Annotated in this window: 45 protein-coding genes, 2 rRNA genes, 3 pseudogenes and 1 riboswitch (2 of these 51 only partly in view); of the genes and pseudogenes, 29 read left to right on the forward strand and 21 right to left on the reverse strand. The window is 61.3% G+C overall.

The window, feature by feature from the left end:
- The 6 genes from ACPDZI_RS04030 to ACPDZI_RS04055 form a co-directional block, all read left to right on the forward strand.
- Positions 1–2,238: ribosomal RNA gene (locus ACPDZI_RS04030) — 23S ribosomal RNA — on the forward strand (it extends 651 nt beyond the left edge of the window).
- A 78-nt stretch (positions 2,239–2,316) separates the two neighbouring features.
- Positions 2,317–2,431, forward strand: a 5S ribosomal RNA gene (gene rrf, locus ACPDZI_RS04035).
- 288 nt (positions 2,432–2,719) lie between these two features.
- A complete protein-coding gene (locus ACPDZI_RS04040; protein WP_011704809.1) occupies positions 2,720–3,172 on the forward strand; it encodes a pullulanase in 453 nt (150 codons plus the stop codon).
- 207 nt (positions 3,173–3,379) lie between these two features.
- On the forward strand, positions 3,380–5,527 hold the full coding sequence (locus tag ACPDZI_RS04045) for an adenosylcobalamin-dependent ribonucleoside-diphosphate reductase (RefSeq protein ID WP_194759694.1): 2,148 nt from the start codon (positions 3,380–3,382) through the stop codon (positions 5,525–5,527).
- 10 nt (positions 5,528–5,537) lie between these two features.
- Complete coding sequence (locus tag ACPDZI_RS04050; protein ID WP_438834058.1) at positions 5,538–6,218, forward strand: NrdJb; 681 nt, start codon at positions 5,538–5,540, stop codon at positions 6,216–6,218.
- Between the two features lie 207 nt (positions 6,219–6,425).
- Complete coding sequence (locus ACPDZI_RS04055) at positions 6,426–7,796, forward strand: PhoH family protein (RefSeq protein ID WP_438834059.1); 1,371 nt, start codon at positions 6,426–6,428, stop codon at positions 7,794–7,796.
- 67 nt (positions 7,797–7,863) lie between these two features.
- Here ACPDZI_RS04055 and thiQ read toward each other — a convergent pair whose 3' ends face one another.
- The 3 genes from thiQ to thiB are packed head-to-tail and all read right to left on the reverse strand — an operon-like array spanning position 7,864 to position 11,218.
- Positions 7,864–8,571: a thiamine ABC transporter ATP-binding protein gene (gene thiQ, locus ACPDZI_RS04060; RefSeq protein WP_043125053.1), complete on the reverse strand. Its 708-nt coding sequence runs from the start codon at positions 8,569–8,571 to the stop codon at positions 7,864–7,866.
- Between the two features lie 47 nt (positions 8,572–8,618).
- On the reverse strand, positions 8,619–10,241 hold the full coding sequence (gene thiP, locus ACPDZI_RS04065; RefSeq protein ID WP_438834060.1) for a thiamine/thiamine pyrophosphate ABC transporter permease: 1,623 nt from the start codon (positions 10,239–10,241) through the stop codon (positions 8,619–8,621).
- Complete coding sequence (gene thiB, locus ACPDZI_RS04070; RefSeq protein ID WP_438834061.1) at positions 10,238–11,218, reverse strand: thiamine ABC transporter substrate binding subunit; 981 nt, start codon at positions 11,216–11,218, stop codon at positions 10,238–10,240. Before thiB ends, thiP begins: the two co-directional genes overlap by 4 nt.
- A 51-nt stretch (positions 11,219–11,269) precedes the next feature.
- A riboswitch (TPP riboswitch) is annotated at positions 11,270–11,360 on the reverse strand.
- A 91-nt stretch (positions 11,361–11,451) separates the two neighbouring features.
- Between thiB and ACPDZI_RS04075 the strand changes: the two genes are divergently transcribed.
- A complete protein-coding gene (locus tag ACPDZI_RS04075; RefSeq protein WP_017410271.1) occupies positions 11,452–11,742 on the forward strand; it encodes a PilZ domain-containing protein in 291 nt (96 codons plus the stop codon).
- 98 nt (positions 11,743–11,840) lie between these two features.
- On the opposite strand, the gene ACPDZI_RS04080 is transcribed toward ACPDZI_RS04075, so the two are convergent.
- From ACPDZI_RS04080 to leuA, 5 genes are all read right to left on the reverse strand, one after another.
- Positions 11,841–12,770, reverse strand: coding sequence for a transglutaminase domain-containing protein (locus ACPDZI_RS04080; RefSeq protein ID WP_438834062.1), 930 nt, complete (start codon positions 12,768–12,770; stop codon positions 11,841–11,843).
- A gap of 116 nt (positions 12,771–12,886) precedes the next feature.
- On the reverse strand, positions 12,887–13,486 hold the full coding sequence (gene leuD, locus ACPDZI_RS04085) for a 3-isopropylmalate dehydratase small subunit (protein ID WP_438834063.1): 600 nt from the start codon (positions 13,484–13,486) through the stop codon (positions 12,887–12,889).
- Between the two features lie 12 nt (positions 13,487–13,498).
- Positions 13,499–14,896, reverse strand: a complete 1,398-nt coding sequence (leuC, locus tag ACPDZI_RS04090; RefSeq protein ID WP_438834064.1) for a 3-isopropylmalate dehydratase large subunit — start codon at positions 14,894–14,896, stop codon at positions 13,499–13,501.
- A gap of 32 nt (positions 14,897–14,928) precedes the next feature.
- The gene (gene leuB, locus ACPDZI_RS04095) at positions 14,929–16,014 is read right to left on the reverse strand and encodes a 3-isopropylmalate dehydrogenase (protein ID WP_263675055.1); all 1,086 of its coding nucleotides are present in this window, start codon (positions 16,012–16,014) and stop codon (positions 14,929–14,931) included.
- 2 nt (positions 16,015–16,016) lie between these two features.
- On the reverse strand, positions 16,017–17,591 hold the full coding sequence (gene leuA / locus ACPDZI_RS04100) for a 2-isopropylmalate synthase (RefSeq protein ID WP_011704822.1): 1,575 nt from the start codon (positions 17,589–17,591) through the stop codon (positions 16,017–16,019).
- Positions 17,592–17,998: 407 nt separating this feature from the next.
- On the opposite strand from leuA, the gene ACPDZI_RS04105 reads away from it, so the two are divergent.
- The 6 genes from ACPDZI_RS04105 (at position 17,999) to ilvN (ending at position 23,148) form a co-directional block, all read left to right on the forward strand.
- Positions 17,999–18,622, forward strand: a complete 624-nt coding sequence (locus ACPDZI_RS04105) for a TetR/AcrR family transcriptional regulator (protein WP_011704823.1) — start codon at positions 17,999–18,001, stop codon at positions 18,620–18,622.
- A 125-nt stretch (positions 18,623–18,747) separates the two neighbouring features.
- Positions 18,748–19,248, forward strand: a complete 501-nt coding sequence (locus ACPDZI_RS04110) for a phosphatase PAP2 family protein (protein WP_076362484.1) — start codon at positions 18,748–18,750, stop codon at positions 19,246–19,248.
- On the forward strand, positions 19,248–20,357 hold the full coding sequence (locus tag ACPDZI_RS04115; RefSeq protein ID WP_168966435.1) for an MJ1255/VC2487 family glycosyltransferase: 1,110 nt from the start codon (positions 19,248–19,250) through the stop codon (positions 20,355–20,357). The genes ACPDZI_RS04110 and ACPDZI_RS04115 overlap by 1 nt, the downstream gene beginning before the upstream one ends.
- A gap of 36 nt (positions 20,358–20,393) precedes the next feature.
- Complete coding sequence (locus tag ACPDZI_RS04120; RefSeq protein ID WP_011704826.1) at positions 20,394–20,546, forward strand: hypothetical protein; 153 nt, start codon at positions 20,394–20,396, stop codon at positions 20,544–20,546.
- A gap of 389 nt (positions 20,547–20,935) precedes the next feature.
- Positions 20,936–22,654 carry an acetolactate synthase 3 large subunit gene (locus ACPDZI_RS04125; RefSeq protein ID WP_076362482.1) on the forward strand — a complete coding sequence of 573 codons (1,719 nt, stop codon included), beginning with the start codon at positions 20,936–20,938 and terminating at the stop codon, positions 22,652–22,654.
- A complete protein-coding gene (gene ilvN / locus ACPDZI_RS04130; protein ID WP_135320516.1) occupies positions 22,654–23,148 on the forward strand; it encodes an acetolactate synthase small subunit in 495 nt (164 codons plus the stop codon). The genes ACPDZI_RS04125 and ilvN overlap by 1 nt, the downstream gene beginning before the upstream one ends.
- Positions 23,149–23,541: 393 nt before the next feature.
- Here ilvN and pta read toward each other — a convergent pair whose 3' ends face one another.
- Together pta and ACPDZI_RS04140 are read right to left on the reverse strand one after the other, a co-directional pair.
- Positions 23,542–25,713, reverse strand: coding sequence for a phosphate acetyltransferase (pta, locus tag ACPDZI_RS04135; RefSeq protein WP_017410280.1), 2,172 nt, complete (start codon positions 25,711–25,713; stop codon positions 23,542–23,544).
- Between the two features lie 51 nt (positions 25,714–25,764).
- Complete coding sequence (locus tag ACPDZI_RS04140) at positions 25,765–26,967, reverse strand: acetate kinase (RefSeq protein ID WP_011704831.1); 1,203 nt, start codon at positions 26,965–26,967, stop codon at positions 25,765–25,767.
- A gap of 302 nt (positions 26,968–27,269) precedes the next feature.
- On the opposite strand from ACPDZI_RS04140, the gene yfbV reads away from it, so the two are divergent.
- On the forward strand, positions 27,270–27,710 hold the full coding sequence (yfbV, locus tag ACPDZI_RS04145) for a terminus macrodomain insulation protein YfbV (protein ID WP_011704832.1): 441 nt from the start codon (positions 27,270–27,272) through the stop codon (positions 27,708–27,710).
- Positions 27,711–27,765: 55 nt separating this feature from the next.
- Here yfbV and ACPDZI_RS04150 read toward each other — a convergent pair whose 3' ends face one another.
- From ACPDZI_RS04150 to ACPDZI_RS04160, 3 genes are all read right to left on the reverse strand, one after another.
- Positions 27,766–28,266, reverse strand: a complete 501-nt coding sequence (locus ACPDZI_RS04150) for a YfbU family protein (protein ID WP_257688700.1) — start codon at positions 28,264–28,266, stop codon at positions 27,766–27,768.
- A gap of 413 nt (positions 28,267–28,679) precedes the next feature.
- Positions 28,680–29,144 (reverse strand): thioredoxin-dependent thiol peroxidase, encoded by a 465-nt coding sequence (gene bcp / locus ACPDZI_RS04155; protein WP_076362480.1) that lies wholly within the window; start codon positions 29,142–29,144, stop codon positions 28,680–28,682.
- Between the two features lie 21 nt (positions 29,145–29,165).
- Positions 29,166–29,699 (reverse strand): glycine cleavage system protein R, encoded by a 534-nt coding sequence (locus ACPDZI_RS04160; protein WP_016349586.1) that lies wholly within the window; start codon positions 29,697–29,699, stop codon positions 29,166–29,168.
- Between the two features lie 284 nt (positions 29,700–29,983).
- Here ACPDZI_RS04160 and dapA point away from each other — a divergent pair, with 284 nt between their 5' ends.
- The 3 genes from dapA (at position 29,984) to ACPDZI_RS04175 (ending at position 33,157) form a co-directional block, all read left to right on the forward strand.
- The gene (gene dapA, locus ACPDZI_RS04165; protein ID WP_049047592.1) at positions 29,984–30,871 is read left to right on the forward strand and encodes a 4-hydroxy-tetrahydrodipicolinate synthase; all 888 of its coding nucleotides are present in this window, start codon (positions 29,984–29,986) and stop codon (positions 30,869–30,871) included.
- The gene (gene bamC, locus ACPDZI_RS04170) at positions 30,864–31,988 is read left to right on the forward strand and encodes an outer membrane protein assembly factor BamC (protein WP_438834066.1); all 1,125 of its coding nucleotides are present in this window, start codon (positions 30,864–30,866) and stop codon (positions 31,986–31,988) included. Before dapA ends, bamC begins: the two co-directional genes overlap by 8 nt.
- Before the next feature lie 65 nt (positions 31,989–32,053).
- A complete protein-coding gene (locus tag ACPDZI_RS04175) occupies positions 32,054–33,157 on the forward strand; it encodes a phosphoribosylaminoimidazolesuccinocarboxamide synthase (protein ID WP_438834067.1) in 1,104 nt (367 codons plus the stop codon).
- A gap of 143 nt (positions 33,158–33,300) precedes the next feature.
- Here ACPDZI_RS04175 and ACPDZI_RS04180 read toward each other — a convergent pair whose 3' ends face one another.
- Positions 33,301–33,903, reverse strand: a complete 603-nt coding sequence (locus tag ACPDZI_RS04180) for a short chain dehydrogenase (RefSeq protein ID WP_016349590.1) — start codon at positions 33,901–33,903, stop codon at positions 33,301–33,303.
- A 98-nt stretch (positions 33,904–34,001) separates the two neighbouring features.
- Here ACPDZI_RS04180 and ACPDZI_RS04185 point away from each other — a divergent pair, with 98 nt between their 5' ends.
- The 4 genes and pseudogenes from ACPDZI_RS04185 to ACPDZI_RS04200 all read left to right on the forward strand — a co-directional run bounded on the left by ACPDZI_RS04185 (position 34,002) and on the right by ACPDZI_RS04200 (position 36,923).
- Positions 34,002–34,901, forward strand: coding sequence for a LysR family transcriptional regulator (locus tag ACPDZI_RS04185; protein ID WP_438834068.1), 900 nt, complete (start codon positions 34,002–34,004; stop codon positions 34,899–34,901).
- Positions 34,902–34,973: 72 nt separating this feature from the next.
- Positions 34,974–35,615: a DUF2057 domain-containing protein gene (locus ACPDZI_RS04190; RefSeq protein WP_438834069.1), complete on the forward strand. Its 642-nt coding sequence runs from the start codon at positions 34,974–34,976 to the stop codon at positions 35,613–35,615.
- Positions 35,616–35,687: 72 nt separating this feature from the next.
- Positions 35,688–36,125: an HIT domain-containing protein gene (locus ACPDZI_RS04195; RefSeq protein WP_011704842.1), complete on the forward strand. Its 438-nt coding sequence runs from the start codon at positions 35,688–35,690 to the stop codon at positions 36,123–36,125.
- Positions 36,126–36,223: 98 nt separating this feature from the next.
- Positions 36,224–36,923 (forward strand): annotated as a pseudogene (locus tag ACPDZI_RS04200) (DUF3334 family protein).
- A gap of 68 nt (positions 36,924–36,991) precedes the next feature.
- Here ACPDZI_RS04200 and ACPDZI_RS04205 read toward each other — a convergent pair.
- Positions 36,992–37,990, reverse strand: coding sequence for a DUF2860 family protein (locus tag ACPDZI_RS04205; RefSeq protein ID WP_438834070.1), 999 nt, complete (start codon positions 37,988–37,990; stop codon positions 36,992–36,994).
- 207 nt (positions 37,991–38,197) lie between these two features.
- Between ACPDZI_RS04205 and arcB the strand changes: the two are divergent.
- From arcB to ACPDZI_RS04235, 6 genes and pseudogenes are all read left to right on the forward strand, one after another.
- Positions 38,198–40,509: pseudogene (gene arcB, locus ACPDZI_RS04210) on the forward strand (aerobic respiration two-component sensor histidine kinase ArcB).
- Positions 40,510–40,536: 27 nt separating this feature from the next.
- Positions 40,537–41,892 carry a dGTPase gene (gene dgt, locus ACPDZI_RS04215; RefSeq protein ID WP_438834071.1) on the forward strand — a complete coding sequence of 452 codons (1,356 nt, stop codon included), beginning with the start codon at positions 40,537–40,539 and terminating at the stop codon, positions 41,890–41,892.
- Positions 41,893–42,214: 322 nt separating this feature from the next.
- Positions 42,215–42,418, forward strand: coding sequence for a hypothetical protein (locus ACPDZI_RS04220; protein ID WP_076362473.1), 204 nt, complete (start codon positions 42,215–42,217; stop codon positions 42,416–42,418).
- A gap of 148 nt (positions 42,419–42,566) precedes the next feature.
- Positions 42,567–46,844, forward strand: a complete 4,278-nt coding sequence (locus tag ACPDZI_RS04225) for an ATP-binding protein (RefSeq protein WP_438834072.1) — start codon at positions 42,567–42,569, stop codon at positions 46,842–46,844.
- Complete coding sequence (locus ACPDZI_RS04230; protein WP_438834073.1) at positions 46,825–48,036, forward strand: EAL domain-containing response regulator; 1,212 nt, start codon at positions 46,825–46,827, stop codon at positions 48,034–48,036. Before ACPDZI_RS04225 ends, ACPDZI_RS04230 begins: the two co-directional genes overlap by 20 nt.
- Positions 48,037–48,074: 38 nt before the next feature.
- Positions 48,075–50,051: a HAMP domain-containing methyl-accepting chemotaxis protein gene (locus ACPDZI_RS04235; protein WP_438834074.1), complete on the forward strand. Its 1,977-nt coding sequence runs from the start codon at positions 48,075–48,077 to the stop codon at positions 50,049–50,051.
- A gap of 301 nt (positions 50,052–50,352) precedes the next feature.
- Here ACPDZI_RS04235 and rfaH read toward each other — a convergent pair whose 3' ends face one another.
- From rfaH to metN, 4 genes are all read right to left on the reverse strand, one after another.
- Positions 50,353–50,853, reverse strand: a complete 501-nt coding sequence (rfaH, locus tag ACPDZI_RS04240; protein ID WP_168966415.1) for a transcription/translation regulatory transformer protein RfaH — start codon at positions 50,851–50,853, stop codon at positions 50,353–50,355.
- 95 nt (positions 50,854–50,948) lie between these two features.
- A complete protein-coding gene (metQ, locus tag ACPDZI_RS04245) occupies positions 50,949–51,749 on the reverse strand; it encodes a methionine ABC transporter substrate-binding lipoprotein MetQ (protein WP_011704853.1) in 801 nt (266 codons plus the stop codon).
- Positions 51,750–51,774: 25 nt separating this feature from the next.
- Positions 51,775–52,428, reverse strand: coding sequence for a methionine ABC transporter permease (locus ACPDZI_RS04250; protein WP_011704854.1), 654 nt, complete (start codon positions 52,426–52,428; stop codon positions 51,775–51,777).
- Complete coding sequence (gene metN / locus ACPDZI_RS04255) at positions 52,409–53,452, reverse strand: methionine ABC transporter ATP-binding protein MetN (protein WP_011704855.1); 1,044 nt, start codon at positions 53,450–53,452, stop codon at positions 52,409–52,411. Before metN ends, ACPDZI_RS04250 begins: the two co-directional genes overlap by 20 nt.
- Positions 53,453–53,924: 472 nt before the next feature.
- On the opposite strand from metN, the gene ACPDZI_RS04260 reads away from it, so the two are divergent.
- Positions 53,925–54,380: a hypothetical protein gene (locus ACPDZI_RS04260; RefSeq protein ID WP_043162427.1), complete on the forward strand. Its 456-nt coding sequence runs from the start codon at positions 53,925–53,927 to the stop codon at positions 54,378–54,380.
- A gap of 112 nt (positions 54,381–54,492) precedes the next feature.
- Here the strand turns inward: ACPDZI_RS04260 and ppgK are convergent, their stop codons facing one another.
- Together ppgK and queG are read right to left on the reverse strand one after the other, a co-directional pair.
- Positions 54,493–55,251, reverse strand: coding sequence for a polyphosphate--glucose phosphotransferase (gene ppgK / locus ACPDZI_RS04265; protein ID WP_438834075.1), 759 nt, complete (start codon positions 55,249–55,251; stop codon positions 54,493–54,495).
- An 83-nt stretch (positions 55,252–55,334) separates the two neighbouring features.
- Entirely contained in the window at positions 55,335–56,462 is a 1,128-nt protein-coding gene (gene queG, locus ACPDZI_RS04270; RefSeq protein ID WP_203092573.1) for a tRNA epoxyqueuosine(34) reductase QueG, read from the reverse strand.
- Positions 56,463–56,636: 174 nt separating this feature from the next.
- Here queG and ACPDZI_RS04275 point away from each other — a divergent pair.
- Positions 56,637–57,340 (forward strand): annotated as a pseudogene (locus ACPDZI_RS04275) (NAD(P)H-hydrate dehydratase) (it continues 809 nt past the right edge of the window).

Genomic DNA, 57,340 nt, shown 5'->3' on the forward strand with positions numbered 1-57,340 from the left:
GGTGTAGACCCGAAACCGGGTGATCTAGCCATGGGCAGGTTGAAGGTTGAGTAACATCAACTGGAGGACCGAACCCACTAACGTTGCAAAGTTAGGGGATGACCTGTGGCTGGGGGTGAAAGGCCAATCAAACTCGGAGATAGCTGGTTCTCCCCGAAAGCTATTTAGGTAGCGCCTCGGACGAATACTACTGGGGGTAGAGCACTGTTTGGGCTAGGGGGTCATCCCGACTTACCAACCCCATGCAAACTCCGAATACCAGTAAGTAATATCCGGGAGACACACGGCGGGTGCTAACGTCCGTCGTGAAGAGGGAAACAACCCAGACCGCCGGCTAAGGTCCCAAAGTTCTGGTTAAGTGGGAAACGATGTGGGAAGGCTCAGACAGCTAGGATGTTGGCTTAGAAGCAGCCATCATTTAAAGAAAGCGTAATAGCTCACTAGTCGAGTCGGCCTGCGCGGAAGATGTAACGGGGCTCAAACCAGGCACCGAAGCCGCGGATTCACACTAAGTGTGAGTGGTAGGGGAGCGTTCTGTAAGTCTGCGAAGGTGTATCGAGAGGTATGCTGGAGATATCAGAAGTGCGAATGCTGACGTAAGTAACGATAAAGGGGGTGAAAAGCCTCCTCGCCGGAAGACCAAGGGTTCCTGTCCAACGTTAATCGGGGCAGGGTGAGTCGACCCCTAAGGCGAGGCCGAAAGGCGTAGTCGATGGGAAGCAGGTTAATATTCCTGCACGACTTGTAATTGCGATGGGGGGACGGAGAAGGCTAGGTGGGCCAGGCGACGGTTGTCCTGGTGAAAGTGCGTAGGTGGTGTTTCTAGGCAAATCCGGAGACACAACACTGAGACACGAGACGAACGCACTACGGTGCGGAAGCCATTGATGCCCTGCTTCCAGGAAAAGCCTCTAAGCTTCAGATTACAAGTCATCGTACCCCAAACCGACACAGGTGGTCGGGTAGAGAATACCAAGGCGCTTGAGAGAACTCGGGTGAAGGAACTAGGCAAAATAGAACCGTAACTTCGGGAGAAGGTTCGCTCTTGATGGTGAAGTCCCTTGCGGATGGAGCTGTCGGGAGTCGCAGTGACCAGATGGCTGGGACTGTTTATCAAAAACACAGCACTCTGCAAACACGAAAGTGGACGTATAGGGTGTGACACCTGCCCGGTGCCGGAAGGTTAATTGATGGGGTTAGCGCAAGCGAAGCTCTTGATCGAAGCCCCGGTAAACGGCGGCCGTAACTATAACGGTCCTAAGGTAGCGAAATTCCTTGTCGGGTAAGTTCCGACCTGCACGAATGGTGTAACCATGGCCATGCTGTCTCCACCCGAGACTCAGTGAAATCGAATTCGCCGTGAAGATGCGGTGTACCCGCGGCTAGACGGAAAGACCCCGTGAACCTTTACTACAGCTTGGCACTGAACATTGAACCTACATGTGTAGGATAGGTGGGAGGCTTTGAAGGCGTGACGCCAGTTGCGCTGGAGCCGTCCTTGAAATACCACCCTTGTATGTTTGATGTTCTAACGCAGGCCCGTGAATCCGGGTCGCGGACAGTGCCTGGTGGGTAGTTTGACTGGGGCGGTCTCCTCCCAAAGAGTAACGGAGGAGCACGAAGGTTGGCTAATCCTGGTCGGACATCAGGAGGTTAGTGCAATGGCATAAGCCAGCTTAACTGCGAGACGGACAGGTCGAGCAGGTACGAAAGTAGGTCATAGTGATCCGGTGGTTCTGAATGGAAGGGCCATCGCTCAACGGATAAAAGGTACTCCGGGGATAACAGGCTGATACCGCCCAAGAGTTCATATCGACGGCGGTGTTTGGCACCTCGATGTCGGCTCATCACATCCTGGGGCTGAAGTCGGTCCCAAGGGTATGGCTGTTCGCCATTTAAAGTGGTACGCGAGCTGGGTTCAGAACGTCGTGAGACAGTTCGGTCCCTATCTGCCGTGGGCGTTGGATGATTGAAGGGAGTTGCTCCTAGTACGAGAGGACCGGAGTGAACGAACCTCTGGTGTTCGGGTTGTCACGCCAGTGGCACTGCCCGGTAGCTAAGTTCGGAATCGATAACCGCTGAAAGCATCTAAGCGGGAAGCGAGCCCTGAGATGAGTCATCCCTGACCCCTTGAGGGTCCTAAAGGGCCGTTGGAGACCACAACGTTGATAGGTGGGGTGTGTAAGCGCGGTGACGTGTTGAGCTAACCCATACTAATTACCCGTGAGGCTTAACCATACAACACCCAAGAAGTGTTTCGAGCCTTGTGACAAATACGAAACTACTTATGTCAGCTTTCTCAGATTGAAGAATTTGCCTGGCGGCCATAGCGCCGTGGAACCACCTGATCCCATGCCGAACTCAGAAGTGAAACGCGGTAGCGCCGATGGTAGTGTGGCATTCGCCATGCGAGAGTAGGACACTGCCAGGCACCCAATACAAGAAACCCCGCTCATCTGAGCGGGGTTTTTTATTGCCTGAAATTCAGCCTTTTTCTCTCTGAACCCCGTTTATCTGTTCGCGCAAGATTATCTTTCCTGACCCCATTTCCTATATGCTCTGCTTCTTGCCTGGCTGATATTTGTCCATCAATTCAATTGCTGCACAGAAAAAGCACAGAATGTGATGCCTCTACCTTTCTTGTGATGCCCGCTCTGCTTTAATTCGTCTGCCCACGTTCGATGGGCCAAGGAATCACAATAATCTGAGGAATGGACACATGTTCAAAAGAACAGTAACGATGATGCTGGCGGCGGGAACCCTGGTATTAGGCGGTTGCGCATCTCACGGTGGCGCTGAACAAGCGGCTGCGGACAACAGCGATTTCGGTGGCAAGTCCATCTACCTGCGTGGGGAGATGAACGACTGGATGGCAACCGACGCGAGCAAGGTGGTCAAGGTGGCCGACAAGCTCTACATGGCCAAGGGAACGCTCAAGAAAGAGTGGGCTCCCTACAAGTTCAAGTTCGCCGATTCTGGCTGGAGCTGTGGCACCAACTTCGGCTACAAGAGCCCGAGTGACGGCGTTGCCGTGCTGGGTGGCGAAGCCGTACCGGTCAACCCCTGCTCCAAGTATGAAGATATGAAGTTCTCTCCGGATGCGGATGGTGTCTATGAGTTCTATCTGAACATGGCGGGCGACACCCCGACCGTGTACGTCAAGAAACCCTGATCTGGACCGGGAAGCACGTTTCCCGGGCGATGAATCGGTCAATGCCCCGGCCCAGCACACCGCTGGCCGGGGTGTTTTTTTTAGGATGAGACAGGCTCTCTCGTCATTTAAATACTACATATAGTGTTTTTATTTTGTTTGTTTACTATTGGTTGTGTTTGTTGCTACTGTCGTGACGTTGTTCCATTCACATGAGGTTGATTGAACATGGCTAAATCCAACCCGGTGCAGGAGAGTGAGAGCGCCTCTCGCCTGATCCCCCTGCAGGACACATCCTTCGAGATCTGGGATAGCAAGTATCGTCTCAAGAGCAAGGATGGCGTCCCCATTGATGGCACGATCGATGAAACCTACCAGCGGGTCGCTCGTGCCCTGGCTGGCCAGGAGTCGCAGCCAGACGTCTGGTATGAGCCCTTCCTGTGGGCACTGCGCAACGGTGCCATCCCGGCGGGCCGCATCACGTCCAATGCGGGAGCCTTCGAGCACAAGCCGGCGACCTCGACCATCAACTGCACCGTCTCCGGCACCATCGAGGATTCGATGGACGATATCCTCGGCAAGGTGCACGAAGCGGGGCTGACCCTGAAAGCCGGTTGTGGCATCGGCTATGATTTTTCAACCCTGCGCCCGCGCGGAGCTTTTGTCTCCGGTGCCGGGGCCTATACCTCGGGCCCGCTCTCCTTCATGGATATCTACGACAAAATGTGTTTCACCGTCTCGTCCGCCGGTGGTCGTCGCGGCGCCCAGATGGGCACCATGGATATCCGTCACCCCGATGTTGTCGAGTTTATCCAGGCCAAGCGGGAGGATGGCCGTCTGCGTCAGTTCAACCTCTCCCTGCTCATCACCGAAGAGTTCGTCAAGGCGGTGAAAGAGGATGCCCCCTGGCAGCTTATCTTCCCCTACACCGCCAGGGAGGTGGAGCAGGACGGCATAACGCTGGACGATCCGACTCAGGTGTTTTGGGCCGATTGGCCGAACAGGGAAGGGGTGGTGTTCAACGAGCTGGGGCAAGTTGCCTGCAAGGTCTACAAGACCCTGCCTGCCCGCAAGCTGTGGAACGTCATCATGACTTCGACCTATGACTACGCGGAGCCCGGCTTCATCCTGATCGACAAGGTCAATCAGATGAACAACAACTGGTTCTGCGAGGAGATCCGCGCCACCAACCCCTGCGGTGAGCAGCCTCTGCCCCCCTATGGTGCCTGCCTGCTGGGGTCCGTCAACCTGACCCGGTTCGTGCGCGATCCTTTCACCGAACAGGCCGCCTTCGACTGGTCCGCCTTTCGCAAGGTGGTGGCCATCTTCACCCGCATGCTGGACAACGTGGTGGAGATCAACCAGCTGCCGCTTGCCAGGCAGCGTGAGGAGATCATCAGCAAACGCCGTCATGGCATGGGCTTCCTTGGCCTCGGCTCGGCCCTCACCATGCTGCGGATAAAATACGGTTCTGCCGCCGCCGTCGCCTTTACCGAGCAGGTATCTCAGGAGCTTGCCCTGACCGGCTGGCGCGAGTCCCTGGCCTTGGCGAAGGAGAAAGGCCCGGCCCCCATCATGGAGCAGGAGTTCGAGGTGACCGGCAAGCTGCTGCGGCTGCGCCCAGAGATGGCGGCTGACGGTATCAAGCTCGGTGACAAGGTGAAGGGCAAGGTGCTGCACGCCCGTTACAGCCGCTACATGCAACAGGTGGCCGAGGTGGATCCCGCTCTGGTTGCCGAGCTGGCCGAGGTGGGGGGGCGTTTCACTCACCACAGCAGCATTGCACCGACCGGCACCATTTCGCTATCGCTGGCCAACAACGCCAGCAACGGCATCGAACCGAGCTTTGCCCATCACTACAGTCGCAACGTCATCAAGCCGGGCAAGAAGAGCAAGGAGAGCGTGGATGTCTACTCCTATGAGCTGCTGGCCTACCGCGAGCTGGTCAATCCGGCTGCCATGCCTTATGCCGAGGATGAGGCGACCCGGTTGCCGGATTACTTCATCACCGCCGACGACATCAGCCCGGCCCAGCACGTAGACATTCAGGCGGCGGCCCAGCGCTGGATCGACTCCTCCATTTCCAAGACGGCCAACGTGCCGACCGACTTTCCGTTCGAGCAGTTCAAGGACATCTACCTCTATGCGTCGGATTCGGGGCTCAAGGGCTGCACCACCTTCCGGTTCAACCCGGCAGCCTTCCAGGGGGTGCTGGTGAAGGAGCAGGATCTGGAGAACACCCTGTACGAGTTCACCCTGGAGGATGGCTCGGTCGTCACGGCGAAAGGGAACGAAGAGATCGAATACGATGGCGAGCTGCATACCGCTGCCAACCTCTATGATGCCTTGAAAGAAGGCTATTACGGTAAATTCTGAGGACGAGCGCATGGTCAAGAAAATCGACAGGAAAATCGTCGCCTACCAGGTGAAAACCCGGGATGAACCGCAGCAACCCCCTGTGCAGGATGACGTGGTTCACATGCACGAGACGGTGTTGAGGCCGGAGCGGTTGATGGGCACCACCTACAAGCTGAAGACGCCGGAGCATGTCTCCGAACACTCGCTGTTCATCACTATCAACGACATCATTCTCAACGAGGGTACTGTTCACGAAACCCGCCGCCCGTTCGAGATTTTCATTAACTCAAAGAGCCTGGAACACTACCAGTGGATCGTTGCGCTGACCCGCATTATCTCCGCCGTATTCCGTAAAGGTGGGGATGTCACCTTTCTGGTGGAGGAGCTGCGCTCGGTGTTTGATCCCAAGGGCGGATACTGGAACAAGGGCAAGTACGTTCCATCGCTGATCGCCGAAATTGGCAACGTGATCGAGAGCCATCTCACCGAGATCGGCATGCTCAAGGCGCCGGGGCTGGACGAGCATCAGCAGGCGTTTCTGGCCGAGAAACAGGCTGAATTGAAAGCTGCTCAGGAGGCCGAAGAGCAACAGGCTGGCAGCGGTTTCCCGGCCAATGCGGCGCTCTGCTACAAGTGTCATACCAAGGCGCTGGTGCTTAAGGATGGCTGCATGACTTGCCTCAATTGTGGCGACTCCAAATGTGGTTAATCCGCTAGATAAATAAAAAGACCGGCCCGATGGCCGGTCTTTTTTATTGCTGCTTTTCTGTTCGAACGATTCTGGTGCTGCAAGTCATTTGTTGCGTGATGGTAAAATCGGGCGTAGCGTTGAAGGTAATAAAACTGTCACGGCCGTGTGGTTTCAATGACATCCGAGATTCACACACGTGGCCCTTCAGTGCCAAGGAGGATGCTTATGGACAATACGGACCGAAAGCTGTTTATCCTGGATACCAACGTTCTGCTTCACGAACCCCTCGCTATCTACTCCTTCAAAGAGCACGATGTGCTCATCCCCATGACGGTGCTGGAAGAGCTCGATAACATCAAGGATCGTCACAAGGATGTCAGCCGCGACGCGCGGGTAGCCATCCGTGCGCTGGAAGATGTGTTCCGCGATGCGACTCCGGAGCAGATTGCGCAAGGAGTACCGCTGGCCGGCGAGGCGAGCGGCCATATCTGCATCTTCAGCGATCACCATCTGCCGCAGGATGCCGAGGTGTTCACCGACAAGGAGGCCGACAACCGCATCATCAACGCGGCCCTCTATCTGCAAAAGCATGAGTTGAAGCGTCAGGTGGTGCTGGTCACCAAAGATATCAACATGCGCCTCAAGGCCAAGGGGGCCGGACTTGCCCACGTCGAGGATTATCGCAGCGACCAGCTGATCGATGATATCCGCCTGCTGGCCAAGGGCTTTCAGGTGGTGCCCGGCAGCTTCTGGGAGCGCGTCGGCGAGTGCGAGAGCGAGACCCACGGCCGCGACACAATCCATGTGATCGATGCCAACCTGCTGGAGGGGGTTCACGTAAACCAGTATCTGGTGGATGAAGAGAATTTCTTTGCTGCCCGGGTGCTCAGTCACGATGGCCAGAAGATCCGCATCAAGGATCTGGGCCGCGAGCGACTGATGTCCCGCAAGGCGTGGGGTGTCCATCCCAAGAACGTCTATCAGGGGATGGCGCTGGATGCACTGCTGGATCCGCACATCGATCTGGTGATCCTGACTGGCCCGGCCGGTTGCGGCAAAACCTTGCTGGCCATGGCTGCTGCGCTGGAGCTGGTGATCGAGAAGGGGATCTACGAGAAGGTGATCGTCACTCGAAATACCCCGGAAATTGCCGAAAGCATCGGCTTCCTGCCCGGTACCGAGGAGGAGAAGATGATGCCTTGGCTGGCGGCGGTAACCGACACCCTGGAGGTGCTGCACAAGCAGGACGAGAACATGAGCGGGTCCCTCAGCTACATCATGGAGAAGGCCAACATCCAGTTCAAATCGGTCAACTTCATGCGCGGGCGCAGCATCCAGAACACCTTCGTGCTGCTGGACGAGTGCCAGAACCTGACCGCGTCCCAGATCAAGACCATCATCACCCGCTGCGGCGAGGGCACCAAGATCGTCTGCTCCGGCAACTTGGCCCAGATCGACTCCAACTACCTGAGCCCGGTGACGTCGGGGCTAACCTACATCGTCGAGCGTTTCAAAGACTTCGACGGCAGTGCCAACATCTTCCTGAACGGGGTGGTGCGCAGCAAGCTCGCCTCCTTCGCCGAGGAAAATCTCTGATTTGACTGACTATCTTCGTATGAAAAAGGGAAGCCAAGCGGCTTCCCTTTTTTGATCCCGTCGCCGGTCATGGTTCCTGCGTGCGGCCAAGGTAGCGCAGCAGACCGGGGTGGTCGCTATTGTGCAGAATGTCCGGCGTACCCTGCAGGGCGATGCGCCCCTCGTCGACGAACAGGACTTGATCGGCAATGAGCTGGGCATCCTCCGGGTTGTGAGACACCATCAGCACGGTAATGCCCTGCTCGCAGGCAAGCCTCGCCACTTCCGCCAGCATCTCCCGGCGTAGGGCCGGATCGAGCGCCGAGAAGGGTTCATCCAGCAGCAGCAGCGGTTTGCCCCGCACCAGGGCGCGGGCCAGCCCGACCCGCTGTTGCTGGCCGCCGGAGAGCTGTTCCGGCAGCCGGGTGAGCATCTCGCCAAGGCCGACCCGGCTCGCGGCATCTTTCACCTGAGCCCGTTGGGCTGCGTTCAGGCGCAGGCCGGGGTGCAGGCCGATGGCGATGTTGTCGAACACCGACAGATGCAGGAACAGGTTGTGATCCTGAAACAAGGTGGTGACCGGTCGCGCGGCCGGGCCCAGCGGCAGCAGATCCTCGCCATCGAAGTCGAGGGTGCCGGACTCTACCGGCACGAAACCGGCGATCATGCCGAGCAGGGTCGACTTGCCAGCACCGCTCGGACCAATCAGCGCGGTGATCTCCCCCTTGGGCAGGGTGGCGCTGAAGCTGACGCGCCAGTCCGGGTAGCTGGTGACCAGCTGATCAATATTCAGCATGTTTTCTTCTCCAAGGGCTTGGCCGAATAAACGGTAGGGGCGTGGCTTCAATGCTCTGCATGCTTGCCTCCCAGGCCACGTTCAATCAGCCAGAACAGGGAGAAACAGAGCAGCAGCAGCAGCAGGGCGGTAGCAGCCGCCTCGGTCAACCGATAGCTGCCAAGCTGCTGATAGAGTAGCCAAGGCAGGGTGGTGAGCTCCTGGCTGCCGAACATGGCGATGGCACCGAGATCCCCGAGCGACAATATCATGGCCAGCGCCGCCGCCTGGCCCAGCGGACGGCGCAGCAGGGGCCACTCAACCAGCCGCAGGCGATGCAGGCCGCGTACTCCCAGGCTGTCGGCCAGCCGGTCGTATTGGCGCACCACCAATTGCATAGGAGCGGAGAGGGTACGCAGCACATAGGGCAGCGCCATCAGGGCATTGACCAGCACCACCAGCCAGGGACCGAGGGCGAACACGTCGGCGAACGGCATGAACAGGATGAACAGGCCGGTGGAGAGCACTACCGCCGGGATCATCAGGATCACCGAGCCGCTGGTCTCCCACAGGGCGGCGGCTCGCCGCTTGCGGGCCCGCACGCGCAGGTGGCGGCTGGTGAGCAGCAGCGCACTGCCGAGCAGTGTGGCCAGGCTGCCCGCCGCCAGCGCGATCAGCAGCGACTGGCCGCTGGCCAGCCACAACTTGCTTGAGGTCAGTGCATCTGGCAGGCCGGGGTTGAGGCCGGCTACCACGATCGCCAGCAAGGGGGGCAGGAATACCGCCAGCCCGATACTGAGGGCGAGGGCGTCCACCAGACCGGTTCCCGGCTGATGGCGGTCCGGGCGCAGACAGGGGCGATGAGAAGTGATCCGGCTGGCCGGGCTGCTCTGCAGCTTGTGCTGCAGCATCAGCAGGGCGGCGGTCAGGATGAGCTGCACCAGTGCCAGTCCGCCGGCGGTGGCGAGATCGAAGTCAAAGCGCAGCGCCTGATAGACGGCTACCTCCAGTGTGGTGGATTTGGGGCCGCCCCCGAGCGCCAGCACGGTGGCGAAGCTGGTGAAGCAGAGCATGAAGATGAGGTTGGCCAAGCCTGGCAACTGGGCCCGGATCAGCGGCCACTCCAGCAGCCGGAAGATGTGGGAGGAGCGCATGCCGAGTTGGCTGGCGAGGCGCCAGGAGGACTCGGGGATGCCCTCTAGGCTCTGCAGCAACAGGCGCGCCGCCAGCGGCATGTTGAAGAAGATGTGGGCCAGCAGGATACCGAACAGACCATAAAGATAATTGCCAGGGGCAAGCCCCAGCCCGTGCAGCAGTTGTGGCAACCAACCCTGTTTGCCGTGTACCGCGACGATGCCGAAGACGGCAATGATGACCGGCAATACCAGCGAAAGGCCGAACAGCTTGATGAGCAGGGTGCGACCCGGAAAGCGGCGCCGCGCCAGGGCGCGGGCCACCGGAATGGCCAGCCCCAGGCTCAGCAGGGTGGAGAGCAGCGCCTGCCAGAGGCTGAAGCCCAGCACGTGGCGCAGGTAGGGGTCGGCCAGCAGGGTACGGGGCGCCAGCGCCCCGGCCTGCCACAACAGGGCCGCCAGCGGCCCCAAGGAGAGCAGCAGGATGATCAGGGTGGCAGCACTGCCCGGCAGCCACCAGAGGGGACGAGCCAGCGCTCTGGCGAAGATACTGCTCACTGGGTGACGGCTTGCAGCCACTCGCGGATCCAGTTCTTGCGATTGGCGGCCACCTCGTCGCTGCTGAAGGCAAGCGGCTTGGCTACGGTGATCATCTGCTCGAAGCCCTTGGGCAGCGGCGTGTCGATCACCGGATACATCCAGTTGCCGGTGGCCATCTCGTTCTGGAAGGCGGGGCTTGTCATGAACTGCAGGAACTTATCCGCCAGCTTGCCCTGGGTGGCGCTGCTGAGCTTGGCGGCGACTTCCACCTGGCGGTAATGACCCTCCTCAAACGCCGCAGCCTGATACTGCGGCTTGTTTTCGGCAATCAGGTGATAGGCCGGGGAGCTGGTGTAGGAGAGCACCATGTCCGCCTCGCCGTCGAGGAACATGCCGTAGGCCTCGGACCAGCCCTTGGTGACGGTGACCGTCTTCTTGGCCAGCTGTGCCCAGGCGGCTGGTGCCTCATCCCCGTAGACCGACTTCATCCACAGCATCAGCCCCTGACCCGGGGTGGAGGTGCGCGGATCCTGATAGATCACCTTGAGGTCCGGGCGCTCTACCAGCTCTTTGAGGCTCTTGGGCGGGTTCTTGAGCTTGCTCTGGTCGTAGACGAAGGCGAAGTAGCCGTAGTCGTAGGGGACGAAAGTATCGTCCTGCCAGCCGCCCGGCACTTTGACTCCGTCCAGCTTGCTGCCGTGGGGGGCAAACAGGCCGCTCTGTTTGGCTTCGCTGACGAGTGCATCGTCCAGCCCCAGCACCAGATCGGCCTTGCTGTGCTTGCCCTCCAGCCGCAGCCGGTTGAGGATGGCCACGCCATCTTCAAGCGGCACTAGTTTGAGGGTGCAGCCGCACTCCTTCTCGAAGGCCTGCTTGATCTTGGGACCGGGTCCCCATTCGGCGGTGAAGGAGTTGTAGGTGTAGACGGTGAGGGTCTCGGCCGCGAAGGCCTGGGCACTGAGCAGGCTGGCGGCGACCAGCAACAGGGTTTTCATGAGTGGCACTCCCTTAGCAATGAGGTGCCAGCGGATGAGGGCGCAAAAAATGAGCGCCATGCCTCAAATTCCTCCGCCAGCATTATCTGGATCAGGTTCACGGGTATAATCTCAGCGGTAAACCGCACCCCGTTTGAGAAACGAACCGCATTGTATTAACGTTCTTGGGGGGAGGCCAGCACAATTGTTCCTGCGGGCCAGCAAGACGGCGTCAGACAACAGAGGATGTTCGCGTGATCACCAGCACCAAGGAAAGACGCGCCTTCCAGCGCATGATAATCAATGCCCCCGTCACCATCTTTCAGCAACAGCAGGTACTGGAAGGGGTCTGCCGGGATCTCAGCGCCAACGGCATGGGGATTGCCGTCGCCGAGCATCAGCTCGATGTGAGCCAACCCATCCGGGTGAGCCTAGCCACCAACAACAACCTGCTGCCCCCCTTCGAGGCGCAGGCCCGCATCATCCGGGTGCTGGAAGAAGAGGATGGACTGCTGCTGGCCATCGAGTTCCAGGCCCTCGCCTGAGCGGCCGTCACCCCTTCGTCATGCATCGACCAGCCCCGCGCTGGTCGATTTCATTCTGGCGTGCTCCCTCATGTTTACGACGGCTCCGGCGAGCAGCGCTACTTGTCCGCGCGAACCGGCTGCACGCTCAGCTGCTTGCTGTCGATGAGGGTCTTGCTGGTGGGGGCCAGTTGGCCCATCGCCAGCTGGGCCGGGCCGGTGGGCTCCATCAGCAGATAGGTTTCCCCTTCCCGGTTCAGGGTGGCCTCACCCGGCTTTGCTGGCAGCGCCACTCCCAGCAGGGCATGGCCCGGTACGAACACCATGGCCTGTTTCAATTCGGGAAAGAGCTGGGCCAGCATGGCGGCCATCAGGGTCACCTTGCTGTCGCAGTCGCCCTGGTTCTGCTCCAGCACCTGGCGCGGGGTTAAAAAGCCCTTCCCCTGGCGCCCCGACTGGCTGTCGAGCAGCTGATAGGGGATGGATTGCACGAAGTCGAGCATATGGGCTACCGTCTTCAGGCGGGCTTCGGTCTCGGTGCTGCCCTGCTGCTTGAGCTGCTCGGCCAGCGGCGCCAGTTCGCTGCGACTCTCCAGCGCGATGCGAACATGGTCCTGCTTGATGGCGGCAGCGCCGTCGGGAGCGGTGAAGGGCTGGAAATAGTGCTGCTTGAGCCACTCGGACTCCAGCTTGTCCCGTTGCTGGGTAAGCCAGCCCATGGCCTTGTTGACCTGCTCGGGCTGGCGTCCCTTGATCTTGAGCTCCATCTGGGGGCGAGAGAGGGAGAACTGCACGGTGGGGAACTCGGCCATCCCCTGTTGCAGCAGGCTCTGTAGCACGTCCTCCTGCATGCGGGCCGGCCGATAGGCGATGAGTGGCGGCAGCTTGCCCGCCTCCAGCCGATAGGTGAGCTGCTGCGTCTTGCCGTCCTTGTCCTGCCAGCCGACGTTGAGCTGACCGCCGCTGCTGTTGAAATAGGTCTGCCCGGCGCAGACCGGCAGCGCCAGCCAGAGGCCACAGAGCAGGGGGAGGGCGATCGTCATCTTCATTCAGGTGTCCCGTCGGGCATGCAGAAGTGGCCGGCCATACGTGCAGTCTGGCCTGACAATAAAACAGGGAGCCTCGGCTCCCTGTTGATTCTACTCGTTTTATGGCACCTGATGGGTCAAATCCAGCTCGGCTGCTTCGCCTCGAAGGCGCTGATGGCGGCTTCGTGTTGCAGGGTCAGGCCGATGGCGTCCAGCCCGTTGAGCAGGCAGTAGCGGCGGAACTCGTCGATCTCGAAACAGAAACTGAGCTCACCGGCGCGCACCTGATTGACTTCCAGATCCACTTCAATCTGGATGCCAGGTTTGGCGGCAACCAGCTGGAACAGTGCGTCGACCTCCTCTTCCTTCAGGCGCACCGGTACCATGCCATTGTTGATGGCGTTGCCGTAGAAGATGTCGGCAAAGCTCGGGGCAATGATGGTCTTGAAGCCGTAGTCGGCCAGCGCCCAGGGGGCGTGCTCGCGGCTCGAGCCACAGCCGAAGTTCTCGCGGGCCAGCAGGATGCTGGCACCGGCGAATTGCTGCTGGTTGAGCACGAACTCGGGGTTGGGCTGCTGACCGGCATCGTCGAGGAAGCGCCAGTCGTGGAACAGGTGCTTGCCAAAACCGATGCGGTTGACCTTCTGCAGAAACTGCTTGGGAATGATGGCGTCGGTGTCGACGTTGGCGCTGTCGAGGGGGACGACGATCCCTTTATGCTGTTTGAAACCTGTCATGTACGTTCCCTCTTACAGTGCACGAATGTCGGCGAAGCGGCCGGTGACGGCGGCAGCGGCGGCCATGGCCGGGCTGACCAGATGGGTGCGGCCGGCGCGGCCCTGGCGTCCTTCGAAGTTGCGGTTGCTGGTGGAGGCGCAGCGCTCCCCCGGTTGCAGCCGGTCGTTGTTCATGGCCAGACACATGGAGCAGCCGGGCAGGCGCCACTCAAAGCCAGCCTCGATGAAGATCTTGTCCAGCCCCTCGGCCTCGGCCTGCGCCTTCACCTGTTCGGAGCCCGGCACTACCAGCGCCTGCACCCCGGCCGCGACCTTGCGACCGCGGGCGATGACGGCGGCGGCGCGCAGATCCTCGATGCGGCTGTTGGTGCAGGATCCGATGAACACCTTGTCGATGGCGACATCGGAGAGCTTCTGACCCGGCTGCAGGTCCATGTAGGCGAGCGCCTTGCGGGCTGACTGTTGCTCCATCAGATCGCTGAAGGATTCCGGTGCCGGAATCGGCTCATTGACGGCAATCACCTGACCCGGGTTGGTGCCCCAGGTGACCTGCGGCGCGATGTCTGCGGCGTCCAGCACCACTTCGGCATCGAAGCGGGCACCTTCATCGCTCTTGAGGCTCTGCCAGTAGGCGATGGCTTGTTCCAGCGCCTCGCCCTTGGGGGCAAACTCCTTGCCACGGATGTAGTCGATGGTGGTCTGGTCGGGGGCGATCATGCCGGCCTTGGCGCCGAGCTCGATGGCCATGTTGCACACCGTCATCCGCCCTTCCATGGAGAGGCTCGCAATGGCCTCACCAGCAAACTCCACCACGTAGCCGGTACCACCGGCGTGGCCGACCCGGCCTATGATGGCCAGCACCACGTCCTTGGCGCTGATACCCTCGGCCAGCTTGCCATTGACCGAAATGCGCATGGTCTTGGCGCGGCCCTGTTTCAGGGTCTGGGTCGCCATCACATGTTCCACTTCGGAAGTGCCGATGCCGAACGCCAGCGAGCCGAAGGCGCCATGGGTGGCGGTGTGGGAGTCGCCGCAGACGATGGTGGTGCCGGGCAGGGTAATGCCGAGCTCGGGGCCCATCACATGGACGATCCCCTGATATTTGTGGTTGAGATCGTAGAGACGAACCCCGAACTCCTTGCAGTTGGTGGCCAGCGTTTCCATCTGGATGCGGGCCATCTCACCGGAGGCGGCGATGTCCTTGGTGGTGGTGGAGACGTTGTGATCCATGGTGGCCCAGGTCAGGTCCGGGCGGCGCAGCTGGCGGTTCATGGCGCGCAGGCCGTCGAATGCCTGCGGGCTGGTCACTTCATGCACCAGATGGCGGTCGATGTAGATGAGGGGGGTTTCCCCCTCCACTTCTCGGACCACGTGGGCGTCGAATACTTTCTGATAGAGGGTCTTGGCCATTGCTCGGTTTCCTTGTTATCGATGCCGTGGGGTCAGATGCGCGCGGCGATCTGGCTACCCATCTCGGCCGTGCTCTGCACCGGGTGACGGGCGCTGGCCTGATGCAGGTCGGCGGTGAAATAGCCTTCTGCCAGGGTCTGGGCCACGGCCTGCTCGATGGCCTGGGCGGCGGCTTCCTGGCCCAGGCTATAGCGCAGCATCAGGGCGGCGGAGAGGATCTGGGCGATGGGGTTGGCAATGCCCTTGCCGGCGATGTCCGGCGCCGAGCCACCGGCCGGCTCGAACAGACCGAAGCCCGATTCGTTGAGGCTGGCGGAGGGGAGCAGCCCCATGGAGCCGGTGATCATGGCGCACTCGTCGGAGAGGATGTCACCGAACAGATTGGAGCAGAGCAGCACGTCGAACTGGGACGGATCCTTGATGAGCTGCATGGTGGCGTTGTCGATGTACATGTGATTCAGCACCACGTCCGGATAGGACTTGGCGACTTCGGTCACCACTTCGCGCCACAAAATGGAGGAGGCGAGCACGTTGGCCTTGTCGATGGAGGTGACCTTGGCCTTGCGCACCCGGGCCGACTCGAAGGCGATCTTGGCGATGCGCTCGATCTCGAAGCGATGGTACACCTCGGTGTCGAACGCCTTCTCGGTGGGGCCTTCCCCTTCACGCCCCTTGGGCTGACCGAAGTAGATGCCACCGGTCAGCTCGCGCACGCAGGCAATGTCAAAACCGCGATCCGAGATGTCGGCACGCAGCGGTGAGAACTGCTCCAGACCGGTGTAGATGCGGGCCGGACGCAGGTTGCAGAACAGCTTGAAGTGGGCGCGCAGGGGCAGCAGGGCGCCGCGTTCCGGCTGATCGTTGGGGGGCAGGTGCTCCCACTTGGGGCCGCCCACCGAGCCGAACAGCACCGCATCGGCCGCTTCACAGCCTGCAATGGTGCTCTGGGGCAGCGGGGTGCCGTGGTTGTCGATGGCGATACCGCCCACGTCATGGCGCTCGTAGTCGAGGGCGAAGCCGAATTTGGCCTGCACCTTTTCCAGCACCTTGACGGCTTCGGCCATCACTTCCGGGCCAATGCCGTCACCCGGCAATACTGCGATCCGATAACTGCTCATACTCACACGCTCTCCGTATTGATCTTGTCTGTTTTTGCGACGTTGCGTTCCATCTGTTCGGCCACCTGATCGGCACGCCAGATGCTGTTGATCACGTGGATCAACGCCTGGGCGGAAGACTCTATGATGTCGGTGGCCAGGCCCATGCCATGGAATTTTCGGCCCTTGTACTGTGCGACTATGTCTACCTGGCCGAGGGCGTTCTTGCCTTCCCCCTTGCCCTTGAGTTCGTACTTGTCGATGCTGATTTCGTAGCCTGTGATGCGGTTGATGCACTGGTAGACAGCGTCCACCGGGCCGTTGCCGGTGGCGGCTTCGCTGACGATCTCCTGGCCCACCTTCAATTTCACCGAGGCGGTGGCCATCACCGAGCTGCCGCTCTGCACGCCGAGGTACTCCAGCTTGAAGTGCTCCGGCTCTTCGTGGATCTGGCTGAAGAAGGCGAGGGCCTCCAGATCGTAATCGAACACCTGCCCCTTCTTGTCGGCCAGAGTGAGGAACTTGCCGTAGAGATCGTCGAGGTCGTAACTGCTCTCGGCGTAGCCCATGGACTCCATCCGGTGCTTGATGACGTGGCGGCCGGAGCGGGAGGTCATGTTGAGGTTGTTCTGAGTGAGGCCGATGCTCTCCGGGGTGATGATTTCGTAGGTGTTTTTCGCCTTGAGCACACCGTCCTGATGGATGCCGGAGCTGTGGGAGAAGGCGTTGGCCCCGACGATGGCCTTGTTGGGCTGCACCGGCATGTTGCAGAGCTGGCTGACCAGGGCGCTGGTGCGATGAATTTCGCTGTGGCGGATGTTGGTGTGCACCCCGAGCAGGTCGGCGCGGGTCTTCAGGATCATCGCCACCTCTTCCAGCGAGCAGTTGCCGGCCCGCTCGCCGATGCCGTTGATGGTGCACTCGATCTGGCGGGCCCCCATCTGCACGGCGCCGATGGAGTTGGCCACAGAGAGGCCCAGATCGTCGTGGCAGTGCACCGAGATGATGGCCTGATCGATGTTGGGTACCCGGTTGAACAGGGTCTGGATGATGCCGGAGAACTCGGTCGGTACCGTGTAGCCGACGGTATCGGGAATATTGATGGTGCGGGCACCGGCCTTGATGGCGGCCTCCACCATGCGGCACAGGTTGTCTATCGGGGTGCGGCCCGCATCCTCGCAGGAGAACTCCACGTCGTCGGTGTAACGGCGGGCATGCTTGATGGCGCTGACCCCCATCTCCAGCACGTCTTCGAAGCTCTTTTTCAGCTTGCTCTCGACGTGGATGGAGGAGGTGGAGATGAAGGTATGGATGCGAAAGGCTTCGGCGACCCGCAGTGCTTCGCCGGCGGCGTCGATGTCCTTGGGCAGGGCGCGGGCGAGGGCACAGACCCGGCTCTGCTTGATGTGGCGGGCGATGGTCTGCACCGATTGAAAGTCGCCGGGGGAGGAGACCGGGAACCCCACCTCCATGACGTCGACACCGAGCCGCTCCAGCGCCTGGGCGATCTGCAGCTTCTCCTTGACCGTCAAGCTGGCCGCCAGAGCCTGCTCACCATCGCGCAGGGTGGTGTCGAATATGATGACCCGATCTGACATGTGACTTCCCTCTTCCTAAGTTCGGTGACGTGCATCCTGCGTTGGCATAAAAAAACCCGTGCAGGGTGCACGGGTTTTTGTAAATTCCGGCTATGCCTGAGCCCGGCTACAAGGATCCCGCGCGACTGGTCGCGATTAGGGAGATTAGTAGTAGCGGAGCGGCAATACGCATGATGAATCAATCCTTCCAGTCGATAACGCTTTTACCAATATCGAGATTTTTATGCTGTGTCAACCGCGCAGACCCGGTTCATTTCGCTGGTTTATTTAATCGGATTGTAAAGGAGTGCAAATTTACTTGTCCCATATTCGGCCCTTGCACGATTATCTGGTCATTCCTGCTGTACTCGATCATCTGTGCAATCAGATCGACTTGTCAGTTTTTGCTGAATTATCCGAGGTATTAAATGGAAAAACGTAGACCTGGTCGTCCGGTCGGACGTTCTGACATTCGTGACAAGTTGCTCTCTGCTGCCCGTGAGCGTTTTCTCAACACCCCCTACAGCAAGGTGACGACCCGTGAGATCGCCGAGCTGGCCGGCTCCAATCTGGCGATGATCCACTACTACTTCGGCAGCAAAGAGGGTCTCTACAAGGCGGTGCTGGGCGATGTGGCCGAGCCGCTGGATCAAGCCTGGCACGATGAGGCCGGCAACCGCAGCCTCAACGATCTGCTCAACACCTACTATCAGGTGATGGCGCCCAACAGCGAGCTGACCTCCGCCATCTCCAGTGCATTATCGACCGAGAAGAGTCCAGGTCGGGATTTTGTGCTGAACCGCCTGCTGGAACGCCAGCTGCCCCAGTTCGATGCCTTGCTGGAGTCCATGAAGAACAACGGCGAGCTGGGTGACAATCTGGATCCCGAGATGCTGAAGATCTCCTTCCTCAGCATGATGTGGCAACCGTTCGTGATGAAGGATCTCTACGAGCAGGTGTTTGGCCTGACCGTGGATGAACACTTCATGGCCCGCCTGGCGGATCACAACTGCCGTCTGATGGAAAACGGTCTGCGCGGCACCCTGAACTGATCATTTGCCACCTGGACAGCAAAAAGGGCCATTCGGCCCTTTTTTCATAAATCTGTTATCCCACGTTCAACCAAGTGTCACCCCGTCGTCCTAGTCTGCTTCAAGACTTCAGGGAAGGAGGGGTTATGAACAAGATCCAGCAATGGGACCTGCAGGTGTGCCGTATCTGCCTGCTGCACGCCTACAACCGACCACAGGCCAGGGTCAGCAGGCTCATCTCTCGTACCGGTGATGGTCCCCTTTACGCCGTGCTGGCGGCCCTGCTCTGGTGGCAGGGGGAGGCCGAGCGCGAGCTGGTGAAGCTGGCGCTGCTCGCCTTCGCCTTCGAGTTGCCGCTCTACCTGCTGCTGAAAAACCTGCTCAAACGCCAGCGCCCGGCGGGGCTGCCGGTCTTCATCACCCCTTCCGATCGCTACAGCCTGCCCTCCGGTCATACCGCCGCCGCTTTTCTGATGGCAACCGTGCTGGCCGCCAGCTTCCCGCTCTGGGCCCCCTTGCTGTTTGTCTGGGCCGCGCTGGTGGGGGCGTCCCGTCTGCTGCTCGGGGTGCACTATCTGAGCGATCTGGTGGCCGGCGCCCTGCTCGGTGGTGGCTGCGCCCTGCTGGCGCTCGGCTGGGGCCAATGATGAGGATCCTGTTCGGGGTACAGGGCACCGGCAACGGTCACATCAGCCGCAGTCGTACCCTGGCGCGGGCGCTGCGAGCCCGTGGTCTGGAGGTGGACTATCTGTTCAGCGGTCGCCCTGCGGACGGTTACTTCGAAATGGCTGAATTCGGCGATTATCGTGCCTTTCCCGGCATCACCTTCGTCAGCCACGAGGGGGCCATTTCGGGCTGGCGAACCCTCAAGGGGCTCTCGCCGCTGCGCTTCTGGCGCGACATGCGGGCACTCGACTGCCGCGACTACGATCTCGTCATCAGCGATTTCGAGCCGATCAGTGCCCACGCCGCCCGCCGCTGGGGCAAGCCGAGTCTCACCATCAGCCACCAGGCGAGCTTCGACTGGCCCATTCCGCGCTGGGGGGAGAGCGGCTTCAACCGTCAGCTGATGCGCCACTTTGCGCCAGTGCGCCAGGCGCTCGGGTTGCACTGGTTTCACTTCGGTCAGCCCTTGCTGCCACCCATCATAGACGCCATCCCGCCTGCCCCCGACAATCAGCAGATCCTGGTCTACCTGCCGTTTGAGCAGACCGAGGCGATCGCAGCGCTGCTGTCGCGCTTCAACCAGCAACGCTTTGTCTGCTTTCATCCGGCCATTCGCAGTGCCAGCCAGTGGCGCAACATAGCGTTCGAGCCGCAGGCGAGGGAGGGGTTCAAGCAGATGCTGGCCGGCTGTCGCGGGGTCATCACCAACGGTGGCTTCGAACTCGCCTCGGAGGCGCTCTCCCTTGGCAAGAAACTGTTGGTCAAGCCGCTGGGGGGGCAGTTCGAGCAGCTGACCAACAGCAAGACCCTGGAGCTGATGGGGCTGGCCCGTCTGATGGATGCGCTCGATGCCAACGCGGTGCGGGCCTGGCTGGATGCCGCCGCCCCTGGCCAGATTATCTACCCAGATGTTGCCAATGAGCTGGCGGGCTGGCTGGCGGATGGAGCGCAGGAGAGCGTGCCGGCGCTCTCTCGCCGGCTGTGGGCTCGCACCTTGTTTCCGGAAGAGGTGTGCGATCGGCTGAGCGAGCTGGAGGGGGGCAGCCCGCTAAACAGCAGTTGGTTATCGCAAGTGAGCGCCTTTGACTAGACTGAGAGGGATCCCACCAAGGAGAGGACGGACACCATGCGCTTTACCAATGAAAACGGCGACACCATGAATCTGGCGGACAATCTCACCCTGCACGAGCTGCTGGACATGGGGGTAAGTATCTCGGTCTGCGAGGAGACGGATCCGGATCAGCAGATCTGGCTGGCGGAGCCGGAAGAGGATCACTGATCCCCTGCCAGGCTTGCGGGCCCACCCTGGCGGTGGGCTTATTTTTTTCCATTCAGGGCGACCGTGGCAGCATGATCCGCTGGTCATTCCCTCAACTCCCCCGCATTGTCCCCGCCCTTTTTCTCAAGTCACTGAATGTTAATAGCTGTTTGAAATTTATGACTGTTCTGGTCAGACAAAGCCGTGGACAAGCGTTCACAAGCGGGTTAAGTTGGTTTTTCACCCGCTTTTCGGGTGAATGATGGAAAAAACCTATTTTTCTACTATCGACAGCGCCGAACTCGCCGTGTCCGTATTCAGACAACAACAATGCACGGACCGGCGGTGCCGGGAAGCAGCGGACTGCCGATAGCTTTCGCTTAACGGAGCAAAGCCTGGAGGGCTTTATCATGGAGATGTTATCAGGCGCCCAGATGGTGGTTAGAGCGCTGGAAGATCAGGGAGTTGAGCACGTTTTCGGCTACCCTGGTGGCTCAGTGCTCGACATCTATGACGCTCTCTTTGAAAACGGCAAGATGGAGCATGTCCTGGTGCGGCACGAGCAGGCCGCGGTGCACATGGCGGACGGTTACGCCCGCTCCACCGGCAAGGTGGGCACTGTGCTGGTGACCTCGGGTCCTGGCGCCACCAACTGCATTACGGGGATCGCGACTGCCTACATGGACTCCATCCCCCTGGTGATCCTGTCCGGCCAGGTGCCGACCAGCATGATCGGGGAGGATGCATTCCAGGAGACCGACATGATCGGCATCTCCCGCCCGGTGGTGAAGCACAGCTTCCTGTGCAAGAAGGCCAGCGATATTCCCGACGCCATCAAGAAGGCCTACTACATTGCTGCCAGCGGCCGCCCGGGGCCGGTGGTGGTGGATCTGCCCAAAGACGTGCAGAACCCGAAAGAGAAGTTTCCCTATCAGTATCCCGAGACGGTTGCCCTGCGTTCCTACAATCCGACCAAGTCGGGCCACAAGGGGCAGATCAAGCGGGCCGCCAAGCTGCTGGTGGAGGCCGAGCGCCCGGTGATGTACGTCGGCGGCGGCGCCATCAATGCCAATGCGGATCACCTGGTGACCAAGCTGGCGGAGCTGTTGAACCTGCCGGTGACCACTACCCTGATGGGGCTGGGGGCCTTCTCCGGCACCCATCCGCAATTCATCGGCATGCTGGGCATGCACGGCACCTTCGAAGCGAACAAGACCATGCACAACGCGGATCTGATCTTCGCCGTGGGTGCCCGCTTCGATGACCGCGTCACCAACAACGTGGCCAAGTTCTGCCCCAACGCCACCATAGTCCACATCGACATCGATCCCACCTCCATCTCCAAGACGGTGCAGGCCCACGTGCCCATCGTCGGCTCGGTGGAAACCGTGCTGGAGCAGATGCTGGAAGTGATCCGCGAGTGTGGTTTCGACAACGACAAGCAGGTACTGGCGGACTGGTGGAGCCAGATCGGCCAGTGGCGCTCACGCAACTGCCTGGCCTACGAGACCCACCCCACCCTGATCAAGCCGCAGCAGGTGATCGAGACCCTCTACAAGGTGACCAAGGGGGAGGCGTTCGTGGCCTCCGACGTGGGCCAGCATCAGATGTTTGCCGCCCTCTACTACCCGTTTGCCAAGCCGCGCCAGTGGATCAACTCAGGTGGTCTCGGCACCATGGGGTTCGGCATTCCGGCCGCCATGGGCGCCCAGTTTGCCAACCCGGATGCGGTGGTCTGCTGCGTCACCGGCGACGGTTCGGTGCAGATGAACATTCAGGAGCTCTCCACCTGCATGCAGTACGGGGTGCCCATCAAGATCATCTCCATCAACAACCGAGCGCTGGGCATGGTCAAGCAGTGGCAGAAGATGTTCTACGGCGGTCGCCACAGTCACTCCTACATGGAGTCGCTGCCGGACTTCGTCAAACTGGCGGAAGCCTATGGCCATGTCGGCATCGCGGTGAGCGATCCGGCCGAGCTGGAGAGCGCCATGGAGAAGGCCTTTGCCATGAAGGATCGGCTGGTGTTCATGGACATCTCGGTCGACCCGGATGAACACGTTTATCCGATGCAGATAAAGTTCGGCGCCATGGACGAGATGTGGTTGAGCAAGACGGAGAGAACCTGATGAGACACATCATTTCAGTACTGCTGGAAAACGAATCCGGCGCCCTGAGCCGGGTGGTGGGCCTCTTCTCCCAGCGCGGCTACAACATCGAAACCCTGACGGTGGCCCCCACCGAGGATCCCACCCTGTCACGGATGACCATCGTCACCATGGGTGACGAGCGGGTGCTGGAGCAGATCCAGAAGCAGTTGCACAAGCTGGTGGACGTGCTCAAGGTATGCGACCTGAGCGAGGGTGAGCACATCGAGCGGGAGATTGCGCTGGTCAAGGCGCGTGCCGCCGGTGGGGCCCGTGACGAGCTGAAACGGCTGGCGGATATCTTCCGCGGCCAGATCGTCGACGTCACCCCCGAGCTCTACACGGTGCAGCTGGTGGGTACCAGCGACAAGCTGGATGCCTTCATCAAGACGGCGGCCCAGACCAACGAGATCATCGAAGTGGTGCGTTCCGGTGTCTGTGGTATCTCCCGTGCCGATAAATCTCTGCGTCCCTGAGCCGGTAGCTGGCGGGTTTGTTGTCCAAAGGGGCTCCTCGGAGCCCCTTTTTCATGGGCGCAAAGCGCGGCCGAGTCTGTCATTTTCTTTCAAATGATCGGTAAACTATCCACAAAAGCTGTGGAAAAGTCTGTAGATTAGCGGTGTGTCTGACGTTAGTGTGCTGATCTTAAAGAAGTATTTGGATCTGATCTCGGCTGGGGCGCAATTGTGCAATCGCCTCTGGCGGGTGTGAGCGTTTGCTTATCTCGCCGCCCTTGCCGGGCTGGCCTCTGAACGAGAAGACGGGATCCGTGCTGGATCCTGATTTGATCTCGCGGATCAACATCTGCCCGTCAGCCATAAAAAAACCCGCCTTGCGGCGGGTTTTTCAACAGGGATAAGCTCGGTCGATTACTCGGCCTGGGCTGCCTGGATACCGGTCAGGGCGATGGTGTAGACGATGTCGTCCACCAGGGCGCCACGGGAGAGGTCGTTGACCGGCTTGCGCATGCCTTGCAGCATCGGGCCGATGGAGACCAGGTCAGCGGAACGCTGCACCGCCTTGTAGGTGGTGTTGCCGGTGTTCAGGTCCGGGAACACGAACACGGTGGCTTTACCTGCAACCGGTGAGTTCGGTGCCTTGGACTTGGCCACGTTCTCCATGATGGCCGCATCGTACTGCAGCGGGCCGTCGATGATGAGGTCGGGACGCTTGGCCTTGGCCAGCTCGGTGGCTTCACGCACTTTCTCTACATCGGCGCCGGCGCCGGAGGTGCCGGTGGAGTAGGAGATCATGGCGACGCGCGGCTCGATGCCGAAGGCGGCAGCGGAGTCGGCGGACTGGATGGCGATCTCGGCCAGCTGTTCGGCAGTGGGATCCGGGTTGATCGCGCAGTCACCGTAGACCAGTACCTGGTCCGGCAGCAGCATGAAGAAGATGGAGGAGATCAGGGAAGAGCCCGGAGCGGTCTTGATGATCTGCATCGGCGGACGGATGGTGTTGGCAGTGGTATGCACTGCGCCGGATACCAGGCCGTCAACTTCATTGCGCTCCAGCATCATGGTACCCAGTACCACGTTGTCTTCCAGCTGCTCGCGGGCAACCACTTCGGTCATGCCCTTGTTCTTGCGCAGTTCGACCAGACGAGCCACATAGCGCTCGCGCACGGCAACCGGATCGATGATCTCGACGCGGTCGGTCAGTACCACGCCCTGCTGTTCGGCAACGCGACGGATCTCTTCCGGGTTGCCCAGCAGGACCGGACGGGCGATGCCACGCTCGGCACAGATGGCGGCAGCCTTGATGGTCCGCGGCTCTTCCCCTTCCGGTAGCACGACGCGCTTGTTGGCCTGACGGGCCAGTTCGGTCAGCTGGTAGCGGAAAGCCGGCGGGCTCAGGCGACGGGAACGGGTGGACTTGGCGGAGAGAGACTCGATCCAGTGCTTGTCGATGTGGCCGGCCACATAGTCCTGCACCAGCTCGATCCGCTCGCGGTCATCTTCCGGAATGTCGACGTTGAAGTTTTGCAGGCTGACGGCGGTCTGCCAGGTGTTGGTGCCGGTGATCATGATCGGCAGGCCGGTGGCCATGGCCTGTTGGCACAGTGCCATCACCTGCGGTTCCGGATGGTAGTTGCCGGTCAGCAGCAGGGCACCCAGCTTGACGCCGTTCATGGCGGACAGGCAGGCGGAGACGATGACGTCGGAACGGTCGCCGGAAGTGACCAGCAGGCTGCCCGGGCGGAAGTGCTCGATCATGTTGTGGATGGAGCGGGCACAGAAGGTCACGGTCTGCAGGCGACGGCTGTCCAGCTCACCCTTGTGCAGGATCTTAGCGGCCAGGTGCTTGGCGAGATCCTTGGCGCGCGGGGCGATCAGCTGGGTATTCCAGGGGATGCAGCCGAGGATGCGCAGCGGGCTCTTGCCAAATACCTGCAGCACTTCCAGGTTATGGGCGGCGTCGGAGGTGTGGTGGTGGGCCTCGAACATCTCGGTCAGGTCGGGGCGGGTCACGCCATGCTCGTCAACCGGTGCTCCCACCTTGTTGATCACGCAGCCAACGATACGGGGGTTGTTGACGCCACCGAAGTTGGAGCAGGCCAGCTCGATGCGCTCTTTCAGCTTCTGGCTAGAGTCGTTGCCCGGATGGGTCACGAATACCATGTCGGCGTCCAGCGCCTTGGCAACGTCGTAGTTCAGCTTGTTGGCAAACGGCTGCTTGTCGGTCGGCACCATGCCTTCGATGACCAGTACTTCGGCACCGCTGGCCTTCACGTGTTCTTCGAAGCGGGCCACGATCTCTTCCAGCAGAATGTCGGTGTTGCTGGAGGTGATCATGTTCTCGGCGTAGGAGAGGGCGAACGGCTCGGGCGGGTTGATGTTGGCAGCGGCGCGGATCACGGCGGTGGAGCGCTCGGTACCGGTTTCACCCGGACGCGGCTGAGCGACCGGTTTGAAGAAGCTGACATTGACACCGTGACGCTCCATGGCGCGAACAACGCCAAGACTCACAGAAGTTACGCCGACACCAGTGCCGACCGGGATAAGCATAATAGTGCGTGCCACTTTATACCCCTTGTTCATTTTTGGGATCAGGAAAAGGCCGCCCTTGGGCGGCCTTGCTCTACAGCGAAATTATGCGCCAACCAGTTCCAGCGCGTCATGGGCGATGACCCACTCTTCGTTGGTCGGGATAACCAGGGCTTTGGTGGAACCAGCCTTGGTGATCTCGCCACCCTTGCCGAAACGAGCCTTCAGGTTGGCGTCGTGATCGACGTCGAAGCCCAGCAGACCCAGCTTGTTCAGGGTGATTTCACGGATCGGGGCGGAGTTTTCACCGATACCACCGGTGAAGACCACGGCGTCCAGACGACCGTCCATGGCGGCGGCGTAGGCGCCGATGTACTTGGCCAGGCGATAGCAGTAAACGTCCATGGCACGCTTGGCTTCTTCTTTGCTGTCGTAGTTGTCTTCAACGAAACGGCAGTCAGAAGTCACTTCGGTCAGACCCTGCAGGCCGGACTCTTTGGTCAGCATGGTGTTGATGTCGGCCACGCTCATGCCCAGTTTGTCGTGCAGGAAGAAGATGATGGCCGGATCGATGTCACCGGAACGGGTACCCATCACCAGGCCTTCCAGCGGGGTCAGGCCCATGGAGGTGTCGACGGATTTGCCGTTCTTGATGGCGCAGACGGAACCGCCGTTGCCCAGGTGGCAGTTGATGATGTTGAGCTCTTCCACCGGCTTGTTCAGCTGCTTGGCGGCTTCCAGGCTGATGTAGTAGTGGCTGGTGCCGTGGGCGCCGTAGCGACGGATGCCGTTCTCTTTGTAGAGCTTGTACGGCAGGGCGTACAGGAAGGCTTCTTCCGGCATGCTCTGGTGGAACGCGGTGTCGAACACGGCAACGTTCTTCTCGGCCAGCGCCGGGAACACGCGACGGGCTTCACGGATACCGATCAGGTGAGCCGGGTTGTGCAGCGGCGCGTACGGTACGGCGGCTTCGATGCCAGCGATGACGTCGTCGCAGATGCGCACGGAGGAGGTGAAGCGCTCACCGCCGTGTACCACACGGTGGCCGATGGCGATCAGGTTCTTGGACAGCTCCGGGTTGAGCGGCAGGATCTTGTTGACGATGTAGTCCAGCGCTTCCTGGTGAGCGGCACCGGCGCCCAGATCGGCACTGCCTTTCTCACCGTTCAGTTTCCACTTGATGCGGGCGTCGTCGAGGTTGAAGCACTCGGCCAGGCCGGACAGCAGGTCATCACCGGTGGTTGCGTCAATGACAGCAAACTTCAGGGACGAGCTGCCACAGTTAAGAACAAGAACCAGCTTACTCATGAATAAATCCTATCGCAGATTGGGTTGTGTAGGAGGATGCGTTGGACGAGCCGTGTCCAAAAACTTTCAACTTATCCTTATGAGGGTTGGCAATCTGTTGCTTGCCCCTTGTATAGTGATACAAGACCCGAAATCCAGACGTCCCTGACAGCGCAACGGCAGGCCGTTGGCGCAAAAATTGGGCGTACAAAGGATAACCCGATTGTTGAAAAATAACAAAGTCATCCTCAACCTTTGTTATTTCGCATCAAATATTGTCGTGGTTTTGCCGTTAATACGTTCAAAAAGAGCTCGGAGGTAGCATGAGCATGAACATTTTTGGAACTAAGTTACAGCAAGGCCGTCATTATATGACCCTTTGGCCCCGCCGTCCCGAGCTTAATTCCATGTTCCCGGAGAATAGGGTGATCAAGGCCACCGAGTTCGCCCTCAAGGTCATCCCGGCACTGGCGGTGCTCAGCGTCATGCTGCAGTTCCAGTTTGGCGAGCTGCACTACTGGCCTTCCGTCATGACCTCGGTGCTGTTTCTGCTCAGCCTGCCGCTGCAGGGCTACTACTGGCTCGGTCAGCGCGCCGATACCCGGCTGCCGCCCTCCCTTGCCAGCTGGTATCGCGAGATCAACGGCAAGATGAACGAGCAGGGCGGTCGTCGCCAACTGGTGGCCCAGCCCAGATACGAAGAGCTGGCCGATACCCTCAACGCCGCCTTCAAGCAGCTGGACAAATCCTTCCTCTACGAGTGAGGCCTGTGGCCCATTACTCGGACCAAGGCGCCTCGCGGCGCCTTTTTCATGCCTATCAGGCCGCCAGGACCTTGCGGATCTCCTGAATGGAGAGCTTGTACTGACGCGGGCACTGGCGCCAGACTGTCAGCATGCGCTGGTACTTGTCGCGCATGGCGATGTCGCTGGAGAGCTCGTCGCACGGGCACTTGAGCTCGGGGAAGCGCTTGTCCACCTCCAGCAGGAAGCAGACGTAGTCGGCCAGCTCCCGCTCCTGGCTGCGGCTGTAGCCATTGAACTCCAGCCGGCTGGCATTGATTTCGCTCTGATCGGCCGTTTCCAGGTTGCCCCAGGAGATGGCCAGTGCATGGTGCAGTTCCAGGGTGTCGATCACCTCCTGGCAGGTGGCCAGATCCAGATGGCCGAAGCTCTTCTCCAGTTCGAGGATCTGCAGGCAGTAGCCGCGTTCGATGATGGTACTGGCCCGCTGGTAAAACGCCGCCTTTTCCGGATTGAGTTTGGCCAGGATCTCGTACTGGTTGCTCAGGATCAGACGTTCGGTGTGGCTCATGTTCATGGGCTTTTCTCACTGGAAAATGAAACTGGGGCCACGTTAACCCATATATAAGATGAATTTTTTGATCTGGCAGGGGAGGTTGGCGAGATAGCGGGGCGGGAAATCAACGTCGGCCCCGGCTGGTTAATTAAATGTAACGGCTGGCGGCTTGCTTTCTGGCTCGCTGGCGCAACAATAAGGGCGTCATTTGGCCTGTGCCGAAAGACCCGTCACCAAGGCATCCCATCGTGGATGCAAGCCGGCGCCTTCATGACAAACGAGAACGTCGCCGCCAGTCATTTTCCTGGCAGGCGAGCCGAAGGACCGGGCATCGAGCCTCCAGCCCGCAACGCGAGGCAGGCAACGACATGCGAATAGAAAAAGGGCCTGCGCTTGCAGGCCCTTTCCATATAGGCAGTACCGGTATCTGGGGTTCAGCCCTTGAGCAGGTCGAGTACCACCTGATGGTGATCGCTGGTCTTGAACTTGTCGAAGCGGTGGGCAATTTTGCCCTCTTCGTCGATGAGGAAGCTCAGCCGGTGGATACCGTCATACTCCTTGCCCATGAACTTCTTCGGGCCCCAGACGCCAAACGCATCGGCCACCGCATGATCTTCATCGGCCAGCAGGCGGAAGTTCAGGTTGTCGCGCTCCTCGAATTTTTTCAGCCGCTTGGCCGGATCCGGGCTGATGCCGAGCACCACCACATTGAGGGCGGCCAGCTCGGCGTTGACGTCGCGCAGGCCACAAGCCTGGGTGGTGCAGCCCGGGGTCATCGCCTTGGGATAGAAGTAGATGAGCACTTTTTTGCCGCGCAGGTCGGCAAGGCGTACCTGGTTGCCGTCCTGATCGGACAGGGAAAAATCGGGGGCCAGGCTGCCAGCGGATAAAGGTTGCATGGGATCTCCTTGGATGAGCCGTCAGGCGTGTTTGTGATTGACGATGAATTCGAACGATTCTGCGCCCAGTTCACGACAGAATCCGGCGAAGGCCGTCTGTGAGCCGGCCGCCTCTCCCTGTTTGGCCAGATTGAGCTGAAAGCTGGCCTTGAGCAGGTTGAACGGCTGCTGTTCCAGGGTGATGGTCTGCATGGCCTGGATGTCCCAGCCGTGATCGCTGAAGAACTGGGTGCACTGGCTTACGATGCCCGGCTGGTCCCGGATCAGGATCTCGGCGTTGGCGCTGATATCGTATTGCAGCGACTGGTGGCGTTCGGTGCGCTTCATCATGGTGATGAGGTCCCACTCCTGGCTGCGCAGGGGCAGGCTTATCTCGAGCTGCATCAGGCTGTTCCAGTCACCGGACAGCAGCATGATGAAGGTGAATTCATTGCCGAAGATGCCAAGACGGCTGTCGACAATGTTGCAGCCACACCCACTGACGTGGCGGGTGACCTCATTGACGATGCCAGGCCTGTCCGTGCCGATGGCCGTTACGACCAGGTAATGAGTCATAAATCTTCTCTCGTCCATTAGCGGGTTGCGAATGTGGATGCAGTGGCATAGCCCGGAACGGGCTGGCCATGGGCCACTGCCAGCGATCCTGCATGGCAACCTTGTTGAGAATCTCGTTGCAACAAGCACGGTATCGGGGTGTCACGACCAGCGTCCGGCGTGTTCCACCGCGGCTCGCGCAGTGCGGTTTTTGCCGGATGGTAACACGGCTTGCCCCTGGCCTCCCTTGTTTTTCCAAGGGGGCAGCTTTACCATAACGCCCCTGAAAATCGGGAGAAATATCCATGTTGCGCGGTAGTATTGTTGCCCTCGTTACCCCCATGCTGGCTTCAGGCGAAGTCGATTGGGCCAGTCTGGCCACTCTGGTCGACTATCATGTCAGCGCTGGGACCAGCGCCATCGTGGCGGTCGGGACCACGGGGGAGTCGGTGACCCTGAGCGAGCAGGAGCACATCGCCGTCGTGGAGAAAACCGTGGCGCTGGCCGCCGGACGCATTCCGGTCATCGCCGGTTGTGGCTCCAACAATACCGCCCATGCCATCGCCCTGGCCAAGCGCTTCGCCGAAACCGGCGTGGTGGCGGGTCTCTCGGTCACCCCCTATTACAACAAACCCACCCAGGAAGGCCTCTATCGTCACTATTGTGCGATCGCCGAGGCTAGTGGTCTGCCCCAAATTCTTTATAATGTGCCCGGTCGTACCGGTTGCGATCTCAAACCTGAGACGGTAGCCAGACTGGCCAAGGTGCCCGGCATCATAGGCCTGAAAGAGGCGACCGGGGATCTGAGCCGTACGCCGCTGCTGCGCGAGCTGTGCGGCGCACAATTCGCGCTTTATAGTGGCGATGATGCCAGTGGATGTGATTTCATGCTGCAAGGCGGGGACGGAGTCATTTCGGTCACCACCAATATTGCAGCGGCCCAGATGGCCGACATGTGTCGTGCTGCGCTGGCCGGTGATGCCGGACGAGCGCACGACATCAACAATCGATTGATGCCGTTGCATCAGACTCTGTTCTGCGAACCGAGTCCTATCCCCGTGAAGTGGGCCTGTGCCCAGCTGGGATTGATTGCGACGGCCACCTTGCGCCTGCCGCTCACCGACCTCACCCCCGAGGGCGAACAGGCGATGGCGCGAGCACTGACGACTGCGGAGTTGATGGCGAGTGTTTAAAGCAAATGGAAAGGGAAATGCAGTGCGCCTGGTGCTGAGTGTGGCGACCGTTGCCGTGCTGGCAGCCTGTAGCTCACCCCAGGAACGCAAGATGGCCAACCGTGGTTTCGAGTACGAGGATGCCCGCCTTGAAGGCCGTGCGTTTCTGGTGCCGGCCGGGTTGAATACCCCCGCCTTTAACAGCAGTTTCGACATTCCGGCCCTGCCCGAGAGCAGCCGTGACGGTGCGCTGGGTGCCAAGGTTGACGTGCGTCCACCCGCCCAGCTGCTGACCGTGGTACCGGGCAGCCAGGTGGTGGCCAATGCTGGCGAACCCACCATGGCCTTCTACGCCCTCAGCACCTCCCAGAGCGTGGAGCGCGATACTTGGGCCTTCCTGATGAACTTCCTCGCCCACTACAAGGTCACCACCGAGAAGCTGGACCAGCAGGCCGGCGTGCTGCAGACCGGCTGGTTTGACAACACCAAGGCGCTCGACGGCTGGAGTGAAGAGGACGATGACTTCGTCATTCGCCAGCGCTACCAGTTCACCCTGCGCAACGATCCACAGCGCCACGCCGTCAACATGTCGGTACGGGTGCTGGATCATGAAGAGACCGTCGATGGCGAGACCAGCAAGGAGCTGACCCCGGCGGATGCCCAGCGCTACGCGACCCGGGCCCTCAACCAGTTCTCGCTCTACTACGACAAGCAGCTCAAGTCCCGCGAACAGCACAAGGCCAACGATGGCATGGGGCTGGAACTGGGTCTGGACAACAACGAGCTGAGCGCCTGGATCGTCGATGGTTCGTTTGATCAGGTGTGGCGCCGTCTCAATCAGGTGTTGCCGGCCTACGGTTTCACCATCAAGGATACCCAGCAGTCGCTGGGCTGGATCGACGTGGAGTACGACGAGCCGGGCAGCGAATTCTGGAAGGCCAAGGGCAGCGAGCCGTTCAAGCTGGACGAAGACAAGTATCGCTTCCAGCTTGGCGAGATGGCGGGGGGCAAGACCTCCATCACCCTGTTCGACAAGGACAAGAAGCCCGTGTCGTCCGGTGTCATCTCCCAGATGTACATCAGTCTGTCCGAGGCATTCGCCAAGGGTCTGGCTGACCAAGCTGCAAAAACAGAATAGAAACAGGGGCCTTGTGCCCCTGTTTTGTTATGTAAACCCCCCACAAACAGGAAGTGTTACTTACCATGAGTCTTGCAGATCAAGTATTGGCGGTGAACGACGATTTGCCGATCCGTACCGATAAACCCGTCCATTCCGGCAAGGTGCGCAGCGTCTACTGGCTGACCGCCGCAGACAGTGCCCGCCTCATCCGCGAGAAGGGTTACGACGTGCCGGCGGATGCGCCGCTCGCCATCATGGTGATCAGTGACCGGATCTCGGCCTTCGACTGCATCTGGCAGGGCGTGGACGGGCTCAACGGCGTGCCGGGCAAAGGGGCTGCGCTCAACGCCATCTCCAGCCACTGGTTCAAGCTGTTCAAGGAGAAGGGGCTGGCCGACAGCCACATCCTGGACATCCCCCATCCCTTCGTCTGGATCGTGCAAAAAGCCCGCCCCGTGATGATCGAGGCGATTGCCCGCCAGTACATCACCGGCTCCATGTGGCGTGCCTACAAGGATGGTGAGCGCGAGTTCTGCGGCATCACCCTGCCGGAAGGGCTGAAGAAAGATCAGAAGCTGCCCGAGATCCTCATCACCCCCTCCACCAAGGGTGTGCTGACCGGGCTGGACGGCGTGCCGGAAGCCGACGACGTCAACGTCTCCCGTGCCGACATCGAGCGCCACTACCGGGGCTTCAACTTCAGCAAGCCGGCCGACATCGACCGCTACGAAGTGCTGCTCAAGGAAGGCTTCAACGTCATCAGTGAGGCGCTGGCCGAGCTGGATCAGATCTTCGTCGACACCAAGTTCGAGTTTGGCTACGTCAATGACGCTGCCGGCAACGAGAAGCTGATCTACATGGATGAAGTAGGCACCCCCGACAGCTCCCGCATCTGGGATGGCGCCGCCCTGCGCGACGGCCAGATCGTCGAGAAGTCGAAAGAGGGTTTCCGCCAGTGGCTGCTCAATCACTTCCCGGATCCGGACATTCTGCTCAACAAGCACCGCATGCCCGAGCGCTTCGCCCTGGCCCGCGACAACAAGTTGCCGACCGAGGTGATGATGGACATCTCCAACACCTATGTGGGGATTGCCGAGAAGATCATCGGTCAGCCGCTGGTACGCAGCGCCAATCCGAAGCAGGAGATTATCGAGGTGCTGCGCGCTCAGTACGGGCTGATCGACTGAAGTACTCCGCCTTTTTTGTTGCCGTAAAAACAAACGTTTGCCATCAGCCAGCTTGCAAGTCGGCATGCTGGCAGCAATGGAACGGGCCCCATCACGGGGCCCGTTTTTGTTGCCGTGCCGGCTGGGCGGCAGCAGGGCGGCGATCAGCCGTTGACCCTGAACACCTGGCCGGTCTGCACCCCCAGTACCGACTTCTGGTAGGCCTGCGCCACCCTGGCGGCGGGCACGGGGACGAAGCCCGGGAAGAAGCTGGCGTATTTATCCATCGACTCCGTCAGCACGGTCGGACTCACCACATTGATGCGCAGACCCCGCGGCAGCTCGCAGGCCGCCGCCTTGACGAAGTGATCGATGGCGCCGTTGATGGTGGTCGCGCTTGCCCCCCAGTTGATGGGCTCCTCGCTCAGGATGCCGCTGATCAGGGTGATGGAGCCCTTGTCGTTCAGGTGGGGTATGGCGGCGCGGGTCAGGTTGATCTGGCCCATCAGCTTGCTCTGAAGTCCCACCTGCCACTGCTCGTCGGTCATCTCGGTGAGAGCGTTGAAGGCCACGCTGCCGCTGGCCACCACCAGCGCATCGAACTGGCCCAGCTTGGCGAATAGCGCCTTGATGGAGGCTGGATCGCGCATGTCGACCGTGGCGTCCCCCTGGCTGTGGCCGACCCGGATCACCTGGTGGTCTTTGGCAAGCAACTCGCTGACGGCGGAGCCGACGGTGCCGGAGGCACCCACAATCACAATCTTCATCTGTTTCACTCCTGGTTGGGATGTGTTGATTCTAGCGCGATGAAAAGGGAGAAAAAGCGCGTAAAATAAACGCATTGTTTCCATATTGGAGCTAATGAATGGACATCTCCCACCTGGCCAGTTTTTACGAGGTGGTGCAAAAGGGCAGTTTCTCGGCCGCAGCCGACAGCCTGGGGGTAAGCAAGGGGATGCTGAGCCGTCACGTCAGCGCGCTGGAAACGACCCTCAATGCCCAGCTGCTGCAGCGCACCACCCGCCGACTCAGCCTCACCGAGGCGGGCCGGACCCTCTATCAGCAGGCCGGCGAGATTTTCGCGCTGGCGCGCCAGGCGGAGCAGGATATCCAGGCGCTGACCGAGGAGGATGGCGGCCGGCTGCGCTTCACCTGCCCGGTCAGTACCGGCGATCGCATGGTGAACGATCTGCTGGCCCGGTTTGCCGAGCTCTGCCCCGGCGTCCAGGTCGAACTCAACTTCACCAACGCCATGATCGACATGAGCCAGGGGGAGCACGACATCGCCCTGCGCGCCATGAGCAGCATTCCCGACAACCTGGTGGCGCTGCCGCTCGGTAGGCTCAAGGACGTGGTGGTGGCCAGCCCGGTTCTGCTGGCGCGGGAGGGGATCCCCGCCACCCCTTATGAGCTGGGCGGACGGCCCTGTCTGCTGCAGGGCCACAACCCGGCCTGGGAGCAGTGGCACTTTCGCAAGGGGGAAGAGGAGGCGCACATCCTGGTGCAGGGCAAGGTGCGGGCCAACCACTACAGTACCGTGCTGCAGCTGGCTCGGGCCGGCATGGGGTACGCCAAGTGCCCGCTGATGCTGGTGGAGCCCTGGCTGGCGCAGGGGGAGCTGGTCACCGTGCTGGCGGAGTGGCAGACCGGGCTGCACCCGCTGCACGTGCTGCACGCCCAGCAGCGGCGGGTGCCGCGCAAGATCCGGCTGTTCAAGCAGGTGTTGGCCCAGTGGTTTGCCGAGCGACCCCACTACCTGCTCTGAGCCCTCGTTATTTTTCTGTCATCTTCGGCTGCTAGCCTGCGCCCATCAACGCGAACAGGAAGATGAGCAAATATGAAGGGTTATTGGTACGGGCGTGGGGTATCGCTGCTGTGGGCTGCGCTGGGCATGAAGATGGTGCTGGGCAGTGCGGTGTGGGCGGCCGTCGAGGTGACGGTGCCGGCGGATTTCCAGATCCTGGGGGTGAGTGCGGGCACGCTGCACGACGAGCAGCATGCCACCCTGCCGGATGGGGAGCAGCAGTTGCTGGTGCGTTATGAAGGGGTGATCCCGAGTCGCAGCAGCAGCGAGAATGACCGCCAGTTGCGCTCCGCGCCGCAGGTGCTGCGCTATCAAGCCAGTCAGCAGCAGGTACGACTGGTAGCCAACTTGCCGAGCGATGAGCGGGGTATGGCGCAGTATGCCGAGTCTCCCGTCATGGGGTTGCAGGCCGGTGGCCAGAGCATTACCAGCCAGCAGGATGCGCTGATCACCAGCGGCATGCTGATAGGGATGGATTGGCGGGCCAAGCTGGTCGAATACAACCAGAGCGCTGGCAAGGCGGCATTGAGCACGGTCGTGCCCGTGACCGCAACGGCCGGTTCGGTTGAACCGGTGGCGGCCAGCGCGCTGGAGGGTCAGTTGCAGCAACTCTTCCTCAAGGCTGACCCCGCGCTGCGCAAGCGCTTTGTCAGCTGGGCCGTGCCGCGACTTTAAGTTTGCGGCCCGTTGCAGTAACGTGGGGGCTCTCATCGTGCATCGCGCCCACCTTACGTCAACGAGGTCTTCATGTTTGAACTGCACAGCCGCCTGCAGGCAGATACCCGCCTGCTCGGCGATCTGCCCCTTTGCCGCGTCCTGCTGGCCAAGGACAGCCAGTATCCCTGGCTGATCCTGGTGCCGAGAGTGGCCAATCTACGGGAAATTCACCACCTGGCACCGGCGCAGCAACAGCAGCTGATGGAGGAATCCTGCGCGGTCGCCACCCTGATGGAGCAGGCGCTGCGGCCGGACAAGATCAACGTGGCGGCGCTTGGCAATCTGGTGCCCCAGCTGCATCTGCACCATGTCGCCCGTTTCAGTACCGACAAGGCCTGGCCCGGTCCCATCTGGGGGGCTCATCCCTCCGTGCCCTATGAGGAAGCCGCATTGCTGGCAGAGGCGGCCAGCTGGCGTCTCAAGCTGGCCAATCTGGCCGGATTCAGTCCGCTTGGCACTGACAATTGAATCAACTGAGAGGCGGCTCGCTATTTCGAAGCCCAAGCCGCGCTATCTGTTAGAGTTATGGTATAGATAAGCCCATTTTCGATGTTCAGGAAGGTCCCATGATAGTGACAAGAGCCGACAACGATACCGTATTGACCACAGAGGATGTGCTGCTGAGCCTGTGCCATTCGGTCACGGATGTATTGAGTGCGGCAACCCAGAGTCAGGTGCGTTTCTCCGGCATGGTGCAGCGGATCAGCAAGACCTGCCTCAAGCCGGATATCGGCTGCTTCGTGCTGTTTGATGGCGGCTTCTCCGGCCTGGTGGTGATCAACTTCTCCGCCTCTGCCGCCATGGAGCTGTACGAGAGCTACATGCTCAGCATGGGGCTCTCCAAGGAAGATCTCGCCATCTCCCATACCTCTGACGAGGTGAGCAACGTCATGGGCGAGCTGATGAACCAGATCGTCGGCAGTTTCACCGTCAAGGTCGGGCCGGGATCTGCAGACCCACATCACCCAGAACCAGCCGAAGATGCTGGCCCTCAACAAGCAGGTGATGCTGAGCGTCGATACCAACCTTGACAGCCCGGAGTCGCGCCGGGTCACCTTCTTCACCGCCCGCAACAACATCTTCTATCTGGAGCTGGCGATGGACAAGACCGAGTTCATCCGCATCCACAACGATGGTATGGATCAAGAAGAGTTGGATCCGGATGCCCTGATCGCCCAGACCAAGCGTGAGGCTGCCCAGCCGGCCCCGGCCGCCGCCCCGGTGCCCAACGATCACGACGATCTGCTCGACTCGCTCGGGATCTGATGGCCGCAAGCCGTTGCAAATGACGAGGCCACCCATGGGGTGGCCTCGTTTGTTGGTGCGGGTCGGGTTTAGAAGTTGTAGAGCAGACCCGTGCTGAAACGGGTGGACTGGCTGTCGTAGAAGTTGATGTCCGAGTCGGCGCTGGCATAGGCGGCGGTGAAGGTGGCTGCGAGGGCGTTGACGCCAAACAGGTTGTGCCAGAAGAAGGTGCCGTTGATGGCGAATTCGTCGGCATCGGCGTGCTGGCCGAAGATGGGGTTCGCCTCGTCATACTTGCGCTTGCCGGTATAGAGGTTGCTGACGAAGGACCACTGGGGGCCGCGCTTGGCATAGGTCAGCTTCAGGCCAGTGTTCTTGAAACTCTCGGCGCTGCCGTCAAGGCGAGCCTGCTTGTAGACGATGGCCGGCTCCAGCAGCTGGTTGCCGCCAAAGTGCCACTGGTAGGAGAGTTCCATGTCGTGCATCTTGCCGTTGCGATCCAGCATGTCGGCGTAGTGGGTGCCGTGGCTCTGGTCATACTGCTGGCCGCTGCGCTCCTCATCCATGTCCACCTCCCGGGTGGTCAGGTTGCCGTAGAAGTTGCTGCCCCAGATCTTGTCCCAGGCAAAACGCGCCCCTTTTGATTTCACATCGGTGGAGCTGCGATCCACCCCGGTGGCGAAAGGATCGCTCCACAGCTCGACCGGCATGACGTTGAACACCAGCGAGGTGGCGACTATGCCCTTGTCACCCATCTCCTGGCGCAGGCCGAGCTGCTGGGTGAAGTCGAAGCGCACCGCGTCCTGGATCAGGTTGCCGAGGAAGATCTGGGTACGGGTATCGGCAAAGGTGTAGCGGATATCGGCGTTGAGCAGCGGCGTCAGGCCGCTCTCGCTGTCGGGTGAGCCGAGGTCATTGATGCGACTGTGGTTGTCATCGCCGGCATAGAAGTTGGACTTGTAGCTGACGGCGTTGACCCCGCCCAGCAGGAAACCGGACCAGCCGGACTGCTTGGGGATCTCGCCCAGATCGGCGTGGGCGGCATTGGCTGCCAGCAGGCCAAGACTCAGCAGGGTGAGATTACGCATCGATGAGACTCCTGAAATATCAGTTGGTTGAATTGAACGGCCGAACATTATAGCCAGCCAGGCTTAACCCAGGCTGACCGAATTGACTCCGGCATGCTACCCCAGCGGGCGGAGGAGGTTAACCGATAATTTATCGTGCGACGGTACAAGAGTTCGGCGCGCCGTGCTGGTATTCTGTTCGGCGAATATCGGGGAGAAAACAATAAGATGAAACAAATCAAATCCTGGGCGCAATATTACGTCGACCTGATGACCAAGCTGGGACTGGTGCGCTTCAGCATGTTCCTGGCCACCGGCATCATAGTGCTGGCCGTTTCGATCCAGATGGGGGTCACCCTGTTCCTGCGCGGCACCGTGGACATCGTCGACCTGGTGCGCTCGGTCTTCTTCGGCCTGCTGGTGACCCCCTGGGCCGTCTATTTTCTCTCCATCGTGGTGGATCAGCTGGAGGACTCCCGCCAGCGGCTGACCCGCATGGTGCGTAAACTGCAGGACATGCGCGAGCGGGATCTCGAGCTCAACAGCCAACTGCAGGAGAACATCAGCCGCCTCAACGCCCAGATCGCCGAGACCAACCGGGCCGAGACCCTGCGCCAGCAGGCCATCGAGGATCTGGAGAACGAGGTATTCCAGCGCGAGAAGGCCCAGCTGCATCTGGGGGAGCGCACCGCCCTCTTGCGCTCCTTCATCGACTGCTCCCCCGATCTGGTCTACTACCGCAACGAAGACGAGCAGTTCTCCGGCTGCAATCGCGCCATGGAGGAGCTGACCGGCAAGGTGGAGGCGGAGCTCATCGGCTTGACCCCGTTCGATGTCTACAAGCATGACATCGCCAGTAAGGTGGTGGAGACCGACAAGCAGGTCTTCGCCCAGAACGAGCCGCTCACCTATGAGCAGTGGCTGGAGTACCCCGACGGTCGCAAGGCCTACTTCGAGCTGCGCAAGGTGCCCTTCTTCGATCGTTTCGGCAAGCGGCTCGGCCTGCTCGGTTTTGGTCGCGACATCACCGAGCGCAAGCAGTATCAGGACAAGCTGGAGAAGGCGAGCCGCGACAAGACCACCTTCATCTCCACCATCAGCCACGAGCTGCGCACCCCGCTCAACGGCATTGTCGGCTTGAGCCGGATGCTGATGGATACGCCGCTCGATCCCAAGCAGCACCAGCAGCTCAAGACCATTCACCTGAGCGCGGTGACGCTCGGCAACATCTTCAATGACATCATCGATCTCGACAAGCTGGACCGGCGCCGGCTGGAAATCGCCCCGACCCCCATCGACTTGCCTGCCTTCCTCGACGAGCTGGAGACGCTGTCGCGCATCCAGGCGGAGCAGAAGGGGCTCTATCTGCATTTCGACCGGGATGGCGACGTGCCGCAGTTCGTGATGGCGGACGGGACCCGGTTGCGCCAGGTGTTGTGGAATCTGGTGGGCAATGCGGTCAAGTTCACCGACGAGGGGGGGTGACGGTGCGCTGCCTCACCCACCCGGCCGACACGCCGGGCAAGCTGGCCCTGCACTTCGAGGTGGAAGACACCGGGGTCGGCATTCCCCGCGCCCAGCAGGAGAAGATCTTCGCCATGTACTATCAGGTGCAGGGCAAGAAGCACGCCACCGGCACCGGCATCGGGCTGGCGGTCTCCCGCCAGCTGGTGCAGGCGATGGGCGGCCAGCTCTACGTGGACAGCGATCCGGGCGAGGGCGCCTGCTTCACCGCCGAGCTGGAGGTAGACTGCGTCGCCGCCCAGACGCCCGCGGCCGAGCCCGAGATGCCCTGCCTCGATATCCTGCTGGTGGAGGACGTCGAGCTCAACGTGACCGTGGCCTGCGCCCTGCTCAACAAGCTGGGTCATGAGGTCAAGGTGGCGCGGGACGGCGCCCAGGCGCTGGCCATGGCCAATCCCGACGATTTTGATCTGATCCTGCTGGATATCCAGCTGCCGGACATGACCGGCTTCGATGTGGCGGAGCAACTGCTCGCCCGCTACGGCGACAGCCTGCCGCCCATGGTGGCACTCACCGCCAACGCCACCGGCGATCGCCAGTACTACCGGGATCACGGCATGCAGGATGTGATCAACAAGCCGCTCGGTTCGAAGGCGGTGCGGGAGGTGATTGGCCACCTGTTTGCCGATCTGGCCGAGGATGAGGCGGACGAACAGGCGGATGCGGACGGTCAGGATGCACTGCTGGATTTGCCCTTCCTCACCGATTATGCCGATACCGTGGGCAAGCAGGTGCTGATCTCCAGCGTCGAGCTGTTCGAGAAGATGATGCCCGACTACATGGCTGTGCTTGACTCCAACATGATTGCCCGGGATCAGGCCGGCGTGGTGGAGGAGGCGCACAAGATAAAAGGGGCGGCGGGCTCCATCGGTCTGCGCCGGCTGCAGCAGCTGGCCCAGTTGATCCAGAGTCCGGATCATCCCGCCTGGTGGGAGAACGTGGAAGACTGGATAGAGTCGCTGCGCCGTGAATGCCCGGGTGACATCGCCCGCTTGAAGCGCTGGCTGCTCTCGTAGACGCGAGCCGCAGGCAAGGAGCCGCACATGTATAGCCGTTTGATTACTCCCGAGCGCATCCATCGCTGGGGTGACGAAGATCTGCTGGAAGCGACCGAACAGGACCGCGCCCGCATCGTGCAGGCGGCGCCGGTGCGCCGGCTGCAGCAGAAGACCCAGGTCTTTCCGCTCGACGTGAAGGCCTCGGTGCGCAGCCGTCTCACCCATTCGCTGGAGGTGCAGGAGACCGGCCGCCAGATCAGCCGCCGCATTCTGGCGGCCCTGCCGGCAGGGGCGGTGTGCGAGGTGGCCTTCATCAATCTGGTGGAGATGTCCTGCCTGTTGCACGACGTCGGCAACCCGCCATTTGGCCACTTTGGCGAGCAGGTGATGAGCCAGTGGCTGGCGCAGGCGCTGGATGGGTTGTTTGCCGAGGCCCTTGGCTGCACCCCCAGCCCGCAGTGGGCAACACTTCGCCAGGATCTGCTGGTGTTTGACGGCAACGCCCAGAGTCTGCGGCTGGTACACAGCCTGCACGAGCTGAACCTGACCCTGGGGCAGCTGGCGGCACTGTGCAAGTACCCGCAGCAACCCCTGCACGGCGGTCAACATCACGGCTGGGCCAGCAAGCGCGGCATCTTCTTCAGCGAACAACCCCTCTACCGCGCCCTCGGCCAGAGCCTGGGATTGGCGCCCGGCTGCCGTCATCCGCTGGTCTACATCATGGAAGCGGCCGACGACATCTCCTACTGTATCGCCGACCTCGAAGATGCGGTGGACCGGCGGATTCTCAGCCTGAGCGAGCTGCAACAGGCGCTGCGGCTGGCCGATGACGGTGCCTACATGGCTGGCTTGCTGGCGGAGGCTGCCGCTTCGGGCAGGGGCTTTTTCCCCCACTTTCGCCAGCAGCTGACCCGGGATCTGGTGGAATTGGCCGCTTACACCTATGTGAGTGAACACCCGCAGATCTTGAGCGGCGCCTATCCCCAGGCCCTGCTGCACGGTCAGGCACCGGCGGCGCGGGTGCTCGATACCCTCAAACAGGTGGCTCGCGAGCTGGTATTCATGCGTCCCGAGGTGGAGGCGCTGGAGCTGGAGGGTTATGCCGCCCTGCGCGGCGTGCTCTCCACCTATGCCTGCCTGCTGGCGCTGCCGGCCGTGCAGTTCGAGCGGCTGCTGACCGGGCAGGGGGGCAGCGAGCTGTTCTTCGCCCGCCGGCTGTTTCATCGACTGTCAGCCCGTCATCTCAAGGCATACCGGCTGGCGGTGGCGAGCCGGGATCCCCGTTTCGAAAAGGAGAGCGAGCAGGAGTGGTACTTCCGGGTGCGGCTGCTGCTCGACTACGTGAGCGGTATGACGGATACCTATGCGCTGGAGGAGTTCCGGCTGTTGTCCGGGATCTGAGCCGAAGCAGCATGGGGCTGCCTGTGCCAGATGAGTATTGATAGATGACTCACCTCCCCATATGGGGGGTGAGGTTCTTGTATAAAATTCGGTCTTTTTTTAGACTGTGGCAACTTGTTCAACTTTCACTCGGTAAGGAGACGGATATGCAACATTCAATGCTAAACGTTGCGTTCGACCGCTGCATCAGCAGCGCGAAAACTCGTGCTCTTTTTCTGCCGCGTGGAGGAAACAGGTAACACCTGCTTTTTCATCACCCGCGGTTGTCCCGCAGGGTGATCTCTTCTCTCCGGGGGAACCGCACGTTCAACTGGAGAATATTATGTCTATCGAACTGACCCTGCTGCGCACCGTCGAAACCCTGGTCCAGAAACGGATTACCCGGCTGGAGCGTCGTGTCAGCTACCCGCATCTGTCACCTGCTCTGCTCAAGGACATCGGTCTGGAAGGGCAAAATGTGCAGATCGCCCACATCCGTGAGCGGGAATATCAAACCGGCTTCCGACTCGGGAACCGAATAACCTGATGATGTGGGGCCTGGCCCCCTTCTTGCTAGAAGACGGCAGGCGTGAGCCTGCCGTTTTTCGTATCCGGACGAGTTCTACTACGAATTTCTATTCGCACATTTTGCCAAAATCCCTATGATCGCTCTCCGATCTGTTCAGGAGTCACCCATGTTGCGTCTCTGCTATCGCGCCATCTTGCTGTGCTGGCTTGCCGGCTGGAGCCTTGCCACTGCGGCAGAAACCCGCCTGGACAAGGATCAGCTGGGGCTGGCGGAGCGGTTGTGGCTCGCCTCGCGCAGCGACCTGGTGGTCGGCATGCCGTCGGTGGCCTGGCCGCCCTATATCTACGCCAATAGCCGGGGTGGTTTCAGCGGCCCGCTCGACGATTTTGCCACCCTGATTGCCGGCCGGCTGGGGCTTGCCGTCCGCTACAAGACCTATCCCTACTATGCGGGGGCTCAGCAGGCCCTGCTCGATGGCGAGGTGGACATGCTGATCGGGGTGACGCCGAGCAACTCGCGCCAGAAAAAAATGCTTTTTACTTCGGATCTGATGACTCTGCCGCGCGGCATCCTGCTGGCCCGTGACAACGGCAGCCTGGATCTGCCGAACGCCCGCAAACTGCGCTGGGTGTGCGAGCATGGCTTCAGCTCCTGCGAAGAGTTGAAGCTGTTGGGTATGGAGCAGCTGGCTGAGGCCGACAGCAGTGACGAAGCGGTTTTCATGGTAAAGAAGGGGCTGGCGGATGCCTATCTCTCCGATCTGCCTGCTCTGGTTCGTCTGCAACGCCTGCAGCAGCAGGCCGGGCTCAAGGTGATCACCCCGGAGTGGGTGACGGACACCTCGCTGGCCATGGCGGTGGGGCCCAGCAACCAGGGGCTGCTCGGCCTGCTTGAGCTGTCCCTCAACGACATACCTCTCGATGAGCGGCGCCGCATTCTGGAAACCGGCGGAATCGTTGATTACGAACTGGCCAACGGCCCCCGTCAGATCGTGTTCAACCAGAGCGAGCTCGACTGGCTGGCACAGCATCCGACCTTGCGTTTCGGGGTGGCGCCGGACTGGCCGGCGGTGAGCGAGATCGACGGCAATGGTCAACTCAAGGGGTTCATCGCCGACATGCTCAAGTTGGTGAGCTTGCGCTCTGGCCTGAAGTTTACCCTGGTGCCTACCAGCAGCTGGACCGAGACCCAGGCGCTGTTCCAGGCGCGCAAGCTGGACTTTATCCCGGCGATCACACCAACCGCCGAGCGGCGTCAATACTCCTTGTTTACTCCTGACTACGCCTTCATCCATCGGGTGATCGCCGCCAGACAGGGGAGCGAGGAGCTGGACAACCTCAACGATCTCAAGGGGCGGCGGGTGGGGATCGTCGGTGGCTCGGTGGAGGAGCTGGTGCTCAGCGAGGTTGGAGCTCATCCACTGACGGTGAGCAGCGATACCCAGTTGCTGCCGCTGCTGGATGGGCATCAGGTCGACTACGTGCTGATGAGCATGACCACCCTCGAGCGGGCGTTGCAAAAGGGGTTCAACAACCGTTATCAGGTGGTGTTCTCCGGCAACGAGCTACGGGTGCCGGTCGCCATGGCTGTGCACCAGCAGGATCCCATGCTGCAGCAGATCCTGACCAAGGTGCTGCTCTACATCCGGCCGGAAGAGATGACCAAGCTGGAGCACAAGTGGCTGGCCCTGACCATCCAGACCGGCATCAGTCCTGCCACCGTCGTGCTCTGGGCCTCCTTCGGGCTCGGTGCCTTCCTGCTCTGCGTGTTGCTGTTCATGGGTTGGAACCGGACCCTGCGCCGCCAGATAGTGCAGCGCCAGCTGGCCGAGCACAAGTTAAGCGAGCAGCTGACCTTCGTACAGACCCTGCTCAACTCCCTGCCCAACATGGTGGTGCTGCGGGATCGCGAGCAGCGCATCACCCTCTGCAACCAGGCGTATCGGGATGCCTTTATCGGTGATCTGGCCCAGGACGATGGTGACGATCTGGACCGCCTGCCGGCCAGAGAGCGGGAGCGGGTGCTGCGCGAAGAGTCGGGGGTATGGCAGAGCGGCGATCAGCTGGAAGGGGCGGGCAACAGCCGCCGTCAGGATGGTGCCATGTTCCACGTCATCTACACCAAGCGTCCCTATCGCTCGCCAAAGGGCGACATGCTGGGGGTACTGACGGTGCTGACCGACGTAACCCGGATCAAGGAGGCCGAGGCGCGGGCCCGCAAGGCGGAGACCCGGCTCACCCAGATCACCGACAGCATGCCGGGCATCGTCTATCAGTACCTCTGGCTCGGGCCCGGCAAGGGGCGTTTCCTCTATGCCTCACAGGGGGCGAGCGAGATCCTGGGTGCCAGCCGGCAGGAGATATTGTCGGCCGAGTCGGGCGGCGAGGTGTTCGGCTTTACCGAAGAGGCACTGCAGGATTTCGTCAGCAAGGTGGCCAATCATGCCGAGACCCTGGCCCCTCTCGATCTGGAAGTGCGGGTGGAGCGGCCAGAGGGGGCCCGCTATCTGCAGGTGCGCGGCAGTTTCGTACCGCAGGAGGAGGGGCACCTGATCCTCAACGGGGTGATCCAGGACATCACGGCCCTCAAGCACCAGGAACACGATCTGAGGGAGGCGCGCGCCTATGCCGAGCAGGCGATGCAGGTGCGCAGCCGCTTCCTGGCCACCATGAGCCACGAGCTGAGGACCCCCATCTCCGGCATGCACGGCATGCTGGAGCTGCTGCAGATGAGCGAGCTGAACGACGACCAGCGCTATTTGCTGCGAAACGTGGTGACCTCCACCAACAACCTGCTCTATCTGGTCAACGACGTGCTCGATTTCTCCAAGATAGAGGCGGGTCAGCTGCAGTTGCACTATCAGGATTGCCGCCTTGCCTCCGTCATCTGCGACGTGATCCGCGGTCACGCCACCCTGGCCCACGGCAAGGGGCTCAAGGTGACGCTGGATTGGGCGCCGGAGGTGCCGGATCAGGCCCGCATCGATGCGGTGCGAGTGGGGCAGGTGCTTTCCAACCTGCTCAACAATGCGGTCAAGTTTACCGAGCGGGGCGAGATCCGTATCCAGGTCAGCTTTGAGAAGGAGCGGCTCGCCATCGCGGTCAGCGACACCGGCATCGGCATTGCCGAGGAGAAGCAGGATCGCCTGTTTACCCCGTTCGAGCAGGTGGAATCCGACATAACCCGACGCTTCGGTGGTACCGGGCTCGGCCTTGCCATCTGTCACCAGCTGGCCCAGAAAATGGGGGGCTCGCTGGTGCTCGAGAGCAAGCCGGGGCATGGTACCCGGCTCACCTTCGACTTCCCGTTGGCGGAGTGTCAGTGGGATGCCCCGCCGCTGGCAGGCCACGATTGGTGGCTGTTTGGCGAGGATGCGGCCCTGCAGAGCGCAATGCAGCGGCTGGGGGCCAGGCTGCATCGTCTGGATCCACAGCAGTGGCAGCAGCCGGTGAGTGGTTTGTTATTAGCAGAGGAGAGCTGGCTCGAGCAGGCCCTGGGCAGCGAGTGGTTGACACATTTGCAGCGCTCGGCCCTCAAGGGCATAGTGCTTTCCCCGCAGGAGGCCTTGCGCGGCCGCATGGGGTCGGGGGCCTGGTGGCGGCTGGGGCAGTCGCCGCTCTATCCTGACTTGCTGCTGGAGACCTGTCACCAGTTGCTGGGAGAGGCGGCGACCAGCCCGGTCGAAGCCAATGCCCCCAAATTGCAGGGACGGGTGCTGGTGGCCGACGATCACCCCATCAACCGTGCGCTGCTGGCTCGCCAGCTGGCGATCCTCGGGGTGGATGCCGAGGTGGTGGACGATGGTGACAAGGCCCTGCGCACCTGGCAGGGGCAGGCATTCGCCCTGTTGCTGACCGACTGCCACATGCCGGTGATGGATGGCTACAGCCTGACCCGGGCTCTGCGGGCACAGGGGGTGTCGGCTCCCGTCATCGGGGTGACGGCCGATACTTCCGAAGAGGCCAGCCTGCAGATGCAGGAAGCCGGCATGAACGACATGCTGTTCAAACCCTATACCCTGGAAACGCTGCATCAGATGTTGATGCGCTGGTTGCCGGTGAGTAGCCAGACAGAGGAGCCAATCCCAGCTCCTGCGCCAGCCAGCGAGCAGGGGGAGTGCTGGATCTCGTTGTTTGGCGATGAGGCGGTGGCGCGCAGCATGGCGCGGGAGTATCTGGATTCCAATCGCCAGGATGGTGATGACATGATGCAGGCACTGGCCAGGCAGGACACCTATGCCCTGGTGGAGACGGCGCACCGCATCAAGGGGGCTGCCCGCATGGTGGGGCAGCAGGCTCTGGCGGAGGAGGCGGCCCGGCTCGAAACGGCGGCCCGCCTCAAGCAGCTGGACGAACTTACCGAGTTGAGTCAGACGGTACTGGCGCTGATGAACTCAATTACATGCGAAATTGGATTATGGCTCGATGAACAAGACACAGCATGAGTTGGTGATCATGGTGGTGGAAGACCACGCGTTCCAGCGCAAGGCGTTGATGCACCAGATCCGCGGACTCGGTTACGGCTCCCTGCTGGAGGCGCAGGACGGGGTGGAGGCGCTGGCCATGTGTCAGCGTCATCAGGTCGACATCCTGTTTTGCGATCTGCGCATGCCGGGCATGGATGGCATGGCGCTGTTGCGTCGCCTCTCGCTGGGTGGTTTTCGCGGCGGCATCATCCTCTCCAGCGCGCTGGAAGATGACGTGGTCGAGGCTGTGCTGCGCATGAGTGCTGCCTATGGTCTGCAGGTGCTGGGACGCATCGAGAAGCCCTCCAGCCAGCAGCAGATCAGCCAGCTCATCGGCGCCTGGCGCCCACAGCAGGAGCGAACCCAGGAGGAGGACGGCCACCGCCTGACTCTGGATGAGTTGAGCCTGGCGCTGGAGCAGGATCAGCTGCTGCCCTGGTATCAGCCCAAGGTGAGCTTCGGCTCCGGTCAGTGGGTCGGCATGGAGGCGCTGGCGCGCTGGCAGCACCCGGAGTACGGCCTCATCTCGCCGGCCCGCTTCATTCCGCTGGCGGAGCATAACGGCCTTATCGATCAGCTGACCGAGGTGATCATCAGCAAGTCGCTGCGCGATGGCCACCTGTGGGAGCAGACCGGGCTCTCCCTCAACCTGTCGATGAACCTCTCCACTACCTCCCTCATCGAGGGGGATCTGTGCAATACCTTGATCAACCAGTGCCAGCGCTGGAGCATCAACCCCGAGCTCATCACCCTGGAGGTGACCGAGAGCTCGTTCGTGAAGGATCTGGGCAAGTCGCTGGAGGTGCTGACCCGCCTGCGCATGCACGGTTTCGGCCTCTCCATCGACGACTTCGGTACCGGCTACTCCTCCATGCAGCAGCTGGCCCTGTTGCCCTTTACCGAGCTCAAGCTGGATCGCTCTTTCGTCGATCGCTGCTTTGAGGACCCCTCCCGCTTGGCCATAATAGAGTCAAGTATCGAGCTGGCTCGCAAACTGGGGCTCAAGTCCGTCGCCGAAGGGGTGGAGGATGAACTCACCTGGCGGCTGCTGGCGCGGCTGGGGTGCGACGTGTGCCAGGGCTTTTTCTCGGCCCGGCCCATGCCGCGTGAGGAGTTGATGGGATGGCATGACTCCTGGCGTGAACGGCTACCGGCGCTGCTCGGAGCGTGAATGTCGGGCAGGATGCCCGCAACGAAACAAGGATGTTCATGAAAATTTCAAGCAAGTTGCTGCTCAGCTTCTGTTTTATCAATCTGCTGGTGATCCTCTCTTCCAGCCTCGTCTACCACCAGCTCGGCCGCATCGGACAAGCCGGCAGCGCCCTGCTGGAGCAGGCTCTACCCGCTCTGCAACGGGATGAGGCCAGCCAGAAGGCGCTGGTGGCGACCATCTCCTCCCTGCGGGCCTATCTCATCCTGGGCAAGGATCCGGCGCAGGCCGCCCGCCTCAAACAGGAGTGGGAGGAGGCCTGGCAGGTGATCGAGCATCAGCAGTTCACCGCCGAGCTGACCCGCTCGCTCAAGGCCTTCAAGACCAGCCAGCAGAAGGTGTGGGACATCGCCCATACCGGCGAGAACCTGCCCGCCCATACCCTGATGCTGCAGGAGGCGGGGCCGCTGGCGGAGTCGGCCCTCGATCAGCTGCAGTCCTTTGCCAACGAAGAGGTGGCTACCCCGCAGGATCAGCTGCCCGGCGATCGCCGCCTGCTGCTCAAGCAGGTGGGGGATGCCTACAACGGCCTCTCCAATGCGCTCTCCGCCCTGCGCGACTTTCTCATCTCCGGGGATCCGGACTATCGCACCAAATACCAGGATTATTACCAGTTCCACCAGCAGCGGGTGGCCGAGCTGAAGCAGCAGGAGGCCAACTTTACCGAGGCGCAGAAGGGGATCTGGTTGCTGTTCGAGGAGATGTCGGCCCCCTTCGCCGAGCTGGTGGGGCAGGTGATCAGCAAGCGGCAGGCGCCCGACTGGGATCAGGCCAACCATCTGATGGCGACCGAGATTGAGCCGGCTCTCGGTCAGCTGGCGACCCAGCTGGCCGGCCAGGTGACCCAGACCCGCGCCGAGGTGGAAAGCATGGGCCAGAAGATGACCAGCGCCGGTCAGGCCATCAATCGTACCCTGCTGCTGGCCACCCTGACCGTGATCGTGCTGGGTACCCTGGTGGCGCTGTTGTTCAGTCGCCGGCTGACCCGGGACATCGCCAGCCTGGTGCTACGGGCCGATCTGGTTGCCAACGGCCGGCTGCCCGCCCGCCCACTGCCGGTGCAGAGCCAGGATGAGCTGGGTGGGCTGACGGGCTCCATCAACCAGATGTCCGGCCAACTGCGCCAGCTGGTGGGGGAGATCCAGGGGGCTGTGGGGCAGGTGGACGGTGCCTGTGGCGAGGTGGGCAGCACCACCCGCGCCATCGTCACCGATCTGGCGAGTCAGAATCAGCGGGTCGATACGGTGGCGGCGGCCATCGAACAGATGTCGGTCAGTACCCGGGATGTGGCGGGCAATATCGCCGAAGCGGCGCGGGCCGCTCAGCAGGCCGAACAGCAGACTCGCCAGGGCGGCCACGAGCTGGCCCGCATGACCGCCACCATGCAGCAGATCGCCGCCATGATTGCCGAGGCGAACAAGGCGATGGGTCTGCTCAGCAGCCAGAGCGAGCAGGTGGGACGCGTCACCGAGGTGATCGCCACCATCGCCGAGCAGACCAATCTGTTGGCGCTCAATGCCGCCATCGAGGCGGCGCGGGCCGGCGAGCAGGGTCGCGGGTTTGCCGTGGTGGCCGACGAGGTGCGGCTGCTGGCGAGCCGCACCAGCCAGTCCACCGAGGAGATCAGCCAGACTATCGCCAGCATCCAGCAGCAGACCCGCCAGACCGTCAACACGGTCGGCAGCGGCACCCGCTTGGTGGAAGAGGGGCGTGGCGCCGTCGACTCGGTGACCGATACCCTGAATGCCATGCTGCAGCTGGTGCAGGATCTGTCGGGCCAGCTGGGGGCCATCGCCACCGCGACCGAGCAGCAGTCACGGGTGGCCCAGGAGGTGGCGGGAACGGTGGAGGAGATCGCCGGCCTCAGCCGGCAGTCGAGCCAGCGTAGCCAGCAGGGGGAGGAGATAGTGGCCAGGCTGGCGCAGGATACCGGTCGCTTGACGGCGGTGATCAGCCGCTTCGAGCTGGATGCCTGAGGTGGACAAGGGGTATGAAAACGGGGCAGGCCACTGGGCCTGCCCCGTTTTTTAGCCTGACTGGCGCAAGAGGTGGTTGTTCTGGCCAGTCAGCGGGAGTTCGGTGTTGGTTGCCGGGACAGTTCAGCCGACGGAAGGACTGGTTGTCGGCGCTGCTGGTCTCCTGGTTGAGCAGGTTTACCAGCAGGAATCAGGCGTTTCTCGCCCGTCAGTCCAGCCGACGGAAGGACTGGTTATCGAAGCTGCTGCTGGTCTCCTGGTTGAGCAGGCTCACCAGCAGGAATCAGATATTTCTCGCCCGTCAGTCCAGCCGACGGAAGGATTGGTTGTCGAAGCTGCTGCTGGTCTCCTGATTGAGCAGGCTCACCAGCAGGATCGCCCGTTTCTCGCCATCCGGCTCCAGATAGATGGCTTCGAAGCCGGCCAGCGGACCGGATTCTATCAGCACCTTGTCGCCCTGGGTCGGCAGGCTGGCGTAGCTGGCGCGGGCCTCGTCGCTGTCGTCCCGGCTCATCAGCTGATAGACCAGCTGGCTGCTGATGGAGGTCCACTCCCGACCGAAGTGGATGATCCGGCTGATTCCGCGGGTCGACTTCAGGGTGACCGGGGTGACCTCTTCCAGATCCACGTAGATGAACAGATAGTTGGGGAACATGGGCTCCCGCACCGGGACACGCTTGCCCCGCCGCAGTTTTTCAATTTCCACCATGGGGTAGTAGGACTCGATCCCCTGTGCTTCGAGATGGGCGCGGGCGCGGGCCTCTTCTTTTGGCTTGCAGTAGGCCAGATACCATTTTTTCATGTGCTGAGTATGTTCGTGTTGCCGTGCTCGCCGATATGATAACGGCAGCAAAAAAAAGGCCACGCATTGCGTGGCCTTTTTTGCCGAGTGAGTGATTACCAACCTTTCACCAGGCCGCCCTTGAACAGTTCCAGCCCTTTCTTGTAGACGTCGTCGGTCTGGAAAGCCTGTACGAACTGTTTGACCTTCTCGTCATCCTTGTTGTTGTCGCGGGCAACGATCAGGTTGACGTAGGGGGATTCTTTATCCTCAACAAACAGACCGTTCTCGGTCGGGGTCAGGCCAATCTGACCGGCGAAGGTGTTGTTGATGATGGCCAAGTCCACGTCTTCCAGCGAGCGCGGCAGCTGGGCAGCTTCCAGCTCGACGATCTTGAAGTTGCGCGGGTTACTGGCGATGTCCAGTACGGTCGCTTCCAGACCGGCGCCCTCTTTGAGCTTCAGCAGACCTTGCTTCTCCAGCAGGATCAGGGAGCGGCCCAGGTTGGTCGGATCGTTCGGCACCGCGATCTGGGCGCCATCTTTCAGCTCGCTCAGCGCCTTGATCTTCTTGGAGTAACCGGCGATCGGGTAGACGAAGGTGTTGCCGACCGGCACCAGCTTGAAGCCGCGATCACGGATCTGGGCATCCAGATAGGGCTTGTGCTGGAAGGCGTTGACGTCGATGCTGCCATCGTTCAGTGCCACGTTCGGGGTGACGTAGTCGGAGAAGTTGACCACCTCGACGGTCAGTCCGTATTTCTCCTTGGCCACTTTGGCGGCCACTTCAACCAGCTCGGTCTCGGGGCCGGCAATAGCGCCTACTTTCAGGGTCTTGTTCTCTTCCTTTTGACCGCAACCGGCCAGTACCAGAGTGGCCAGCAGGGCTGCCGCAACGGATTTGATGCCAAATTTCATAAAACCTCCTGTCAGAAATCGACGATTAACGATGATCACATTTGTTGACCAGGCGCTCACCCGCGCTCTGGATGAGTTGAACCAGTACGACCAGAATAACCACGGTTACCAGCATGACGGTCGGGTCGAAGCGCTGATAGCCGTAACGAATACCCACATCGCCCAGACCACCGCCCCCGATGGCACCGGCCATGGCGGAGTAGTTCACCAGCGTGACGAGGGTGATGGTGACGCTGTTGAGGATGCCGGGCAGGGCCTCGGGCAGTAGCACCTTGGTGATAATTTGCAGGGGCTTGGCACCCATGGCCTTGGCCGCTTCCAGCAATCCGTCCGGCACCTCCATCAGGGCCCCTTCCACCAGGCGAGCGATGAAGGGAATGCAACCGACAGTCAGCGGCACGATGGCGGCAATGGTGCCGATGCTGGTGCCGACGATCAGCCGGGTCAGCGGGATGATGGCGACCAACAGGATGATGAAGGGCACCGAGCGACCCACGTTGACCACCATGCCCAGGGTACGGTTGAGCAGCGGGTTGGCCAGGATCTGGCCAGCCTTGGTCACGTGCAGTGCCACACCGAGCGGCAGGCCGAGCAGGCAGCCGAACAGGGCGGAGGCAAACACCATGATGAGGGTGTCGCCCAGGGCCGTGAACAGCAGATTAATCATGGCTTCGGACATAACCCATTACCTCCAGCTGAATATGGTTGTCGATGAGGAACTGCTGGGTTGCCTCGCACTGGGCTTCATCCCCGAACAGCTCTGCCAGCAGGAAGCCGAATTTGACGCCCCCGGCGTATTCGATGTCGGCGCTCAGGATGCTGATGTCGATGTTGAAACGGCGGCTCGCCTCGGAAATCAGGGGCGTGTCGACCGTGCTGCCGGTAAAGCCGAGTTTCACCAGCGGATAGCTGCCGGGGACCCGCTCCGCGCTCATCCGATCCTGATACTCCTGGGGCACTTCCAGGTGGATGGTGGAGTGGATGAAATCCCGCGCCAGCTGGGTCTTGGCATTGCTGAAGAACCAGGCCACTTCACCCTGTTCGATCAGCCGGCCGTCGCTGATGATGGCCACTTCGTCACAGATCCCCTTCACCACGTCCATCTCGTGGGTGATGAGCAGGATGGTGAGCCCCAGCTTGACGTTGATCTCCTTGAGCAGGGTCAGGATCGAGCGGGTGGTCTGCGGGTCGAGGGCCGAGGTGGCCTCGTCGCACAGCAGTACCTTGGGGGCCGGCGCCAGCGCCCGGGCGATGGCGACCCGCTGTTTCTGGCCACCGGAGAGCTCGGACGGATAGGCGTGGGCACGGGCTTCCAGCCCGACCAGTGCCAGCAGCTCTTCGACCCGTTGCTGGATCCTCTCTTTGCTCCAGCCCGCCAGCTCCAGCGGGAAGGCGATGTTGGCAGAGACGGTACGGGAGGCGAGCAGGTTGAAGTGCTGGAAAATCATCCCGATCTGGCGACGAGCCTGGGTCAGATCCCGTTCGCTCAGGGCGACCAGATCCTGGCCGTCGACAATGACTTGACCTTCCGTCGGGCGCTCCAGCAGGTTGACGCAGCGGATGAGGGTGCTCTTGCCGGCACCGGAGGCGCCGATCACCCCGAAAATTTTGCCTTGTGGCACATGCAGGCTCACGTCACGCAGGGCGTGCACGGCATCACTGCCTTTACCGTAGACTTTGTTGAGACCGATCAACTTAATCATGGATTCTTCCGTGCTAACAGCCTTAAAGCACAGGGCGCTACAGGCGGGTGAATTGGGCAGAGGTTTCACTGGGTTACTCTGCCATCATGGAGGATGATGCTAAGATGTCTGGATGGCCGTGTCAACGCGTGTTTATACATCTAGACGTCTAAAAAAGTGCTAAGGATTCCCGCCTGCCGACTAACGCCGACGATGAACTCGCTCACATCAATATTGTATTTGGTGGTATGGCATAATTGCCGAATATCACATGGTAAATATCTACTTACAACCTCCTTTATTAGTCGCCAGCCGGATTCACCTGCTCATCCTTTTATCGCCCCCGGGTCGGCACAAATCATTCCACTTTGTATCGATCGCTGATTTCTTGGCCACTGGCTTGATGCAGCACAACAAGGGCTGTGCTTTGGCTTGGATTGCAATTGCCTGTTTTTTTATACTTAAAGGGCACGGTATACAGGAGGGCAACCTGATGCGATTTCAACAAATCAAAGACTTGCTGCTCTATCTGGAGCAGGTGCATCACCAGCTTGGGCTCTGCTACGGGCGTCTCATGGCACAAGTGGATGGCGAGCGCAGCCGGCTGCTGCTGGCCTATCTGCAGCAGCGCGAGGAGGCAGTAAAGAGCCAGCTGGATGACTACCTGAGTGAACTTGGCGAAGGGGTGAAGGAGACCTGGCTGGAGCGAGGCTTCAGCGAGGATCTGCTGCCCGGGATCCGGCGCCTGAGCCTGCCCGCCACGGCCCAGACCCAGGATATAGTGCAGCTGGTGTGCCGTCAGGAGGAGAAGCTCATCGGCGAGCTCAGCCATCTGGCCCGGGAGTGTCCGACCGAAGAGACTGTGCGGCTGCTCGGCGGCCTGGCCGAGCAGGAGCAGACCCGCCTGACCCGCTTGGTACACGGCGCCCATCGGCTCGACGACTTATAGGAAATAGCTGGCCGGGTGACATGTCCCCGGGCGACAAGTACGGTGAAAAATGGGCGCTGAAAACAGCAGAGGCCCGGCAATGCCGGGCCTCTGCTGTTTGTTCACGACGGCGTCATGCCGGCTGGCGGGCGGCGGTGAGCTCGGCAGCGTGCAGGGCGGCGCCTATGATGCCGGCCTGATTGAGGTTGGCGGCCGCCACCAGCGGGGCCCGGGTCTCAATCTTGTCGATGAACTTGTCGAGCTTGGCGGCGCTGCCGCCGCCCAGGATGAAGAGGTCGGGGGAGAACAGAAACTCGAGGCGGGCCAGGTACTTGTTGAAGCGCTTGCCCCAGCGGCCCCAGGAGAGATCCTCGCGTTTGCGCACCGCGTCCGAGCAGTAGTGCTCGGCCACCATCCCTTCCAGCATCAGATGACCCAGCTCGGTGTTGGGCAGCAGTTGACCGTTGACGAACACGGCGGTGCCGATGCCGGTGCCGACCGTGATGAGGATGATCACCCCCTTGCTGCGATCCTTGCCGGTCCCGAAGCGCATCTCGGCCAGACCGGCCGCATCGGCGTCGTTGAGCACGTGGCAGGGTTGGCCGGTCACGTCGGCGAACAGGTGGGCGACGTCGGTCTCAATCCAGCTCTTGTCGATGTTGGCCGCGCTCTTGGCGATGCCGTTGTGGATGGTGGCGGGAAAGCCGCAGCCCACCGGGCCCTTCCAGTCGAAGTGTTCCACCAGCGCCTTGAGGGTATGAGCCACGGCGGCCGGGGTAGCCGGCTGCGGCGTCACCAGCCGGTGACGTTCGCCAATCAGCTCGCCCGTTGCGGTGTCGACCAGGCATCCCTTGATCCCCGAGCCACCGATATCCACTCCCAACATCTGCATCCGCTTGTTCCTTTTATAGTGCCGACGATCGACCGTCGGCAGAGCATGAAAAAATGGCTTCGATCCGGCAAGGGGCAGATCGTCTATGCGTGATCCGGCAGACCTTTTTCGATGCAGCGGATCAGCAAGCGCGTCTTTTTGTTGTCATCCTGCTGGCGTTTGGCCAGGGTGGCCAGCGCCCATTCGATGTGTTCCGCCACCATGGGGTCGGCTACTGCCAGCGCCTGCTGCAGGGCCGTCATGACCTGCGGGCTGGCCGGGCCGTTGCCAAGGGCCACCGCCAGGTTGCGGCGCCAGCGCTGATAGCCGATGCGGCGGATGGGGCTGCCTTCGGTGTGCTTGAGAAACTCGCTCTCGCTCCAGCCCCACAAGGTCAACAGCGGCGGGCGATGCAGATTGGGGCGCGGGCTGAAGTCAGGCTCCGGGCTGGCGTTGGCATAGCGGTTCCAGGGGCAGATGAGCTGGCAGTCGTCACAGCCATAGATGCGGTTGCCCATCAGCGGCCGGAACTCTTCGGGGATGGGGCCGTCGTTCTCGATGGTGAGATAGGAGATGCAGCGACGGCCGTCCACCACGTAGGGGGCTATGATGGCGCCGGTGGGGCAGATGTTGATGCAGGCCACGCACTTGCCGCACTGCTCTTTCTCCACCGGTGCATCCAGCGGTAGCGGCAGGCTGAGCAGCAGCTCCCCCAGAAAGAAGAAGGAGCCCGCCGACTCGTTGAGCAGCAGCGAGTGTTTGCCTACCCAGCCGAGGCCAGCCTTGGCCGCCAGCGGCCGCTCCAGAATAGGGGCGGAGTCGACGAAGGGGCGCCAGCCCAGCGCCTCGCAGCGCTGCTCGATGCGCTCCCCCAGCTGCTTGAGCCGGTTGCGCAGCAGCTTGTGGTAGTCGCGGCCGAGGGCATAGCGGCTGATGTAGCCGAGGGTGGGGTCGCGCAGGGTGGCGGCAAAGCCCGCCTCGAACGGCAGATAGTTCATCCGCACCGACAGCACCCGCAAGGTGCCCGGCAGCAGCTCGTGGGGGCGGGCCCGCATCATGCCGTGGCGCGCCATGTAATCCATGCTGCCGTGATGGCCCGCATCGAGCCAGGCCTGCAGCCTGGGCTCCTCGAGGGCGAGATCCGTGTCGGTGATACCGGCCTGGTCGAATCCTAGCTCGCTCGCCCAGAGCTTGATATCTTGGGCCAGTTGATGGAGTTCGGTGGTGGTCATGGGGCCGTCTGCCTGCCCGGGTGCTGACCGGGATGGAGGTGTACTGTCATGCTGTCTCGCATCTCTGGGGTCTTGTTGCCAAGGTTGACCGACGGGCATGGCGGTTGCCGTCATACTGCATCATGTGCCCGGTGCCAGCTGGACCGGATGAATGGATGAGAGTCAGGAGCCGTCATGGTACAGATCATCGGGGATGCTATCAGCGGGAAAGAGGTGCGCAGTTTACCACAATCACTGTGGCGGGCTGAACAGATCCGTGCCCTGGAGCGGGAGTGGGCCGAGCGTGAAGGGCTGCCACTCTACACCCTGATGGAGCGTGCCGGGGCGGCACTGCGCACCTACGCCACCCACCACTGGCCGCACAGCCGATGTTGGTGGATCTTCACCGGCCCCGGCAACAACGGTGGCGACGGCTATGTATTGGCCCGCCTTGCGAGGCAGTTGGGGCTGGAGCCCCAGGTGATAGCGCTGAGGGATCCCGCCGAGCTGACGGGGGATGCCAGGCGGGCTGCCGACGAGTGGCTGGCGACGGGGGGCACTGTGGTGGCGGCCGAGGCGGGCGAGCTCGACCGGCTGCCGGCGCCGGACCTGGTGGTTGACGCACTGCTCGGCACCGGTGTCCATACCCGGCTGTCACCGCTTATGACAAAGATCGTCGCAACAATCAATGGCTTGCAGGTGCCCGTACTATCGGTGGATCTCCCCTCCGGCCTCAATGCTGACACCGGCTGCGCCATGGGGGCTGTGGTGCACGCCAGCCGCACCCTCACCTTCATCGGCATCAAGCAGGGGATGCTCACCGCCGACGGAGTGGACTGTGTCGGTCACCTCGACTGCGACCCCCTCGGCGTCAGCGTCCCGCCCGGGTGGTTGGCGGC

Origin of the sequence: Aeromonas oralensis, assembly GCF_049665575.1 — a bacterium.
Lineage (GTDB): Bacteria > Pseudomonadota > Gammaproteobacteria > Enterobacterales > Aeromonadaceae > Aeromonas > Aeromonas hydrophila.

What these genes read in the sequence shown, in the direction of transcription:
- ACPDZI_RS04040 (WP_011704809.1), top strand. Translation starts at nt 2,720, where the DNA reads ATGTTCAAAAGAACAGTAACGATGATGCTGGCGGCGGGAACCCTGGTA.
- ACPDZI_RS04045 (WP_194759694.1), top strand. Translation starts at nt 3,380, where the DNA reads ATGGCTAAATCCAACCCGGTGCAGGAGAGTGAGAGCGCCTCTCGCCTG.
- ACPDZI_RS04050 (WP_438834058.1), top strand. Translation starts at nt 5,538, where the DNA reads ATGGTCAAGAAAATCGACAGGAAAATCGTCGCCTACCAGGTGAAAACC.
- ACPDZI_RS04055 (WP_438834059.1), top strand. Translation starts at nt 6,426, where the DNA reads ATGGACAATACGGACCGAAAGCTGTTTATCCTGGATACCAACGTTCTG.
- thiQ (WP_043125053.1), bottom strand. Translation starts at nt 8,571, where the DNA reads ATGCTGAATATTGATCAGCTGGTCACCAGCTACCCGGACTGGCGCGTC.
- thiB (WP_438834061.1), bottom strand. Translation starts at nt 11,218, where the DNA reads ATGAAAACCCTGTTGCTGGTCGCCGCCAGCCTGCTCAGTGCCCAGGCC.
- ACPDZI_RS04080 (WP_438834062.1), bottom strand. Translation starts at nt 12,770, where the DNA reads ATGAAGATGACGATCGCCCTCCCCCTGCTCTGTGGCCTCTGGCTGGCG.
- leuD (WP_438834063.1), bottom strand. Translation starts at nt 13,486, where the DNA reads ATGACAGGTTTCAAACAGCATAAAGGGATCGTCGTCCCCCTCGACAGC.
- leuC (WP_438834064.1), bottom strand. Translation starts at nt 14,896, where the DNA reads ATGGCCAAGACCCTCTATCAGAAAGTATTCGACGCCCACGTGGTCCGA.
- leuB (WP_263675055.1), bottom strand. Translation starts at nt 16,014, where the DNA reads ATGAGCAGTTATCGGATCGCAGTATTGCCGGGTGACGGCATTGGCCCG.
- leuA (WP_011704822.1), bottom strand. Translation starts at nt 17,591, where the DNA reads ATGTCAGATCGGGTCATCATATTCGACACCACCCTGCGCGATGGTGAG.
- ACPDZI_RS04105 (WP_011704823.1), top strand. Translation starts at nt 17,999, where the DNA reads ATGGAAAAACGTAGACCTGGTCGTCCGGTCGGACGTTCTGACATTCGT.
- ACPDZI_RS04110 (WP_076362484.1), top strand. Translation starts at nt 18,748, where the DNA reads ATGAACAAGATCCAGCAATGGGACCTGCAGGTGTGCCGTATCTGCCTG.
- ACPDZI_RS04115 (WP_168966435.1), top strand. Translation starts at nt 19,248, where the DNA reads ATGAGGATCCTGTTCGGGGTACAGGGCACCGGCAACGGTCACATCAGC.
- ACPDZI_RS04120 (WP_011704826.1), top strand. Translation starts at nt 20,394, where the DNA reads ATGCGCTTTACCAATGAAAACGGCGACACCATGAATCTGGCGGACAAT.
- ACPDZI_RS04125 (WP_076362482.1), top strand. Translation starts at nt 20,936, where the DNA reads ATGGAGATGTTATCAGGCGCCCAGATGGTGGTTAGAGCGCTGGAAGAT.
- ilvN (WP_135320516.1), top strand. Translation starts at nt 22,654, where the DNA reads ATGAGACACATCATTTCAGTACTGCTGGAAAACGAATCCGGCGCCCTG.
- pta (WP_017410280.1), bottom strand. Translation starts at nt 25,713, where the DNA reads ATGAACAAGGGGTATAAAGTGGCACGCACTATTATGCTTATCCCGGTC.
- ACPDZI_RS04140 (WP_011704831.1), bottom strand. Translation starts at nt 26,967, where the DNA reads ATGAGTAAGCTGGTTCTTGTTCTTAACTGTGGCAGCTCGTCCCTGAAG.
- yfbV (WP_011704832.1), top strand. Translation starts at nt 27,270, where the DNA reads ATGAGCATGAACATTTTTGGAACTAAGTTACAGCAAGGCCGTCATTAT.
- ACPDZI_RS04150 (WP_257688700.1), bottom strand. Translation starts at nt 28,266, where the DNA reads ATGAACATGAGCCACACCGAACGTCTGATCCTGAGCAACCAGTACGAG.
- bcp (WP_076362480.1), bottom strand. Translation starts at nt 29,144, where the DNA reads ATGCAACCTTTATCCGCTGGCAGCCTGGCCCCCGATTTTTCCCTGTCC.
- ACPDZI_RS04160 (WP_016349586.1), bottom strand. Translation starts at nt 29,699, where the DNA reads ATGACTCATTACCTGGTCGTAACGGCCATCGGCACGGACAGGCCTGGC.
- dapA (WP_049047592.1), top strand. Translation starts at nt 29,984, where the DNA reads ATGTTGCGCGGTAGTATTGTTGCCCTCGTTACCCCCATGCTGGCTTCA.
- ACPDZI_RS04175 (WP_438834067.1), top strand. Translation starts at nt 32,054, where the DNA reads ATGAGTCTTGCAGATCAAGTATTGGCGGTGAACGACGATTTGCCGATC.
- ACPDZI_RS04180 (WP_016349590.1), bottom strand. Translation starts at nt 33,903, where the DNA reads ATGAAGATTGTGATTGTGGGTGCCTCCGGCACCGTCGGCTCCGCCGTC.
- ACPDZI_RS04185 (WP_438834068.1), top strand. Translation starts at nt 34,002, where the DNA reads ATGGACATCTCCCACCTGGCCAGTTTTTACGAGGTGGTGCAAAAGGGC.
- ACPDZI_RS04190 (WP_438834069.1), top strand. Translation starts at nt 34,974, where the DNA reads ATGAAGGGTTATTGGTACGGGCGTGGGGTATCGCTGCTGTGGGCTGCG.
- ACPDZI_RS04195 (WP_011704842.1), top strand. Translation starts at nt 35,688, where the DNA reads ATGTTTGAACTGCACAGCCGCCTGCAGGCAGATACCCGCCTGCTCGGC.
- ACPDZI_RS04205 (WP_438834070.1), bottom strand. Translation starts at nt 37,990, where the DNA reads ATGCGTAATCTCACCCTGCTGAGTCTTGGCCTGCTGGCAGCCAATGCC.
- dgt (WP_438834071.1), top strand. Translation starts at nt 40,537, where the DNA reads ATGTATAGCCGTTTGATTACTCCCGAGCGCATCCATCGCTGGGGTGAC.
- ACPDZI_RS04220 (WP_076362473.1), top strand. Translation starts at nt 42,215, where the DNA reads ATGTCTATCGAACTGACCCTGCTGCGCACCGTCGAAACCCTGGTCCAG.
- ACPDZI_RS04225 (WP_438834072.1), top strand. Translation starts at nt 42,567, where the DNA reads ATGTTGCGTCTCTGCTATCGCGCCATCTTGCTGTGCTGGCTTGCCGGC.
- ACPDZI_RS04230 (WP_438834073.1), top strand. Translation starts at nt 46,825, where the DNA reads ATGAACAAGACACAGCATGAGTTGGTGATCATGGTGGTGGAAGACCAC.
- ACPDZI_RS04235 (WP_438834074.1), top strand. Translation starts at nt 48,075, where the DNA reads ATGAAAATTTCAAGCAAGTTGCTGCTCAGCTTCTGTTTTATCAATCTG.
- rfaH (WP_168966415.1), bottom strand. Translation starts at nt 50,853, where the DNA reads ATGAAAAAATGGTATCTGGCCTACTGCAAGCCAAAAGAAGAGGCCCGC.
- metQ (WP_011704853.1), bottom strand. Translation starts at nt 51,749, where the DNA reads ATGAAATTTGGCATCAAATCCGTTGCGGCAGCCCTGCTGGCCACTCTG.
- ACPDZI_RS04250 (WP_011704854.1), bottom strand. Translation starts at nt 52,428, where the DNA reads ATGTCCGAAGCCATGATTAATCTGCTGTTCACGGCCCTGGGCGACACC.
- metN (WP_011704855.1), bottom strand. Translation starts at nt 53,452, where the DNA reads ATGATTAAGTTGATCGGTCTCAACAAAGTCTACGGTAAAGGCAGTGAT.
- ACPDZI_RS04260 (WP_043162427.1), top strand. Translation starts at nt 53,925, where the DNA reads ATGCGATTTCAACAAATCAAAGACTTGCTGCTCTATCTGGAGCAGGTG.
- ppgK (WP_438834075.1), bottom strand. Translation starts at nt 55,251, where the DNA reads ATGCAGATGTTGGGAGTGGATATCGGTGGCTCGGGGATCAAGGGATGC.
- queG (WP_203092573.1), bottom strand. Translation starts at nt 56,462, where the DNA reads ATGACCACCACCGAACTCCATCAACTGGCCCAAGATATCAAGCTCTGG.